This window comes from Streptomyces sp. MNU89 (assembly GCF_020982505.1).
Lineage (GTDB): Bacteria > Actinomycetota > Actinomycetes > Streptomycetales > Streptomycetaceae > Streptomyces > Streptomyces xinghaiensis.
The window spans coordinates 6,828,106-6,884,247 of record NZ_JAJKLL010000001.1 but is presented as its reverse complement, the minus strand read 5'-3'; the positions used below and the strand labels follow the sequence as shown (position 1 = coordinate 6,884,247).

The 56,142-nt window shown below is 74.8% G+C and carries 46 protein-coding genes and 5 pseudogenes (1 of these 51 only partly in view); 23 read left to right on the top strand and 28 right to left on the bottom strand.

Features of this window, described 5'->3' with window-relative positions:
- Nucleotides 1–88 precede the first annotated feature (88 nt).
- From E4N63_RS29565 to E4N63_RS29550, 4 genes and pseudogenes are all read left to right on the top strand, one after another.
- Nucleotides 89–556, top strand: coding sequence for a PPOX class F420-dependent oxidoreductase (locus E4N63_RS29565; protein ID WP_125624684.1), 468 nt, complete (start codon nt 89–91; stop codon nt 554–556).
- Between the two features lie 146 nt (nt 557–702).
- On the top strand, nt 703–1,050 hold the full coding sequence (locus E4N63_RS29560) for a hypothetical protein (RefSeq protein ID WP_125624685.1): 348 nt from the start codon (nt 703–705) through the stop codon (nt 1,048–1,050).
- Nucleotides 1,051–1,342: 292 nt separating this feature from the next.
- Nucleotides 1,343–2,226 (top strand): annotated as a pseudogene (locus E4N63_RS29555) (polysaccharide pyruvyl transferase family protein).
- 128 nt (nt 2,227–2,354) lie between these two features.
- On the top strand, nt 2,355–2,858 hold the full coding sequence (locus tag E4N63_RS29550) for a metallophosphoesterase (RefSeq protein WP_125624691.1): 504 nt from the start codon (nt 2,355–2,357) through the stop codon (nt 2,856–2,858).
- A 106-nt stretch (nt 2,859–2,964) separates the two neighbouring features.
- Here E4N63_RS29550 and E4N63_RS29545 read toward each other — a convergent pair whose 3' ends face one another.
- Nucleotides 2,965–3,159, bottom strand: coding sequence for a hypothetical protein (locus E4N63_RS29545; RefSeq protein WP_125624687.1), 195 nt, complete (start codon nt 3,157–3,159; stop codon nt 2,965–2,967).
- Nucleotides 3,160–3,562: 403 nt separating this feature from the next.
- Here E4N63_RS29545 and E4N63_RS29540 point away from each other — a divergent pair, with 403 nt between their 5' ends.
- From E4N63_RS29540 to E4N63_RS29530, 3 genes are read left to right on the top strand one after another with little or no spacing between them, the layout of a single operon-like run.
- Nucleotides 3,563–6,049, top strand: a complete 2,487-nt coding sequence (locus E4N63_RS29540) for a molybdopterin oxidoreductase family protein (RefSeq protein WP_230242167.1) — start codon at nt 3,563–3,565, stop codon at nt 6,047–6,049.
- 5 nt (nt 6,050–6,054) lie between these two features.
- On the top strand, nt 6,055–6,558 hold the full coding sequence (locus tag E4N63_RS29535; protein WP_125623178.1) for a hypothetical protein: 504 nt from the start codon (nt 6,055–6,057) through the stop codon (nt 6,556–6,558).
- Nucleotides 6,559–6,606: 48 nt separating this feature from the next.
- Entirely contained in the window at nt 6,607–7,935 is a 1,329-nt protein-coding gene (locus E4N63_RS29530; RefSeq protein ID WP_230242165.1) for a PP2C family protein-serine/threonine phosphatase, read from the top strand.
- Between the two features lie 31 nt (nt 7,936–7,966).
- Here the strand turns inward: E4N63_RS29530 and E4N63_RS29525 are convergent, their stop codons facing one another.
- A complete protein-coding gene (locus E4N63_RS29525) occupies nt 7,967–9,622 on the bottom strand; it encodes an FAD-binding dehydrogenase (protein ID WP_230242163.1) in 1,656 nt (551 codons plus the stop codon).
- Nucleotides 9,623–9,888: 266 nt separating this feature from the next.
- Here E4N63_RS29525 and E4N63_RS29520 point away from each other — a divergent pair, with 266 nt between their 5' ends.
- Nucleotides 9,889–11,088: an alpha-hydroxy-acid oxidizing protein gene (locus E4N63_RS29520; protein ID WP_125623181.1), complete on the top strand. Its 1,200-nt coding sequence runs from the start codon at nt 9,889–9,891 to the stop codon at nt 11,086–11,088.
- A 60-nt stretch (nt 11,089–11,148) separates the two neighbouring features.
- On the opposite strand, the gene E4N63_RS29515 is transcribed toward E4N63_RS29520, so the two are convergent.
- The 3 genes from E4N63_RS29515 to E4N63_RS29505 are packed head-to-tail and all read right to left on the bottom strand — an operon-like array spanning nt 11,149 to nt 13,888.
- On the bottom strand, nt 11,149–11,802 hold the full coding sequence (locus tag E4N63_RS29515) for a phosphoribosyltransferase (protein ID WP_125623182.1): 654 nt from the start codon (nt 11,800–11,802) through the stop codon (nt 11,149–11,151).
- Between the two features lie 56 nt (nt 11,803–11,858).
- A complete protein-coding gene (locus tag E4N63_RS29510; protein ID WP_230242159.1) occupies nt 11,859–13,214 on the bottom strand; it encodes an erythromycin esterase family protein in 1,356 nt (451 codons plus the stop codon).
- Nucleotides 13,211–13,888 (bottom strand): dienelactone hydrolase family protein, encoded by a 678-nt coding sequence (locus tag E4N63_RS29505; RefSeq protein ID WP_125623183.1) that lies wholly within the window; start codon nt 13,886–13,888, stop codon nt 13,211–13,213. The genes E4N63_RS29510 and E4N63_RS29505 overlap by 4 nt, the downstream gene beginning before the upstream one ends.
- 397 nt (nt 13,889–14,285) lie before the next feature.
- Here E4N63_RS29505 and E4N63_RS29500 point away from each other — a divergent pair, with 397 nt between their 5' ends.
- The gene (locus E4N63_RS29500; protein WP_125623184.1) at nt 14,286–14,810 is read left to right on the top strand and encodes a hypothetical protein; all 525 of its coding nucleotides are present in this window, start codon (nt 14,286–14,288) and stop codon (nt 14,808–14,810) included.
- Between the two features lie 277 nt (nt 14,811–15,087).
- Nucleotides 15,088–16,122, top strand: a complete 1,035-nt coding sequence (locus E4N63_RS29495; protein ID WP_230242158.1) for a DNA topoisomerase IB — start codon at nt 15,088–15,090, stop codon at nt 16,120–16,122.
- Nucleotides 16,123–16,260: 138 nt separating this feature from the next.
- Here the strand turns inward: E4N63_RS29495 and E4N63_RS29490 are convergent, their stop codons facing one another.
- Nucleotides 16,261–16,764 carry a hypothetical protein gene (locus tag E4N63_RS29490; protein ID WP_125623186.1) on the bottom strand — a complete coding sequence of 168 codons (504 nt, stop codon included), beginning with the start codon at nt 16,762–16,764 and terminating at the stop codon, nt 16,261–16,263.
- Between the two features lie 289 nt (nt 16,765–17,053).
- Here E4N63_RS29490 and ctaD point away from each other — a divergent pair, with 289 nt between their 5' ends.
- The 4 genes from ctaD to E4N63_RS29470 are packed head-to-tail and all read left to right on the top strand — an operon-like array spanning nt 17,054 to nt 21,820.
- Complete coding sequence (gene ctaD / locus E4N63_RS29485; protein ID WP_125623204.1) at nt 17,054–18,772, top strand: cytochrome c oxidase subunit I; 1,719 nt, start codon at nt 17,054–17,056, stop codon at nt 18,770–18,772.
- Nucleotides 18,769–19,155 (top strand): cytochrome c oxidase subunit 4, encoded by a 387-nt coding sequence (locus E4N63_RS29480; RefSeq protein ID WP_125623187.1) that lies wholly within the window; start codon nt 18,769–18,771, stop codon nt 19,153–19,155. Before ctaD ends, E4N63_RS29480 begins: the two co-directional genes overlap by 4 nt.
- Nucleotides 19,156–19,195: 40 nt before the next feature.
- Nucleotides 19,196–20,770, top strand: a complete 1,575-nt coding sequence (locus E4N63_RS29475) for a ubiquinol-cytochrome c reductase cytochrome b subunit (protein WP_125623188.1) — start codon at nt 19,196–19,198, stop codon at nt 20,768–20,770.
- A gap of 33 nt (nt 20,771–20,803) precedes the next feature.
- Nucleotides 20,804–21,820 (top strand): SDR family oxidoreductase, encoded by a 1,017-nt coding sequence (locus E4N63_RS29470; protein WP_230242157.1) that lies wholly within the window; start codon nt 20,804–20,806, stop codon nt 21,818–21,820.
- 312 nt (nt 21,821–22,132) lie between these two features.
- Here the strand turns inward: E4N63_RS29470 and E4N63_RS29465 are convergent.
- From E4N63_RS29465 to E4N63_RS29440, 6 genes and pseudogenes are all read right to left on the bottom strand, one after another.
- A pseudogene (locus E4N63_RS29465) lies at nt 22,133–22,363 on the bottom strand (trehalase-like domain-containing protein); the annotation flags it as partial.
- Between the two features lie 13 nt (nt 22,364–22,376).
- Nucleotides 22,377–24,179, bottom strand: a complete 1,803-nt coding sequence (locus E4N63_RS29460; RefSeq protein ID WP_125623190.1) for a thiamine pyrophosphate-requiring protein — start codon at nt 24,177–24,179, stop codon at nt 22,377–22,379.
- A 39-nt stretch (nt 24,180–24,218) separates the two neighbouring features.
- Nucleotides 24,219–24,782, bottom strand: coding sequence for a hemerythrin domain-containing protein (locus E4N63_RS29455; protein WP_125623191.1), 564 nt, complete (start codon nt 24,780–24,782; stop codon nt 24,219–24,221).
- A 127-nt stretch (nt 24,783–24,909) separates the two neighbouring features.
- Nucleotides 24,910–26,460, bottom strand: a complete 1,551-nt coding sequence (hpnR, locus tag E4N63_RS29450; RefSeq protein WP_230242156.1) for a hopanoid C-3 methylase HpnR — start codon at nt 26,458–26,460, stop codon at nt 24,910–24,912.
- Nucleotides 26,451–28,172, bottom strand: coding sequence for an enoyl-CoA hydratase-related protein (locus E4N63_RS29445; protein ID WP_230242155.1), 1,722 nt, complete (start codon nt 28,170–28,172; stop codon nt 26,451–26,453). The genes hpnR and E4N63_RS29445 overlap by 10 nt, the downstream gene beginning before the upstream one ends.
- 174 nt (nt 28,173–28,346) lie before the next feature.
- On the bottom strand, nt 28,347–29,486 hold the full coding sequence (locus tag E4N63_RS29440; protein WP_125623194.1) for an enolase C-terminal domain-like protein: 1,140 nt from the start codon (nt 29,484–29,486) through the stop codon (nt 28,347–28,349).
- Nucleotides 29,487–29,689: 203 nt separating this feature from the next.
- On the opposite strand from E4N63_RS29440, the gene E4N63_RS29435 reads away from it, so the two are divergent.
- Complete coding sequence (locus tag E4N63_RS29435) at nt 29,690–32,821, top strand: FAD-binding and (Fe-S)-binding domain-containing protein (protein ID WP_230242154.1); 3,132 nt, start codon at nt 29,690–29,692, stop codon at nt 32,819–32,821.
- 80 nt (nt 32,822–32,901) lie between these two features.
- Here E4N63_RS29435 and E4N63_RS29430 read toward each other — a convergent pair whose 3' ends face one another.
- The 3 genes from E4N63_RS29430 to E4N63_RS29420 all read right to left on the bottom strand — a co-directional run bounded on the left by E4N63_RS29430 (nt 32,902) and on the right by E4N63_RS29420 (nt 33,845).
- Nucleotides 32,902–33,255, bottom strand: coding sequence for a hypothetical protein (locus E4N63_RS29430; RefSeq protein ID WP_043468218.1), 354 nt, complete (start codon nt 33,253–33,255; stop codon nt 32,902–32,904).
- Between the two features lie 114 nt (nt 33,256–33,369).
- Nucleotides 33,370–33,606 (bottom strand): hypothetical protein, encoded by a 237-nt coding sequence (locus E4N63_RS29425; RefSeq protein ID WP_019708462.1) that lies wholly within the window; start codon nt 33,604–33,606, stop codon nt 33,370–33,372.
- Nucleotides 33,603–33,845 carry a hypothetical protein gene (locus E4N63_RS29420; protein WP_125623196.1) on the bottom strand — a complete coding sequence of 81 codons (243 nt, stop codon included), beginning with the start codon at nt 33,843–33,845 and terminating at the stop codon, nt 33,603–33,605. Before E4N63_RS29420 ends, E4N63_RS29425 begins: the two co-directional genes overlap by 4 nt.
- Before the next feature lie 257 nt (nt 33,846–34,102).
- Between E4N63_RS29420 and E4N63_RS29415 the strand changes: the two genes are divergently transcribed.
- Both E4N63_RS29415 and E4N63_RS29410 read left to right on the top strand, forming a co-directional pair.
- On the top strand, nt 34,103–34,351 hold the full coding sequence (locus E4N63_RS29415) for a DUF397 domain-containing protein (protein WP_019708464.1): 249 nt from the start codon (nt 34,103–34,105) through the stop codon (nt 34,349–34,351).
- 91 nt (nt 34,352–34,442) lie between these two features.
- Nucleotides 34,443–35,351, top strand: a complete 909-nt coding sequence (locus tag E4N63_RS29410; RefSeq protein WP_043468212.1) for a helix-turn-helix transcriptional regulator — start codon at nt 34,443–34,445, stop codon at nt 35,349–35,351.
- Between the two features lie 111 nt (nt 35,352–35,462).
- Here E4N63_RS29410 and E4N63_RS29405 read toward each other — a convergent pair whose 3' ends face one another.
- Together E4N63_RS29405 and E4N63_RS29400 are read right to left on the bottom strand one after the other, a co-directional pair.
- Nucleotides 35,463–36,260, bottom strand: a complete 798-nt coding sequence (locus E4N63_RS29405) for a DUF309 domain-containing protein (RefSeq protein ID WP_374112851.1) — start codon at nt 36,258–36,260, stop codon at nt 35,463–35,465.
- A gap of 279 nt (nt 36,261–36,539) precedes the next feature.
- Nucleotides 36,540–36,908: a hypothetical protein gene (locus tag E4N63_RS29400; protein ID WP_125623197.1), complete on the bottom strand. Its 369-nt coding sequence runs from the start codon at nt 36,906–36,908 to the stop codon at nt 36,540–36,542.
- Between the two features lie 430 nt (nt 36,909–37,338).
- Between E4N63_RS29400 and E4N63_RS29395 the strand changes: the two are divergent.
- From E4N63_RS29395 to E4N63_RS29385, 3 genes and pseudogenes are all read left to right on the top strand, one after another.
- Nucleotides 37,339–39,328 (top strand): annotated as a pseudogene (locus E4N63_RS29395) (glycogen debranching N-terminal domain-containing protein).
- Between the two features lie 232 nt (nt 39,329–39,560).
- Complete coding sequence (locus E4N63_RS29390) at nt 39,561–40,445, top strand: DUF2382 domain-containing protein (protein ID WP_230242152.1); 885 nt, start codon at nt 39,561–39,563, stop codon at nt 40,443–40,445.
- Nucleotides 40,446–40,826: 381 nt separating this feature from the next.
- Nucleotides 40,827–41,279, top strand: a complete 453-nt coding sequence (locus E4N63_RS29385) for a DUF5709 domain-containing protein (protein WP_039819058.1) — start codon at nt 40,827–40,829, stop codon at nt 41,277–41,279.
- Between the two features lie 202 nt (nt 41,280–41,481).
- Here the strand turns inward: E4N63_RS29385 and E4N63_RS29380 are convergent, their stop codons facing one another.
- The 11 genes and pseudogenes from E4N63_RS29380 to E4N63_RS29330 all read right to left on the bottom strand — a co-directional run bounded on the left by E4N63_RS29380 (nt 41,482) and on the right by E4N63_RS29330 (nt 53,388).
- Nucleotides 41,482–41,940: an SRPBCC family protein gene (locus E4N63_RS29380; protein WP_125623200.1), complete on the bottom strand. Its 459-nt coding sequence runs from the start codon at nt 41,938–41,940 to the stop codon at nt 41,482–41,484.
- A gap of 195 nt (nt 41,941–42,135) precedes the next feature.
- Entirely contained in the window at nt 42,136–43,929 is a 1,794-nt protein-coding gene (locus E4N63_RS29375) for an NAD(P)/FAD-dependent oxidoreductase (protein ID WP_230242149.1), read from the bottom strand.
- Nucleotides 43,926–45,125: an NAD-dependent epimerase/dehydratase family protein gene (locus tag E4N63_RS29370; RefSeq protein WP_125623202.1), complete on the bottom strand. Its 1,200-nt coding sequence runs from the start codon at nt 45,123–45,125 to the stop codon at nt 43,926–43,928. The genes E4N63_RS29375 and E4N63_RS29370 overlap by 4 nt, the downstream gene beginning before the upstream one ends.
- A gap of 265 nt (nt 45,126–45,390) precedes the next feature.
- Nucleotides 45,391–45,528, bottom strand: a complete 138-nt coding sequence (locus E4N63_RS29365; protein ID WP_167466201.1) for a hypothetical protein — start codon at nt 45,526–45,528, stop codon at nt 45,391–45,393.
- A gap of 333 nt (nt 45,529–45,861) precedes the next feature.
- The gene (locus E4N63_RS29360; RefSeq protein WP_228429644.1) at nt 45,862–46,926 is read right to left on the bottom strand and encodes a glycosyltransferase family 9 protein; all 1,065 of its coding nucleotides are present in this window, start codon (nt 46,924–46,926) and stop codon (nt 45,862–45,864) included.
- A gap of 19 nt (nt 46,927–46,945) precedes the next feature.
- A pseudogene (rfaE2, locus tag E4N63_RS29355) lies at nt 46,946–48,512 on the bottom strand (D-glycero-beta-D-manno-heptose 1-phosphate adenylyltransferase); the annotation flags it as partial.
- Between the two features lie 46 nt (nt 48,513–48,558).
- Entirely contained in the window at nt 48,559–49,287 is a 729-nt protein-coding gene (locus E4N63_RS29350) for an SIS domain-containing protein (protein ID WP_125622971.1), read from the bottom strand.
- Between the two features lie 59 nt (nt 49,288–49,346).
- A complete protein-coding gene (locus tag E4N63_RS29345) occupies nt 49,347–50,588 on the bottom strand; it encodes a glycosyltransferase (protein WP_230242148.1) in 1,242 nt (413 codons plus the stop codon).
- Entirely contained in the window at nt 50,585–51,550 is a 966-nt protein-coding gene (locus E4N63_RS29340) for a glycosyltransferase (protein WP_230242703.1), read from the bottom strand. The genes E4N63_RS29345 and E4N63_RS29340 overlap by 4 nt, the downstream gene beginning before the upstream one ends.
- 144 nt (nt 51,551–51,694) lie before the next feature.
- Nucleotides 51,695–52,690: pseudogene (locus tag E4N63_RS29335) on the bottom strand (glycosyltransferase family 9 protein); the annotation flags it as partial.
- A complete protein-coding gene (locus tag E4N63_RS29330) occupies nt 52,690–53,388 on the bottom strand; it encodes a D-glycero-alpha-D-manno-heptose-1,7-bisphosphate 7-phosphatase (RefSeq protein ID WP_374112850.1) in 699 nt (232 codons plus the stop codon). The gene E4N63_RS29330 and the pseudogene E4N63_RS29335, both read right to left, overlap by 1 nt.
- Nucleotides 53,389–54,209: 821 nt before the next feature.
- Here E4N63_RS29330 and E4N63_RS29325 point away from each other — a divergent pair.
- The 3 genes from E4N63_RS29325 to E4N63_RS29315 all read left to right on the top strand — a co-directional run.
- Nucleotides 54,210–55,457, top strand: coding sequence for an SGNH/GDSL hydrolase family protein (locus E4N63_RS29325; RefSeq protein WP_230242147.1), 1,248 nt, complete (start codon nt 54,210–54,212; stop codon nt 55,455–55,457).
- Between the two features lie 225 nt (nt 55,458–55,682).
- Nucleotides 55,683–56,030 carry a VOC family protein gene (locus E4N63_RS29320; RefSeq protein ID WP_125623004.1) on the top strand — a complete coding sequence of 116 codons (348 nt, stop codon included), beginning with the start codon at nt 55,683–55,685 and terminating at the stop codon, nt 56,028–56,030.
- A protein-coding gene (locus tag E4N63_RS29315) for a hypothetical protein (RefSeq protein WP_230242146.1) crosses the window boundary here: on the top strand, nt 56,027–56,142 show its 5' portion. 94 nt of this gene lie beyond the right edge of the window; only the first 116 of its 210 coding nucleotides appear in the window; the start codon lies at nt 56,027–56,029; its stop codon lies beyond the right edge, outside the window. The genes E4N63_RS29320 and E4N63_RS29315 overlap by 4 nt, the downstream gene beginning before the upstream one ends.

Here is a 56,142-nt window from a genome sequence, read left to right as displayed (position 1 = left end):
CCGGGCCGGTGGGTTCTCCCGCCCGCCGGGTAGGTGAACGTCGCGCGGGGCCCGCCCGGCCCCGTACCGACCGACCTCTGGAGAGAACGTGCCCCGTTCCATCGCCACCGCCGACCGTGTCAGCCGCGACGAGCTCCTCGGCTTCCTCCGGCCGCGCCACCACGCGGTCCTGATGACCCGCAAGCGGGACGGCTCGCCTCAGATGTCCCCGCTCACCTGCGGGGTGGACCCGGAGGGCCGTATCGTCATGTCGACTTATCCCGAGCGGGCGAAGGCCCGCAACGCCCGCCGCGATCCGCGGGTTTCGCTGTGCGTCCTCTCGGACGAGTTCAACGGCCCGTATGTACAGGTCGACGGGGTCGCCGAGGTCCTCGACATGCCGGAGGCCCTGGAGCCTCTCGTGGAGTACTTCCGCTGCATCTCCGGCGAGCACCCCGACTGGGACGAGTACCGGGAGGCGATGCGGGTCCAGAACAAGTCGCTGATCCGGGTGACGGTCACCGGCTGGGGCCCGGTCGCCACCGGCGGCTTTCCGCCCCGCCTGGCCGATGACTGACCCCCGGCCCTCCCGGCCCGCCATGGGCACGCCCCGCCGGACCGGAGCCGTCCCGGGCACCCGGGGCGGCTCACCCCGTTTCGGCGATCAGCCGCCGGGAACCCGAAGGCTTTCCGAGGCAGAACGCCGAACGCAGGAGGCTGCCCATGAGCAAGCACGACGGCGAGGCGCTCCCGCTGGCCGACTACGACGAGTTGCCGGTCGGCGCACTGGAGCACCGCCTCCGCACCCTGGACTCCGCCGAGCTGGAGGTCCTGCGCCACTACGAGCACGAGCACGCCAACCGGACCCGGGTCCTGGAGATGATCAACACCCGTCAGCTCCAGCTGGCCGGCGGCAGCACTCCCTCGCCGGGCGGCGAGGATCTCCGGCAGGCGGCGCGGCACTCCGCGGGCGGCTCTCCGGTCACGCCCGCGACCTCGCCCGAGCCGATCCACCCGCCGCCGCACGGCACCCCCGACCAGCGCGCCAAGCCCAAGGGCAACCGCCCCTGACGGTCCCGGGCGACGCGCGCGGGGCGAGGCCTCCGGTGTGACGGAGCTGTCGGGACCACACCACACCGGAGGCCTCAGCGGTCCACCGTAGTGTCCGGCGCACCCGCCGGGGCCCTGTTCGAACGGCAGAGGACCCGCAGGGATGACCGCACGGTCACCGGCAGCAGCCCGCCGCGTGCCCCGCCGCATCCGAGAGCGCATCCGCAGCAGCCGCCACGCCAGGGGGAGGAACACACCAGTGAGCACGCCGACGGACGGGCCGGACGCCGCGCCGCGGGGCAGCCGGGTCCTGCTGACCGGCTGGTTCAGCTTTCTGCACGGCGAGGCCACCGTGGGCGACCTGCTGGCGCTGGACCGCGTCCGGGCCGCCCTGGACCGGCGGGGCACCGCGTACGACACCGCCTGGAGCGGCGGCTTCCATCCGCGGGGGCTGCGGCTCGACGCGGCCGATCCACGCCGTTACCACGCGGTCGTCTTCGTCTGCGGCCCGCTGCACGGGCCCCAGATCGAGGATCTGCACCGGCGCTTTCCGCACTGCCTGCGCATCGCCGTGGGCGTCTCCGTCCTGGACGCCGCCGATCCGGCGGTCCGCGGCTTCCACCGGGTGCTGGCCCGGGACGCGCCGGGCGCGCCTCCCCGCCGCGACCTGGCCGTCTCCGCGCCCGCCCCGCCGCCCCACCCGTGGTCGGCGTGGCGCTCACCCGGGGCCAGGGCGAGTACGGCGGACGGCGGCGGCACGAGGCGGCCGGCGACACCCTCACCGGCTGGCTGAACGGCAAGGACTGCGCGCGGCTCGACGTGGAGACCCGGCTCGACCCGGGCGACTGGCGGCTGGCCGCCACCGCCGCCCAGTTCGAGGCCGTCGTCGCACGGCTCGACGTCCTGGTCACCAACCGGCTGCACGGACTGGTGACCGGCCTGCGCGCCGGTGTGCCCGTGCTCGCCGTCGACGCCGTGGCGGGCGGGGCGAAACTCACCGCCCAGGCACAGGCGTGCGACTGGCCCGCGCTGGTGCCGGTGGAGAAGGCGGACACCGCCGAGCTGGACCGCTGGTGGGCCTGGTGCCTGGACGAGGGCCGGGCACTCGCCCGGCAGCGGAGCGAGGAATTCCGCACGGCTCCCGAGACCGCTCTGCTCACCGGCCTCACCGGGCCCCTGGACGGCGCGGCGCGGTGAACGACGCGATGAGCAACGCGGACCGGAGGACGGACGACGGGCGGCGCACGGACGGGCGGCGGATGCCGGACCCGCGGACCGGGGCAGCGGGCGCGGCGGGCGGAGCGAGCACGGCGGGCGGCGGGCCCCTGCGGCTGATCCTGATGTCGGACACCCATCTCCCCAAGCGGGCGAGGGAACTGCCGGCCCGGCTCCTGGAACTGGTGCCCGGCGCCGATGTCGTGATCCACGCCGGGGACTGGGTGGACACGGCCACTCTGGACCTCCTGGAGTCCCGAGCCCGCCGGCTGGTCGGCGTGTACGGGAACAACGACGGCCCGGAGCTGCGCGCCCGGCTGCCCGAGGTGGCCCGCGCCGAGCTGGGCGGCCTGCGTTTCGGCGTCGTCCACGAGACCGGGGCGGCACGGGGCCGGGAGGAACGCTGCGCCCGGCGCTTCCCCGACCTGGACGTCCTGGTCTTCGGCCACAGCCACATCCCCTGGGACACCGAGGCGCCCGGCGGGCTGCGGCTGCTGAACCCCGGCTCGCCGACGGACCGCCGCCGCCAGCCGCACTGCACGTTCATGACGGCCGAGATCCGGGAGGGCCGGCTCACCGGCGTACGGCTGCACCGGCTGCCGCCCCGGCGCTGAGGTCACGCGTCCGCGGTCACCCGGCCGGACGGCGGGCTCGGCCGGTCCGCTGCCGGAACCGGCGGCGCGGCCGTGGGGACGGCCCGCCGCCGCGCCGGCGGTACGGTCACCGGTGCGGGTCTCCCGGGTCCCGCTGGGCCTCGACGTTGGTGGTCAGCGCGTCGCCGCTCTCGCCGTCGCGCCCGGCGGCGTCCTGGTCGGGCACCACTTCTCTCTGGGCCCGCCGGATCTCCGCTTCGACCTCTTCGGCCGCCGTGCCGGGCTTGTGGTCCGGCTCCTGCCGCTCGTTCCGTTCCGTCATGGCGGGCTCCTTCCGTGTCGTGGGGTGCCGCGGGGCGGGCCGGGTACCGGTCCGCCGCCCGGACGGTCTCCGCTGCGCCTGCTCGCCATGCCGGGGATATTCCCGCGCCGCGTGTCCCGTCCCCCGCCGTACCCGCACCGGCCTCCCGCACTCCCCGGTCCCCGGCCGCCCTCCGTTCTGCCGCACCCGTACCCGCCGCCCGCCGCGCCGTCCCGGCAGCTCGCGGGCCGTCGTCGCTGTCCGCCGGCCGGGGCATCGGCCGGGTGAACAGGCGTGGCAGGACCCGGCGCGGACGGCGGTGCGGCTAGCGTCGGTCCGTCCCCCGGAGACCGCGGCCCCGGAAAACCCCGGAAGACGCAGCCCTGAGAACAGCCGCCCGTACCACAGCTGACAGGAGCGTTCCGTGACCGACCGCACCGTCGACATCTGGGGAGCACGCACCCCGTTCGGTGCCGGAGAGCGCTGGCCCGAGCGCGTGGACCGCCATCTGACCGTGGACGAGTCGGAGGTCCACACCTGGGTCCCCTCGGTCTGCGTCCTCTGCTCCAACGGCTGCGGCCTGGACATCGCCGTCTCGCACGACGGCCGGATGGTGGGCGTCCGGGGGCGCGCCCGGGACCGCGTCAGCCACGGCCGGCTGGGGCCCAAGGGGCTGTACGGCTGGCAGGCCGTCAACTCCCCCGACCGGCTCACCCGTCCTCTGGTCCGGGTCGCCGGCCGGCTGGAGCCCGCCGACTGGGACACCGCCCTGCGGGCCGTCACCGACCGCTCCCGGCAGGTGCTCGCCGAGCACGGGCCGCTGGCGATGGCGTTCTACACCTCCGGACAGCTGTTCGCCGAGGAGTACTACGCGCAGACCCTCATCGCCCGCGGCGGCATCGGTACCCCCCATCTCGACGGCAATACGCGGCTGTGCACCGCCACCGCCGAGTGGGCGCTGATCGAGAGCTTCGGCAGCGACGGCGACCCCGGCTCGTACAGCGACGTCGACCTGTGCGACACCCTCTTCCTCGTCGGCCACAACACCGCCGAGACGCAGACCGTGCTGTGGTCCCGGATGCTCGACCGGCTGCACGGCCCGGACCGGCCCCGGCTGGTGGTCGCCGACCCCCGGCTCACCCCGACCGCCCGCGAGGCCGATGTCCATCTGGCGCTGCGTCCGGGCACCAATGTGGCGCTGCTCAACGCGCTGCTCCACGAGATCGTCGAACACGGCCGGCTGGACCGGGAGTTCGTCGACGCGCACACCACCGGCTACGAGGAGCTGGCCGCCGCCGTCGCGGACTGGTCCCCCGACCGGGCGGCCGGGATCTGCGGCGTGCCGGCCGAGGACATCCGCGCCGCCGCCCGGATCCTCGGTACCGGCGAGCGGCTGGTGTCCACGGTGCTGCAGGGCGTCTACCAGTCCCACCAGGCGACCGCCGCCGCCGTGCAGGTGAACAACCTGCATCTGCTGCGCGGGATGATCGGCCGCCCCGGGTGCACCGTCTTCCAGATGAACGGCCAGCCCACCGCACAGAACACCCGCGAGACCGGCGCCAACGGCGCCCTGCCTGCCTTCCGCAACTGGCAGAACGAGGCCCATGTCCGCGAGATCGCCGAGGCGTGGAACGTCGAGCCGCTCCGGATCCCGCACTGGGCACCGCCCACCCCCGCCATGGAGATCTTCCGGTACTGCGAGGAGGGCTCGGTGAAGTTCCTCTGGGTGACCGGCACCAACCCGGCGGTGTCCCTCCCCGAGCTGCGGCGCATCCGCTCGGTGCTCGGCCGGGACGGGCTGTTCCTCGTCGTCTCCGACGCCTTCCGCACCGAGACCACCGAACTCGCCGACGTCGTGCTGCCCGCCGCCCTGTGGGGCGAGAAGACGGGCTGCTGCACCAACGCCGACCGGACGGTCCATCTCTCCGAGAAGGCCTTCGAACCGCCCGGCGAGGCCCGCGCCGACTTCGACATCCTGCTGGAGTACGCGCGCCGGATGGACCTGCGCGACAAGGACGGCGGCCCGCTGCTCACCTGGAGGAGCCCGGAGGACGCCTGGCGGGCTTTCACCGCCCTCACCCGGGGCCGGCCCTGCGACCAGAGCGCGCTGACGTACGAGCGGCTGCGCGGCTCCGGGGGCGTCCAGTGGCCCTGCACCCCCGGGGCACCGGAGGGCACCGAGCGCCTCTACACCGACCACGTCTTCCCCACCCGCGCCGACCAGTGCGAGGACTACGGGCACGACCTCACCACCGGCGCCCAGCACGGGGCGGACGACTACCGTGCCCGCGACCCGGCCGGACGGGCCCGGCTTCGGCCCGCGGCGTACCTCCCGCCGCACGAACCGGTGGACGAGACCTACCCGCTGCAGCTCACCACCGGCCGCACCGTGCACCACTGGCACACCCGTACCAGGACCGGCCGGGCGCCCGAGCTGCGGCGGGCCGCCCCCGATGTCTGGGTGCAGCTCTCCGCCGAGGACGCCGGGGAGCTGGGCATCGCCGACGGCGACCTGGTGCGTGTGGTGTCCCGGCGCGGGGAGATCGAGGCGCCCGCGGTGTGCCGGGGCACCCGGCGGGGGGTCGTCTTCGTCCCGTTCCACTACGGCTACTGGGACCAGACCGAGCCCGGCCGGCACACCCGCGCCGCCAACGAGACCACGCGGACCGAGTGGGACCCGGTCTCCAAGCAGCCGTTCTACAAGTACAGCGCGGTCCGGGTGCAGAAGATCTCCTCCGCGGCGACCGCGCTCGCCCACGGGCTGGCCGACTCCGACCGGCAGACCGACGCCCCGCCGCCCGGCACCCTGACCGCGGAGCCCGGCGCCCCCGCCGGAGAGAGCCGGGACACCGCGGAGACGGGGAGCACCCCAGCCGGGAGCACCGCGGCCGGGCCGGCGGGGAAGGGCTGAGGACCATGGCCACCACCAGGACCGGAACACTCCTCGCCGAACTTCACGAGGCCGAGGAGGCGCTGGCCCGGGAGTTCCACCGGGTCGCCGAGCGCCAGGCCGCCGACCACGGCACCCACTACCCCTGTCTCACCCTGGCCGCGCGGTGCGAGGAGCACGCCGCGCGGCTGCGGGCCGCCGCCGGACGCCACGGACGGGACCTCTCCGAGCACCGCCACAGCGAGCCCCTTTCGCATCTCCTGGACGCCGTGCGGCGGAAGTCCTCCGAGCGGCGGGGCCACCACGGCTCCGCCGGGCAGCTCCTCCTGCGCGATCTGCGCCATCTCTTCCTCGCCGCCCAGGAGGTGAGCCTCCTGTGGCTGCTGCTCGGCCAGGTCGCGCGGGCCGTCCGCGACCAGGAGCTGCTGGACGACGTGGAGGAGCTGCACCCCGAGACCCTCGGCCAGATCGGCTGGCTGACGACGCGGCTGAAGAACACCGCCCCCCAAGTCCTGGCCACGGCCGACTGAATCACGCGGACGGAAAGCACGGTGCCGAAGAGCGACAGTCCGGGCCCCATGACGGTGTCCCCCTGGCAGCCGGCGTCCACGCGGCGGCGGGACGCCCTGCTGGAGACGCCCGTTCTGCTGCTGATGGTCTTCCTGGCCTCCCTCGTCCTCTTCACCGTCGGCCGTCTGGTGGAGGACGAAGGGCGCGTGGTGTCGCTCATGGCCTTCCTGCCGCCCATCGTGGCGGTCATCGGATCCGTCCGGCAGACCGTGCTCACCGCCGTGTGGAGCACCGGCACTCTGTTCGTCGTGCTGCTCGGTATCCGCCTGGACGTCGGGGAGGTCATTCCGCCGACCTTCGCCACCGCCCTGATGAGCGCCCTGAGCATCGGGGCCTGCCGGTACCGCATCCACCGCAACGCGGAGGTCAGCCGGCTCCGCTCGGCGGCGGCCGCGCTCCAGCGGCAGTTGCTGCGCCCCCTGCCGTTCCGCACCCCCGAAGTGATCATCGACGGCCTCTACCAGCCGGTCGAGGAGGACAGCATGGTGGGCGGTGACATCTACGAGATCGCGATGTCGCCCTACGGCACCCGTGTGCTGATCGCGGATGTGCAGGGCAAGGGGCTGCCCGCCATCGGTACCGCGTTCTCCGTCCTCGGCGCGTTCCGCGAGGCCGCGCAGCGCGAGCCCGACCTGCTGGGGGTCGTGGACGCCCTGGAGTCCGCCGTCGAACGGCACAACAGCTTCGCCAGCCGGACCGGCGAGCCGGAGCGCTTCGTGACCGCGCTGGTCCTCACCTTCGACGAACGGTCGTGCGGTCTCGTCGTCAACTGCGGGCATCTCCTGCCGTGCCTGGTCTGCGAGGACCCGGACGAGAGCGGCCCTCTGCCGCTGGCGGACCCCGGGGTGCCGCTGGGGCTCATCGGCCTCTCCCCGGAACCGCGCCGCATCGAGGAGTTCGACCTTCCGGAGGGCAATACACTGCTGCTCTTCACCGACGGGGTGACGGACGCCCGTGACCCCTTCGGGGTCTTCTACCCGTTGCGGGAGCGGCTGCGCGAGTGGTCCGGCATCCCGACCTCCGAACTGGCCGCGACGATCGCCGCGGACCTCCAGCGGTTCACCGGGAACAACCAGCGGGACGACATCGCCCTGCTGGCCCTGCACCGCGTCCCCGCCCCCGTCCCCGGGGGCGAGGGGGACGGCCGAGGCCCCGGCACCGCCGCCGGGGGCGGCGAGCCCGGCCCCGGCGGGGAGGCCGGTGCCTCCTCGCGCTTCACCACCGGCGGCGTCCCCGGCGTCCCCGACGGCACCGACCGCGACGGTGGCACGGGCGGCGGTGCGGACCGCAGCCACGCCGGCGCCACGGACCCCCACACCGACCGCACGGGCGCCTGACAGCCGGCCGGTGTGCCCGGCCGCCGGCGCCTCAGCCGGTCTCCCGCGCCGCCTCCCGCCCGGCGGTGCGGCCGGAGAAGAGGCAGCCGCCGAGGAAGGTTCCCTCCAGCGAGCGGTAGCCGTGCATCCCGCCGCCGCCGAAGCCCGCCGCCTCACCGGCCGCGTACAGCCCGGCCACCGGCTCGCCCATCCCGCCGAGAACCCGGCTGCTCAGATCGGTGTGCAGGCCGCCGAGGGTCTTGCGGGTGAGGATGCGCAGCCGCACGGCGATCAGCGGGCCCGCCGCGGGGTCGAGGAGACGGTGCGGCGCGACGGTGCGGATCAGTTTGTCGCCGAGGTAGCGGCGCGCCCCGTGGATGGCGGTGACCTGGAGGTCCTTGGTGAACGGGTTGGCGATCTCCCGGTCCCGGGCGGTGATCTCGCGGCGCAGCTCCATCTCGTCGATGAGCGGCTGCCCGGCGAGCCGGTTCATGCCGCGCACCAGCGCCGCGAGGTCCCGTTCGACGACGAAGTCGACGCCGCGGTCCATGAACCGCTTCACCGGCCGCGGCACGTCGGTGCGGGCCCGTCCGAGGACGTCGCGGATGCTCTTGCCCGTGAGGTCGGGGTTCTGTTCGGAGCCGGAGAGGGCGAACTCCTTGCCGATGATCCGCTTGTTGAGGAGGAACCAGGTGTAGTCGTAGCCGCTCCGCATGATGTGTTCGAGCGTGCCGAGGGTGTCGAAGCCGGGGAAGAGCGGCACCGGCAGCCGCCGTCCGAGGGCGTCCAGCCAGAGCGAGGAGGGGCCGGGCAGGATGCGGATGCCGTGCCGCGCCCAGACGGGGTTCCAGTTCTCGATGCCCTCGGTGTAGTGCCACATCCGGTCGCGGTTGATCAGGCTGCCGCCGGCCCGTTCGGTGATCTCCAGCATCCGGCCGTCGACGTGCGCGGGGACGCCGGAGAGCATCCGCTCGGGCGGGGTGCCGAGCCGCTGCGGCCAGTTGCGGCGGACGAGTTCGTGGTTGCCGCCGATCCCGCCGGACGCCACCACGACCGCCCCGGCCCGCACGTCGAACTCGCGCACGGCGGTACGGGAGCTGGCCTGCCCGCGCTCGGCGACGCTGGGCGCCAGCAGCGTGCCGCGGACGCCGTCCACGCGTCCGTCCGTGACGGTGAGTTCGTCCACCCGGTGCCGGAAGCGCAGCTCGACCAGGCCGCGGTCCGCCGCCTCCCGGACCCGCCGCTCGAACGGCTCGACGAGCCCGGGGCCGGTGCCCCAGGTGATGTGGAAACGCGGTACGGAGTTGCCGTGTCCGCGGGCGTCGTAGCCGCCGCGCTCCGCCCAGCCGACCACGGGGAAGAACCGGACGCCCATACCGTGCAGCCAGGACCGCTTCTCCCCGGCGGCGAAGTCGACGTAGGCCTCGGCCCAGCGGCGCGGCCAGTGGTCCTCGGGCCGGTCGAAGCCGGCCGTGCCGAGCCAGTCCTGCCAGGCCAGGTCGCGGCTGTCGCGGATCCGCAGCCGCCGCTGCTCGGGTGAGCCGACGAGGAACAGTCCACCGAAGGACCAGTGCGCCTGGCCGCCGAGCGACGCCTCCGGCTCCTGGTCCAGAAGGATCACGCGGCGGCCCGCGTCCGCCAGCTCGGCGGTGGCGGCCAGCCCGGCCAGTCCCGCTCCCACCACGATCACATCGGCGTCGTACGCCACTGCGGCCCACCTTCCGCGCTGCCCTCGGTACGGCGCGGGACCTCTCGCGGTCGCGCGCCGTCTGCTTCCCCCCGGTGCCCTCCGCGGCCGCCCTGGTCGGGCGGGCGTGCCGCCGGAGTGCGGACCGTTCTATCAGCCCTGGTCCGGCGTGGGAATGGCGGGGGCCACCGGGTTCTCCCGCCGGGGCACCGTCCGGTCGGTACGGTGTCTCCCCAGCCGCTCACCCGGCCGATCAACGGCCGATCACAGGGAAGGGACGCCCGGACATGAGCCAGGAACGCCCGCGGGACCTCGCACACGCGCAGACCGCCTTCGCCTCGTACCAGGACGAGATCTACCTGAACGGCCTGCTGACGGGCGAACCGCCCCGCTTCCCCACCGGTGCGGCGGACGTGGAAGCGGCGGCCCGCGAGCGGATGACCGCCGAGGCGTACGGCTATGTGGCCGGGGGCGCGGGCGGCGAGGCGACCATACGTGCCAACCGGGCCGCCTTCGAGCGGCGCACGATCGTGCCGCGCATGCTGCGCGACGTCGGCGTGCGCGATCTGTCGTGTTCGCTGCTGGGGACGGAACTCCCGGCGCCCGTGCTGCTGGCGCCGGTCGGGGTGCTGTCGATCGCCCATCCGGACGCCGAGCCGGCGGTGGCCCGGGCCGCGGCCGGGCTGGGGCTGCCCATGGTGCTGAGCACCGCCTCGTCCGTCCCGCTGGAGGAGGCCGCGGAGGCGTCCGGGGACGGGCCGCGCTGGTTCCAGCTGTACTGGCCGAAGGACCGCGAGGTGACGCTCAGCCTGCTGCGGCGGGCCCGCGCCGCCGGCTACACCACGCTCGTCCTGACCCTGGACACCTGGCTGCTGGGCTGGCGCCCGCGCGATCTGGACCGGGCGTATCTGCCGTTCCTCCAGCGGATCGGAATCGCCAACTACCTCAGTGACCCGGCGTTCCTCGCCGGACTGGCCACGCCGCCGGAGGAGGACCCGCTGGCGGCGGTGGCGCACTGGGCGGGGATGTTCGCCGATCCCACCAAGACCTGGGAGGACCTGGCGTTCCTGCGGGCGCACTGGGACGGGCCGATCGTGCTCAAGGGGGTGCAGCACCCGGACGACGCGCGCCGCGCCCGGGACGCGGGCATGGACGGGGTGGTCGTCTCGAACCACGGCGGCCGGCAGGTGGACGGGGCTGCCGGGTCGCTGGACGTGCTGCCGTCGGTCGCCGGGGCGGTCGGCGACGACCTGGCGGTGCTCTTCGACAGCGGGGTGCGCGGCGGCGCCGACATCCTCAAGGCGCTCGCGCTGGGCGCCCGGGCCGTGCTGGTGGGCCGGCCGTATGTGTACGGGCTGGCGCTGGGCGGCGAGGAGGGCGTCCGGCACGTGCTGCGCTGCCTGCTGGCGGAACTGGACCTCTCGCTGGCGCTCACCGGCCATGCCCGGCTCTCCGAGCTGGGGCCGGGCGTCCTGGGCACGGACTGACCGCTGTACGGGCGGGCGCCGCGGGCCCGGCGCGGGGCCCCGCGCCGCCGGCTCCGGCCGTCAGCGGGTGGTCAGGGACTCGCGCAGGATGGTCACGACCTCGTCGTCGCGGGTCTGCGCGAAGTCGTCGTAGAACTGCCCGACGGCCTGGAAGTACGGCGGCTGCCACATGCACACCACGTCGTCCGCCTCCTGGCTCAGCGCGGCGACCGCCTGCGGCGAGCCGACCGGCACGGCGAGGATCAGCCGGGCCGGGCCCCTGCGGCGTACGGCGCGGAGCGCGACCCGCGCGGTGCTGCCGGTGGCGAGCCCGTCGTCGACGACGACCGCCGTGCGGCCGGCCAGGTCCGCCGGCGGGCGGCCCTCGCGGTAGAGGTCCTCGCGGCGCCGGATCTCCCGGCGTTCCTCCTCGACGCGGGAGGCGAGCCGCTCGGGGGTCAGGTCGAGCATCTCCAGCGTCTGCCCGTCGTACCAGGGCTCGTCCTCCCCCGCGACGGCCCCGACGGCGAACTCGGGGTTGAACGGGGCGCCGATCTTGCGCACGACGACGACGTCCAGGGGTGCGTGGAGCTCCCGGGCGACCTCGTCGGCGACCGGCAGTCCACCGCGCGGCAGGGCGAGGACCACCGGCTTCGCCAGCAGGCCCGCGCGCCCGCGCTGCACGAGTTCTCCGGCCAGTTCGCGCCCGGCCGACCTGCGGTCGTGGTAGTTCATGATCGCTTTCCTTCCGGTTCTCCGGCGCCGGCCGGTGCCGGGCGGTGCCGGGCGTGTCAGAAGCCCGTGGGGTACGTCTCCTCCTCGCCCCGGCCCGGGCCGTCCGGGTGGAGCGGGGTGAGGGCCTCGGTGTGGTCCAGGTGGAGAAAGGCGTCGTAGCGGCCGGCCAGGACGGTCGGCACATAGGTACCGTCCCGGCGGCCGGGGTCGTGGACGACGCCGATGGCGCGGTGGTCCAGCGGCCGGCGCTGCCAGCCGCCGGCCCCGGCGCCGTCCTCCCCGCCGGCGGGGGCGCCGTCCCCGAGGAGGAAGAGTGCGGCGGGCTCCGGCAGCGCCCGGTGCAGCAGGTGTTCCACGCTGCCCTCACGGGCGGGCGGCACCCGCATGACCCGCGGGGTGTCCTCCCAGGACCCGGCGGCGATCACCGTGCCCTCGTAGGAGCCGAAACCGGCGAGGACGACCCCGTCCGCGGCGTGCCGTTCCCTCAGCAACTGCCCGACGCTGACCATCCCGGCACGGGTCATGTCCGTGGCGCGGGCGTCTCCGACGTGCGTGTTGTGCTCCCAGACGACGGCCCGGGAGTCGGGCCCGTGGTGCTCCGCGAGCCGGTCGAGGGTGTCGGCCATGTGGCGGTCGCGGACGTTCCACGCCTCCGGGCCGCCGCGCACCATCTCCCGGTAGTAGCGCTCCGCGCCGGCCAGCACCTCGGCGTTCTGCCGGGCGGCGAAGTCCGCGAAGTCCGCGAACTCCCCGTCCCCGGCGGCCGTTCCGGCGGCCCGGTTCCGCATCAGGGCCAGCAGGGAGACCACCTCCTGTTCGCAGCCGCCCGGGACCAGCCGGGTCGCCCGGGCGTAGGCCTGCGGGTCCCCGCCGTACGGCTCGAAGCACCGCTCGGCGGCGCGGGCGTGCCGGGCCGACCCGGGGTCGTGGCGGCGCAGGTGGTCGACCACCGCGTGGAGCGAGTCCCAGAGGCTGTACACGTCCAGGCCGAAGAAGCCCGCGCGCCGGCCCGGGGGCCGCCCCAGGTTGTGCGCCCGCAGCCACCGGGCGAAGTCGAGCACGTCGGTGTTGGCCCACATCCACCGCGGCCAGCGGTCGAAGGACAGCAGGACCTCCGCCGGGTCGGCGGGCGCGCCGGGCGCACCGGTGACGCAGTGGTGCAGGGCCGCGCAGTCGGGCCAGTCGCCCTCGACGGCCACGAAGGAGAAACCGCGCTCGGCGATGAGACGGCGGGTCAGCTCCGCCCGCCACCGATAGAAGCCGGAGGTGCCGTGCGAGGCCTCGCCGACGGCGACGAAGCGGGCGTCGCCGATCCGGTCCAGCAGCGGGTCGAGCGACGCGGGCCCGGTGAGCGGCAGCGCGTCCGCCCGTACCGCGCGCTCGTCCTCCGTCCGGAGACCGGTGGCCGTCACGGGCCCGCCCCGGCCGTCGTCGGGCGCTTGCCGGCCACCGTGCGGACGAACCAGTCCTGCGCGGCCGCGGCGGCCTGCTCCAGCGTCCCCGGTTCCTCGAAGAGGTGGGTGGCGCCCGGGACGACGTGCACGGTGCCCGGCCCGCCGAGCCGCTCGGCGGCGTCCCGGTTCATGCGCAGCACCTCGTGGTCCTCGCCGCCGACGACGAGCAGCACGGGCGCCTGGACCCGGGGCAGCGCGGGACCCGCGAGGTCGGGGCGGCCGCCGCGCGAGACCACGGCCCGTACCCGGTCCGGCCGCTCGGCCGCGGCGATCAGCGCCGCGGCGGCGCCGGTGCTGGCACCGAAGAGGCCGACGGGGAGCCCGGCCGTGCCCGGGTGCCGTCCGAGCCAGTCGACCGCGGCGACCAGCCGCCGCCCCAGCAGGGGGATGTCGAAGCGGAGTTCGGCGGTGACCGCGTCCACCCGGTCCTCCTCCTCGGTGAGGAGGTCGAACAGGAGAGTGGTCAGGCCCGCCTTCTGGAGGACACGCGCCACCTCCTGGTTGCGCGGACTGTGCCGCGAGCTGCCGCTGCCGTGCGCGAACGCCACGACCCCGTGGGTCGGGTCCGGGGAGACGAGGTCGCCCCGGAGATCCACCTCTCCGGCGTCGATGAGAACGGTGTCGAAGACCATCGGCCCTCCTCCTGCTGGTTCCGGGGTTCCGGGCCGCCGGGACGGTGACCCTGCGCCACCCGTGCGCGGGGTACCCGCGCCCGATGCCGGTATGCGCCCCGCGCGGGGCCGCCCGGGCCGGCCGCCCCGGCCCGCACCGCCCCCGTCCCCGGCTCGGCCCGGCCGCCGGTGCCGTCCGGCCCCGTCCGTCCCTCCCCGGTCATCCCTCCGGAAGCCGTCCCGAAACGCGGCGGGCCCGGCTCTGTACGGGACGGGGGGTGACGAGCGTCATGTCCGTCCGGCCGGGGCGGCGGCTACCCTGAGGGCCCGGCGGCGTCCGGGACCACCGCCCGTCACGGCGGGGCCGCCCGGCGCGCCCCCGGCGCCCTGCCCCGCGGACCGAAAGCGCGGATGCCCCATGCCCGCCGGCCTCTCCTCCGTCATAGCGGCCACCACCCGGTGGCTCACCCGTTCCTATCCCGCGGCGGGCGGCGCCCTCAACGCCGCGTACGCCGAGATCCAGGCCCGCCAGGCCGTCTCGGTGGCCGCCATGCTGCGCTATCCGACCGAACTCGACGCCGGACTGCTCGTCCTCACGGGCCCCGGCGGCTCCGGCCGCCTGGACCGGCTCACCGGGGCGGACGCCGCGGAGCCGGACCCGGAGGACCACGCCTGGCGTACCTGGGTCGACGAGGTGCTCGCGAGCTGGGCCGCGTGTCTGCTGACCGACCCGGTCCTGGCCGGGGCGGCGGTGGCCGCCGTGTCGGAGGGGGAGCACCCGTCCGGGTTCCCGTACCGCTTCCGGCGGCTGACCGAGCCCGACGACGGCGACCGGCGGGCCGCCCCGCTGCTGCGCCACCCGGACCTGCTGGAACCGGTCGCCCTTCTGCACCGGGCCCCGCTCCTGGAGCGCCTCCACGGCGGGCTGGCCGAGGCGGCCTGACCACCGCGCGCGGCGGCCCCCCGGGCGGGTGGCCCGGCACCGGCCGCGGTCCGCCCGCCGTCCGGACGTTCCGGCGGTGGCGGCCCGCCGCCGTCCGTGGAGCCGCGCCGGCCGCGCGCCGCCGGCCCGCTCGCCCGTCCGCTCCCCTCGCCCCGTCCGGTCCGGTCCAGTCCGGCCACCCTCCGTTTCCCCGCTCCGCCGCCGGGGCAGGCGGTGATCCCGTGACGCGCCGCTGCCGGCCGAGAGCGGCGGCCGCTACGCGAGGGGAGGCCACTGCGTGCGTCTGCGCCACACACGGCCGGACGAACCGGGCTACCGCCGGGTCCGGCACGGCCGGGGTTTTCGCTTCCTCGGCCCGGACGGCCGGCCGGTCCGCGACCCGGCCGCGCTGGAGCGGATCAAGGCCCTGGTGATCCCCCCGGCCTGGACGAACGTCTGGATCTCCCGCCATCCGCACGGCCATCTGCAGGCCGTGGGAACCGACGCGGCGGGCCGCCGCCAGTACCTCTACCACCCGCGGTTCCGGGCGGAGCAGGAGCGGGCCAAACACGACCACGTGCTGGCCGCCGCGGAGGCCCTGCCGCGGATAAGGGCCACGGCGGAACGGCACCTCGGCGAGCGCGGGCTGACCCGCAACCGGGTGCTCGCCACCGGCGTGCGCCTGCTCGACCTGGGCTTCTTCCGGGTCGGCAGCGAGCGCTACGCGGACCGGAACCAGACCTTCGGGCTCACCACCCTGCTGCGCGAGCACACCGCCTGCCGCCGCGGGCAGGTGACCTTCACCTATCCGGCCAAACACGGCAAGGAGCAGATCCAGGCCGTGGCCGACCCGGGGACCTGCCGTGCCGTGACGGCCCTGATGCGCCGTCGCTCGGGCGGCGACCGGCTGCTCACCTACTGGCAGCGCCCGGAGTGGCGGGAGGTCGCCGGCGCCGACCTCAACGGCTATCTGCGGGAGACCGGCGGGGTGGACATCACCGCCAAGGACTTCCGGACCTGGCACGCCACGGTTCTGATGGCGGTCGCCCTGGCGGTGTCCGAGCACGCCGGCCGCCGGAGTCCGGCCGCGGCCCGGCGGGCCGTCGGCCGGGCCATCCGCGAGGTGTCCTGCTATCTGGGCAACACTCCCGCGGTGTGCCGCGCCTCGTACATCAACCCGCGGGTCGTCGAACTGTACGAGGACGGGGCGACCATCGCGCCCGCCCTGCACCGCCTCGGTGACGGGGGCACCTTCGGGGTGCCCGCCACGCAGGGCGCCGTCGAGGAGGCCGTGCTGCGGCTGCTGCGCACCGGGCGTCCGCCGGAGGGCTGACGCCCGCCCCGCGCACCGGCCGGTGCCCCGGCACAGGCGGCCGCCCGTCCCCCGGCGCGGTACGCCGGGGGACGGGCGGCGGCCGTCCGGTCGCCCCCCGGCGCCCCGGCCCCGCGGGGCGCCGGGGCACACGGTGGTTCAGCCGCCGGGCCTGACCTCGTACAGCGGGCCCAGATCGGTCCTGCCGGTGTCCGGGACCTGGCGGGCGAGCCGGTGGGTGGTCACCAGGTCGTGCATCAGGACCCGGGCCTTGTCGTGGGACATCCGCGCGATCCGTGCGACCTCATCCAGCGCGACCCCGCCCTCATGGGCCTCCTCGGCCTCCACCAGGGCGCGGAAGAGCACCTCGTGGTCGTCCGTGTACGGCGGCCGGCCCCGGCCCGCGAAGGCGGACTCGGTCTTCTCCGGCCCGGACGGCGCACCGGCGGCCTCGGCCTGCTCGCCCTGCCACCGCTGCTTGCCCTTGTGCGGGGTGGCCAGCCGCTCCTCGTGCGTGCGGGTGGACCGGTCCGTGAGGTGGGTCCGCTGCTTGGAGGCCCCGGTCGTCGCTCCCCAGGCACTGGGGGACTCCCCCGCCCGGTGTGCCGCACGCCCGGCGGCCCGCCGCTGTTCCTCGTCGCCCTCGACCTTCTTGCGCACCATGCGAAAGCCTCCTCGCGCCGATAGGGAAGGTGACACGCGGACCGGGTACCCGGCGGCGCGCCGTGAAACAGCCGGATGCGGGGGCGGGCCCCGCCGTACGGGGCGCCACACCCGGCGGCGTGGGACGGACGTATCCGCCGGGCCGGGCGTACCGGCCCTATCGGGGGGCGTGGACGGTCATCCCGTGTTCCCCCGGCCCTTCCGGGAATAGATGACTCCGTTCCGGGCACCGGGCACCGGGGCAGCCGGTCGAGCACAGGGAGGGAAACGGGTGGACGCGGGGCGGCGGATGCCGCGGGAGGGTCACGAGGAGGCGGCTGCCGGGCCGGCGGCGGAACGGCGGGTGAGCACGGGCCGGAGGGTGCTCGGCTGGCTCACCACCACCGACCACAAGGTGATCGGGAACCTGTACCTGGTCACCTCGTTCGGCTTCTTCCTGGCCGCCGGGATGATGGCGATGCTGATGCGCGCGGAGCTGATGCGGCCCGGCATGCAGCTCATGACGCCGTTTCAGTACAACCAGCTGTTCACGATCCACGGCACGATCATGATGCTGCTGTTCGCGACGCCGACCTTCGCCGGTTTCGCCAATGCCGTCATGCCGCTCCAGATCGGCGCCCCGGATGTGGCCTTCCCCCGGCTCAACGCCTTCACCTACTGGGTGTTCCTCTTCGGCGGGCTGACCGTGGTCGCCGGGTTCCTCACCTCCGAGGGCGCGGCGCCCTTCGGCTGGTTCTCCTACACACCGCTGAGCCGGGCCGAGTACTCCCCGGGAGCGGGCGGGGACCTGTGGGTCATGGGGCTGATCGTGGCCGGTCTCAGCACCATCCTGGGCGCCGTCAACTTCATCACCACGATCATCACGCTCCGGGCGCCGGGCATGACGCTGTTCCGGATGCCGCTCTTCACCTGGAACGTCCTGTTCACCTCGATCCTGGTGCTGCTGGCCTTCCCCGTGCTGACCGCCGCGCTCTTCGGGCTGGCCGCGGACCGCATGTTCGGGGCGCACATCTTCGACCCGGCCAATGGCGGGGCACTGCTGTGGCAGCACCTCTTCTGGTTCTTCGGCCACCCCGAGGTCTACATCGTGGCACTGCCGTTCTTCGGGGTGATCACCGAGATCATCCCGGTCTTCAGCCGGAAGCCGATCTTCGGCTATCTCGGGCTCATCGGCGCCACCATGGCCATCACCGGCCTCTCCGCGACCGTCTGGGCCCACCACATGTTCGCCACCGGCGGGGTGCTGCTGCCGTTCTTCTCGCTGATGTCCTTCCTCATCGCGGTGCCGACCGGCGTGAAGTTCTTCAACTGGATCGGCACCATGTGGAAGGGTTCGCTGTCCTTCGAAACCCCCATGCTGTGGTCGATCGGCTTCCTGGTGAGCTTCCTGCTGGGCGGCCTCACGGGGGTGCTGATCGCCTCACCGCCGCTGGACTTCCACCTCACCGACACCTACTTCATCGTCGCCCATCTGCACTATGTCCTCTTCGGCACCATCGTCTTCGCGACCTTCGCCGGCTTCTACTTCTGGTGGCCGAAGATGACCGGCCGGATGCTCGACGAACGGCTCGGAAAGATCCACTTCTGGACCCTCTTCGTGGGCTTCCACGGCACCTTCCTCGTCCACCACTGGCTGGGGCAGCAGGGCATGCCCCGCCGCTACGCCGACTACCTCGCGGCGGACGGCTTCACCGCCCTCAACACGGTCTCCTCCCTCAGCTCGTTCCTGCTGGGCCTCTCCACGCTGCCGTTCCTCTACAACATCTGGAAGACCGCCCAGTACGGCGAGAAGGTGACCACGGACGACCCCTGGGGCTGGGGCCGCTCCCTGGAGTGGGCGACGAGCTGCCCGCCACCCCGGCACAACTTCCACGCCCTGCCCCGGATCAGATCCGAGTCCCCCGCCTTCGACCTGCACCATCCGCGGACGTCGGGGGCGGGCCACCGTCCGCCGACGGCCTCCGCCGAGCACCCGGCGGAGCGGCCGGAGAGCGGAGGCCGGCGATGAAGACGGAGGCCCTGGTCTTCACCGGTGTGGCCGGGTTCTTCGGCGTCGTCACCGCGGTCTACGTCGTCTGGGGGTCCCTGGAGCCGGCCGGCACGGCCGTCCTGACGCTCTCCTTCGTCATGTCCGCCCTCGTCTCGCTCTTCCTCTGGATCCAGTACCGGCAGCGCGGCCTGCGGCCGCAGGACCGCCGGCAGGCGGCGGTCCACGAGGCCGCCGGGCCCCTGGCGTTCTTCTCCCCGCGCAGCTACTACCCGGTGCTCACCGCCGCCGGCGCGGCCCTGCTGGGCGTCGGGGTGGTCTACGGCCTGTGGCTCTTCCTCGTGGGGGTGGGGGTCCTGATCCCGGGCATCGCCGGATTCGTCTTCCAGCACAACGACCGCTGAACCACGCGTACAGGACAGCAGAGGAGAGGGAGAGGCACGGATGCTCTTTCCGCGGAAGAGGGCCGGGCTCAGGGCCAGGGCCGGAACCGCCGCCGAGACCGGTTTCACCGCGCTCGACAACCGCCTGCCCGTCGCGGAGGGGGGATCGCTGCTGCGCAAGGCGTTCCCCGAGCACTGGTCGTACTTCCTCGGCGAACTCGCGCTCTACAGCCTGGCGGTGCTGGTACTGACCGGGTCCTATCTGACCCTCTTCTTCGATCCGGAGATGACGGAGGTCCGTTACACCGGGTCCTACGAGCCTCTTCAGGGCACCCTGATGTCCGGGGCCTACGCCTCCACGCTCGACATCAGCTTCGACGTCCGCGGCGGGCTGCTGATCCGGCAGATCCACCACTGGGCGGCGCTGGTCTTCGTGGCCGCCATCGGCCTGCACATGCTGCGCGTCTTCTTCACCGGCGCCTTCCGCAGGCCCCGGGAGGTCAACTGGGTCATCGGGGTGACGCTGTTCCTGCTGGCGGTCGTCGAGGGTTTCACCGGTTACTCGCTCCCCGACGACCTCCTGTCGGGGACCGGGCTGCGGGTGGTGCAGAGCCTGCTGCTGTCCATCCCGGTGGCCGGCACGTACCTCAGCTTCTTCCTCTTCGGCGGCGAGTATCCCGGAACGGAGATCATCCCCCGGCTCTTCATCGGCCACGTCCTGTTCATCCCCGCCCTGCTCATCGCCCTGGTGGTGGTCCATCTGATCCTGGTGGTGTACCTCAAGCACACCCAGTGGGGCGGCCCGGGCAGGACCAACCGGAACGTCGTCGGCAAGCCGTCCTTCCCGCAGTTCGCCACCACCTCCACCGGCCTCGCGCTGGCGGTCTCCGGCATCCTGACGCTCCTGGGCGGCCTGGCGCAGATCAACCCGGTGTGGAACTACGGTCCGTACCGGCCCGACCAGGTGAGCATGGCCTCCCAGCCGGACTGGTACGTCGGCTTCCTGGAGGGCGCACTGCGGCTGATGCCGCCGTTCGAGACGACGCTGTGGGGCCACACCCTCATGTGGAACGTCCTGGTGCCCACCGCCATTCTCCCCGGGCTGCTCTTCCTCGTCCTGTATCTCTATCCGTTCCTGGAGAAGTGGGTGACCGGTGACTCCGCCGAGCACCATCTCTGCGACCGGCCCCGCGACCGGCCCACCCGCACCGGTCTGGGCGCCGCCGGGATCACCTTCTACGCCGTCCTCCTGATGGCGGGCGGCAACGACGTCATCTCCCTCACCCTGGAGATCCCGCTCACCTGGCTCACCTGGATCTTCCGCTTCTCCCTCGTGCTGCTTCCGGTGCTCGTCTTCATGCTGACCAAGCGGCTCTGCCTGGGGCTGCAGGACCACGACACCGAACTGCTGGAGGAGGGCAAGGAGACCGGTGAGGTGCGGCAGAGCGTGGAGGGCGGGCTCGCCGAGGGGACGGAACCGCTCTCCCGGGAGAGGCGCTACACCTTGCTGATGAACCGTCAGCGCGTTCCGCGGCCACTACGGCCGGCACCGCCCGAGGACGGCGGCCTCCCCACCCGCCGCAGCCGGCTGCGGGTGGCCCTGAGCCGCTGGTTCCACCACGACCGGGCCCGCTGAAACCCCGCGCAGCAACGGATAAGGAGAAGCCCCGTGGCAGAGAACACCCACCGCCCGGTGGCCGTGGTCACCGGAGGCACCGCCGGCGTCGGCCGGGCCACGGTCCGCCAACTGGCCGCCGACGGCTACGACGTGGCCGTACTGGCCCGGGGCCGGGCCGGCCTGGAGGGAGCCGCCGGCGATGTCCGGGCCGCCGGCCGCAGGGCGCTCGCCGTGCCGGTGGACGTGGCCGACGCGGAGGCGGTGGAGGACGCCGCCGACCGGGTGGAACGCGAGCTCGGGCCGGTCACCGTCTGGGTCAACGCGGCCTTCAGCGGCTTCCTCGCCCGGTTCCTCGACGTCTCCGGCGAGGAGTTCCGGCGGGTCACCGACGTGACGTACCACGGCCAGGTCAACGGCACCCGGGCCGCGCTCCGCCGGATGTGCCCCCGCGACCGGGGCGTGGTCGTCAACGTCGGCTCGGCCCTGAGCGGGCGGAGCATCCCGCTGCAGAGCTCGTACTGCGGGGCCAAGCACGCCGTCGTGGGGTTCAGCGAGTCGGTGCGCACGGAGCTGCGGGCGGACGGCAGCCGGGTGCGGGTGTGCACGGTGCAGGTCCCGGGACTCAACACCCCGCAGTTCACCTGGGTGCTGAACCGCATGCCCGGGCGGCCCCGGCCCGTGCCGCCGGTGTACCAGCCGGAGACGGCCGCCCGGATGATCGCGCATGTCGCGCGGCACCCGCGCCGCGACACCTGGGCCGGTGTCTCCACGGCCTACACGATCCTCGGCAACCGGCTGTTCCCCCGGTTCATGGACTGGTACCTGGCCCGCACGGGCATCGACAGCCAGCAGACCGGCGAGGAGACACCGGACCGCCCGGCCAACCTCTTCCGGCCCGGCGACGACGAGACGGACGCCGGCGCCCACGGGCCCTTCGACGACGAGGCCCACGGACGCGACGCCTTCGGCTGGCTCGTCCGGCACCGCGCGGGTCTCGCCGGCGCGGGAGGAGGTGCCGTGCTGGCCGCCGCCGGGCTGACCGCCCTGCGCCGCCGGACGTCGGCGTGAAACGGCGGCGGGGAGCGCGGAGGACCGGCTGCGCCCCGGGGTCCGGTCCGGGAGACCGGCGCCGGGCCCGCTCCCGGGGCGCCCCGCCCGCCGCCGGCTTCCGTCCGGTCAACCGCCCCAGCCCCATTGACGGCGGACAGCCGGGCGTGGGTCCACCAGGCCTTCTCCAGTTCCCAGATGCCGTTGTCCGGCCGGTGCCAGTTCTCCTCGACGGCCCGTGCCGCCGTCTCCACCGCCCGTATGCCGTCCGAGCCCGCCGGTCGTGGTGCGCGGCGGCCGCCAGCAGGTCCAGGGCTTCCCCGAAGACGTCGAGCGGATCAGCGTTCCGTCCTCGTAGGAGCCGCCCCAGACGTTCCACGGGTCCTCCGGGGTGACGGTGAAGCGGCCGGGGCCGCCCATCAGGCGGGAGAACACCGCGTCGCTGTGCCGGCGGGGTGCGCACATCCACTGGATGTCGCCGCGGGGTCCGATGAGGGCGCCCCGCTCGCCGTCGGCGAGCAGGGCGTACTCTCGCAGGGCCCAGGGGGCACCCGTCTCCGGCACGGTTCTCCCGTCGTCATCCGCCGTCCCGGCCCGGCAGCCGCTCCGCGTACTCGGTGAGCTTCTGCCGTACGCCGCGCTTGATGATGCCGGACCGCTCGGGGTCGTGGACGGCCGCCTCCGCCGCCTTCTTGCCCTGTTCGAGCATGATGTGCGGCGGGATCGGCGCGATCTCCGCGTCGACCTTGAACTCCAGGACGACGGGGCCGCCCGCGGACAGCGCCTCGTCCCACGCGCTGCCGATCTTCTTCGGCGACTCGCAGCGGATGCCGCGCAGGCCGAGGAGTTCGGCGTAGGCCGCGTAGGGCACGTCCGGGATGGTCTGGGAGCCGGGGAACTTGGGGTCCCCGCCCATGGCCCGCTGTTCCCAGGTGACCTGGTTGAGGTCCTGGTTGTTGAAGACGCAGAAGACGAGCGGCGGGCCGCCCGCGAGCCGGTCCAGATAGCGTTTGACCGTGATCATCTCGTTCATGCCGTTCATCTGGAACGCGCCGTCCCCGACGAAGGCGATCACGGGACGGTCCGGGTGGGCGAACCGGGCGGCGATCGCGTACGGCACCCCGGGCCCCATGGTGGCGAGCGTCCCGGAGAGCGAGGCGCGCATGCCCTCGCGCAGTTTCAGGTGGCGGGCCCACCAGTTGGTGCCCGACCCGGAGTCCGCCGTGACGATGGCGCCGTCCGGGAGCCGGGAGGAGAGTTCACTCGCCACGGCCTGCGGGTTGATGGTGTTGTCGAAGTGCTGTCCGGCCCGCTTGTCACAGATCCGGTTCCACTCCTTGACGTTCTTCTCGATCTCCGCCCGCCAGCCGCGGTCCTCCTTCCGCCTGAGCAGCGGGATGAGGGCACGCAGGGTCTCCTTGGCGTCGCCGACGAGATGGGCCTCCATCGGATAGCGGATGCCGATCATGCGCCCGTCGATGTCGATCTCCACCCCGCGCGCCTGCCCCTCGTCGGGCAGCCACTCCGAGTAGGGGAAGCTGCTGCCGACCATCAGCAGGGTGTCGCAGTTCTGGATCATCTCGTCGCTGGCCTTGCTGCCCAGCAGGCCGATGGGGCCGGTGACCCAGGGCAGGTCGTCGGGGAGGACGTCCCGTCCCAGCAGGGCCTTGGCGACCCCCGCGCCGAGGAGTTCGGCGGTCTCGATCACCTCTCCCTCGGCGCCGGCCGCGCCCTGCCCGATCAGCATCGCCACCTTCTCGCCCTCGTTGAGCACGGCTGCGGCGCGGCGGAGCTCGTCCTCGTCGGGCAGCATCCGGGACGGGCTCCAGCCGACGCTGGAGAAGACGGAGCCGTGCGCCTTGGGCGGCGAGGGCTGGGCATCGGCCTCCTGGATGTCCTCCGGGATGATCACCGTGGCGACGCCGCGGGTGGTGAGGGCGGTCTTGAAGGCCCGGTCGATGACATGCCGGGTCTGCCCGGGGTGGACCACCATCTGGCAGTACTCGGAGACGTCCGCGAAGAGCTGTTCGAGGGCGATCTCCTGCTGGTAGTGGGAGCCGAGGCAGAGGGTCTTCTGCTGGCCGACGATCGCGACCACCGGCTGGTGGTCGAGCTTGGCGTCGTACAGGCCGTTCAGCAGGTGGACGGCTCCCGGCCCGGAGGTCGCCACGCAGCAGCCGGGCTCGCCGGTGAACTTGGCGTGGCCGACGGCCATGAACGCGGCCATCTCCTCGTGCCGGGCCTGGATGAACTCCGGTTTCCCGGCGGCTCGGTCGAAGGCGCCGAGCAGGCCGTTGATCCCGTCGCCGGGATAGCCGTAGACCCGCTGGACGCCCCATTCGGTCAGGCGGTTGAGTACGTAGTCGGCGACCTGGCTCATCGGTTCTCCTGTGTTCTGGCGGCGGGCCGCCGGGAAGGGTCAGCTGCTCTTGCCGCGTCCGGTGAGGGCGTCACGGGCGCGGTCGACGAGGCCAGCCCCCGGGGCGAGCAGCTTGTTGGCGGGGGGCTTGGACGGGGAGGCCGGGTGCGGCCGGGTGGGTGCGGTCTGCTTGGCCTGGCGGACCTTCTCGCCGAGCCGGTCGAGCTCCTCCGCGCCCGCCGCCGCGCGCAGCCGGGGGAAGAGGTTGTTCTCCTCGTCCTCGACGTGCAGGCGGATCTCCCGCATCAGGGTGCCGATGAGGCGGTCGAAGTCGGGGTCGTCCGCCTCCAGGCTTTCGAGCTGCTTCATGGTCCGCTCGGCGGAGGAGTGGTCCTCGATCTCCTTGTCGGCGATGGAGTCGCCGTCCGGCAGGTACTGGCGCACCGCCGGGTAGAGGTGCATCTCCTCGGCGACGGAGTGCCGGACCAGTTCGATGACGGCCTCGTCGGCGAGTTCCTTGCGCCGGGCGTCGCCCGGGGGCAGCACCTCGATCCGTCCGAAGATCTCGTCGACCTCGCGGTGGTCGGTGGTCAGTTCGTCGATGACGTTTCCGCCGTGTCCCATGCCTGATCTCTCCTCTGGCTGTCGTCCCGTGTGTCCCCGGACGGTGCCGGGTCCGGACCGCGTACCCGGGCCGCCGGAGGTCTAACGCCCGTACGGGCGGCGACGGAAGGCCGGGGCGGGGTGCCGTTCAGCCCGCCGGGGCGGTGCCGTCCGCTTCGGGCGCGGGGGCGCCGTCCGGCTCCGCGGGGGCGGTGCCGTCCGCCGTGCGGGTCCTGACCGGCCGGGTGTGGACGTAGAGTTCGCGCCGTCCGGGCGCGGCACGGCGCTCCGGGAGCGGCAGGTGGTAGCGGACCGGACGGGCGTGGTCGGCGAGCTGCCGTTCGGCGTTGTAGACCCTGCCGAACTTCCACAGCATGCGGGCGAAGTTGGTCTGGCCGCGGGCGAGGTTGCGGCCGAGGACGCCCAGCGCGCCGGCCGCCGTGCGCAGGCCCAGGTGCTTGCGGTTGATGACGGCCTGGGTGCGGACGAGTTCGCGGTAGAAGGCGTCCAGCGGGAGGGTGGTGGGGACGACGGCGTGCTGGATGTCGAAGAGCCGGTAGTCGCGGGTGGTGAGCTGCCGGGCCTCGGTGTGCCAGACCTCGGTGCCGGGGTACGGGGTCATCACCGTGAGGTGCACGATCTCGGGCACGGAGAGGGCGAACTCCCGTACCACGCGGAAGCGTTCCTCGTCCCAGCCCGGGTCCACGATGAGGTTGATGGCGACGGTGATGCCGAGCTTCCGGGCGCGCTCCAGGGCGCGGAAGTTGTCGTCGGGGCTGACGCGCTTGCGGTACAGGTCCAGCCCCTCGGCGTCGATCGCCTCCATGCCGAGGAACATGTATGTCAGCCCGAGCCGCCGCCAGCGGGCGAAGACCTCCTCGTTGCGCAGCAGGACGTCGCTGCGGGTCTCCAGGTAGTACCGCTTGCGGATGCGGCGGCGTTCGAGTTCGGCGGCGATGCCGTCGCCGTGTTCGGGGCGGATGAACGCGACGTCGTCGACGATGAAGACGTTCGGCTCCCGGATGGAGGCCATCTCCTCGGCGGCGGCCTCCGGGGACGCCTTGCGGTAGCTGCGCCCGTAGAAGGTCCAGGCGGAGCAGAAGGAGCAGTCCCAGGGGCAGCCGCGGGTGAACTCGATGGAGGCGCACGGGTCGAGCTCGCCGATGAAGTACCGGTTCCGCTTCCGCATCAGATCGCGGGCCGGACGGGGCTCGTCGAGGCTGTCCAGGAGCAGCGGCGCCGGGCCGCGTCCCGCGGTGGAGACGAGGCCCGGCACGCTCTTCAGCCCGCCGTCCCGGACGGCCGCCATGAGCGGGGCCATGGCCGGCTCGCCCTCCCCGCGCACCACGGCGTCGACGGCGCCGTCCGCCTGCTCCAGCACATGGTCCGCGATGAACGAGACGCTGTGCCCGCCGAAGAAGACGAAACAGTGCGGGAGCACGGTCTTGGTCATCTGCGCGATCTCGATGGCCTCGGGGATGTTGGCGAGGTAGTTCAGCCCGATGCCGAGGACTTCGGGCGCGTACGAGACGAGTTCGCGGTCGAGCAGGTCGCGGGAGAGCACCTGGAGGTCGACCACGCGCACCTCGTGCCCGGCCTCGCGGATCGCGGCGGCGACCCGCTCCAGCCCGAGCGGCTCCAGCCGCAGGAAGAGTTCCGAGTACATCAGGGCGCTCGGGTGGACGAGCATTACGCGCATGTCATGTCTTTCACCGGCGGAGCGGGGATCTCGGTGCGGCCGGCCGGGGTGAGCGCGGCGGGCCCGGGGCGGACGAAGGCGGCGCGGCGCTCGTGGTACGGGTCGCTGTCGGAGAAGAAGGCCCGGCGCATGCGCTCCTGTTCCTCCTCCCGGTGGGCGCGGAGCGGCCGGATCTCCTCGTCGCGTTCGCGGGCGGGCTTCTTGTCGGCGATGCGGGCACCGATACCGGGGTCGCCGGCCAGCTCGGCGGCCATCCGCACGACTTCGCCGCCGAACTCCCTCGGCGCGCAGGCGAGGACGCGGTCGGCGAGTCCGGCCCGCCGGGCCTCGGCCGCGCCGACCGGCAGCCCTTCCGCCATGAGCGCGGCGGCGCGGTCGGCCCCGGCGCGGCGGGGCAGCACGTACGTCCAGAACGCGGAGCCGTACAGCCCCGTGCGCCCGTAGTGCGGGTTGAGGACGGAGCCGGAGCGGCACCACACCTCGTCGGCCGCCAGGGCCAGCATCGCGCCGCCCGCCGCGGCGTTGCCGCCGAGGGCGGCCACCACCAGCCGGTCGGTGGTGGTGAGCACGGCCTCCACGAGGTCGTTGAGCGCGGTGAGGTTGGTCCAGGACTCCTTCGCCGGGTCGTCCGCGCCCTCGATGACGTGGAGGTGCAGGCCGGTGGAGAAGAAGTCCCGGGCCCCGCCGAGAACGATGACGGAGGTGGGCCGGTTGCGGGCGAAGCGGAAGGCGGCGAGGAGCCGCCGGCAGTGCGAAGTGCTCATCGCACCGCCCGGGAAGGAGAACCTCAGGTGGCCGACGGGGCCGCGCTCCGCGTACTGGATGTCGGTCCAGGTGCGGCGCTGGGCGGGGAGCCGCAGCGGGGCGTGCACCTCGGGGAGGTCGGGGAGGAGGCCGCCGAGCGCCAGGGTGGCGGGCCGCCGGACGGCCGCCGGGGCGCCGGGGCGCCGCTTGGGGCGGAGTTCGGGGATCCACACGGCACCGTCGGCGGTGGCGCGGCAGATCGCGCCGGCGCGGGTGGCGAGCAGATGGCCGGGGCGCCCGGCGAGCCGGTCCTCGGGGTGGCCGCCGTGCAGGAACCACTCGCCGCCGAGGAGTTCGTCCAGGACGCCGGGGCGGGAGTCCGCGCCGCGGAGCTTGGCGAGCACGGTGGCGGTGGAGTCCCGTTCCCAGTCGATCCGGCGGAGTTCCTGGGTGAAGGGGGGACGGCGGACGACCCGGGTCTCCAGGGACGCCTGCGGTACGGGGCGGTACGTCCCGGAGGCGAATCTCGCCACGGCGAGCAGCACGGCCTCGGCAGCCGCGTCGGCGATCTCACCGCGCAGGAAGTCCCCCTTGCCGGCCGGCGGAACCTCGCACGGGACCGAGGCCCAGATGTCGCCCTCGTCCGGCTCCCCCGCCGCCCGCAGCACGGTGACGCCCCACCGGTCGGCGCCCTCCCGCAGCGCCCAGTCCAGCGGGGACGGGCCGTGGTCGCCCGGCGGGGCGGTGCGGACCAGCAGACAGGTGTGGGAGGAGCGGATGTCCTCGGGGAGCGGCGGGGCGGGATCCGGCACGATGACGAGCTGCGGGGCGCAGCGGCGCACGGCACGGCGTACGGATTCGTCACCGTCGGCTGCCGGCCGTTCCACCGTGTGGCCGTGTTCCCGGAGCTCGGTGAACAGCCTCTGCGCCAGGCTGTTGAACGCGCTCGCGACCAGCAGAATCTTCATGACGCCTCCTGATGCCCGGTTCTGGGCGGACGTCCGGGGGCGGACGGCCGTGACGGACCGGACGATCCTGACCCGGAGGAGGCACCCGGGGGCGGCGACCCGGCGGACGGGGCGGGGAAGTGCGTCCGCTCGGGGGAACGGCGGGCGCCGGACACGGCCGCCGGGCCGCCGGGCTCAGGCCACCCGGTAGCGCTCGGCCCGTTCGGGTACGAGCGTCAGGCCGTGTCCGGGCCGGGTCCGGTCCGGGCGCAGGACACCGCCCTCCTCCGGAGTGAGCACTCCGTCGAACAGCATCTCCTCGATGCGCACATGGTCGTGGAAGTACTCCAGATGCCGCAGATGCCAGACCGCCGTGCAGACATGGGCACTGATCTGCGGGGCGCAGTGCGCCGACAGGTCGATCGTCCGGGCGTCGCAGAGCGCGGCGGCCCGCAGGAATCCGGAGATGCCCCCGCAGCGTGTGACATCGGCCTGCAGGCAGTCGACGGCGCCCGCGTCCAGCATGTGGTGAAAGTAGGTCAGGTCGAAGCCGTACTCGCCGGCGGCGATGTCCAGGCCGCCCGGGCCCCGGTCGCGCAGCAGCCGCAGCCCTTCGAGGTCGTCGGAGCCGACCGGCTCCTCCAGCCAGCTCACGCCGTACTCCCGCCGGAGCCGGTCAGCCCAGTCCAGGGCCTGTTTGCGGTGGTAGGCGCCGTTGGCGTCCGTGTAGAGCTCGGTGGTCTCCCCCGCGGCGGCCCGGGCCGCCCGCAGCCGCGCCGGGTCGGCGTCCGGGTCCCGGCCGATCTTGATCTTCACCCGGGGAATGCCCTGGGCGGTCCACCCCTCCACCTGCTCGGCGATCTCCCGCTCGGAGTAGGAGGTGAAGCCGCCGCTGCCGTAGACCGGCGTCGCGTCGTGCACGGCGTCCAGCGCGGTCACCAGCGGGATGCCGAGCAGCCGCGCCTTCAGGTCCCACAGGGCGATGTCCACCGCGGAGACGGCCATGGCGCCGGCGCCCGGCCGGCCGAGGTTGCGGCAGGCGGCGGTCATCGCCGCCCGGCTCGCCCCGGGCCGGAGGGCGTCGGCACCGGTGACGAGGGGGGCCAGTTTCCCCTCGACGATCTCCGCGACGGCCCGGTGGCCGTAGGTCCATCCCGTTCCGGTGTGTCCGCCCGCGCGGATTTCCACCAGTACCACGGTGGTGGAGTCCCACTCCAGGGTGCCGTCGGACTCCGGGCGGTCGGTGGGGACGGTCCAGACGCGGGTGCCGACGCGCTCCACGGGAACCTCCGGCCGGGCCGGGGGCCGGGCGGAACCGGGTGTCACAGTGGGCATCTTCCGTACCGCCTTTCCGGAGGGAGCAGGGCCGCTGGGCCCGCGTACGGCTGCGGTGAGTACCCACGGGGCGGGATGTCGATACCCGCCAGGCGGCCCTGATCGGGTTTCGCCTCCGCACGGGCGGTAACCAGTGGCCGGTAGCCGTCACCGCGGCGCCGACACCGCTCTGTCCGCGCTCCTCGCCCGGAGGTGTACCCCGCATGACCCGCGACTCCCGCACCACGACCGTTCCCGCCCGGACCGACACCCGCTTCCCGGGGGGTATGGCCTCGGTCGAGCAGATCAACGTCAAAGGGCTGGAGCGGCGGCTGCGGCGGCACGTCGAGGGCGAGGTGCGGTTCGACGCGGGCAGCAGGGCGCTGTATGCGACCGACGCCTCCAACTTCCGGCAGGAACCGGTCGGTGTGGTGATCCCCCGGACCGTCGCGGACGTGGAGGCCACCGTCGCCGCCTGCCACGCGTACGGCGCGCCGGTCCTGCCGCGGGGCTGCGGCACCAGCCTCTCCGGCGAGACGGTGAACTTCGCCGTCGTCATGGACTTCTCCAAGTACCTCGACGCGGTGGAGTGGGTGGATCCCCGGCGGAAGCTCGCCCGCTGCCTGCCCGGTGTGGTCTGCGACGACCTCAAGGCCGCCGGGCGGGAGCACGGCCTGACCTGGGGCCCCGACCCCTCGACCCACGAGTACTGCACCGTCGGCGGGATGATCGGCAACAACTCCTGCGGCACCCATTCGGTGATGGCCGAGTTCTACGGCGGCGGTCCGCGGACCTCGGACAACACCGAGGAACTGGACGTGCTCACCTACGACGGCGTCCGGATGACCGTCGGGCCCACCGGCGAGAAGGAACTGGAGGAGATCATCGCGGCGGGCGGCCGGCGCGGGGAGATCTACGCCGGTCTGCGGGATCTCCGGGACCGCTACGCGGACCTGATCCGGGAGCGGATGCCGGACATCCCGCGGCGGGTCTCCGGCTACAACCTCGACGAACTGCTGCCCGAGAACGGCTTCAACGTCGCCCGCGCGCTCGTCGGCACCGAGGGCACCTGCGTCACCGTCCTGGGCGCCACGATGCGGCTCCTCGACGATCCGCCGCACCGCGTCACTCTGACTCTGGGCTACCAGGACATCTTCGACGCCGCGGGACAGGCACCCTCGGTGATGCGCCACAAGCCGCTGGCCTGCGAGGCCCTGGACCATCTCCTCGTCGACCAGCTGCGGGTCGAGCACCAGCACCTGGACGATCTGCGGCTGCTCCCCGAGGGCGCGGGCTGGCTGCTGGTCGAGTTCGGCGGTGACAGCCCGGAGGAGGCGGGCCGGCGCGCGGAGCGTCTGCTGGAGGACCTGCGCTCCGGGCCGTGCCCACCCACCGGGGCAAAGACCTACGACGACCCGGCGTGGAGTGCGCAGGTCTGGGCCATCCGCGAGGCCGGGCTGGGCGCCACCGCCTTCCCGCCCGGGGAACGGGACCACTGGCCCGGCTGGGAGGACTCCGCCGTGCCCCCGGAGCGGGTCTCCGAGTATCTGCGGGACCTGAAGGACCTGTACGCCCGGCACGGGCTGCAGGGCGCCGTGTACGGGCACATCGGCCAGGGCTGTGTGCACTCCCGGATCGACTTCGACCTCTACACGGCCGACGGCATCGCCGCCTACCGGCACTTCATGGAGGAAGCCGCCGGCCTCGTGCACCGGTACGGCGGCTCGCTCTCCGGCGAGCACGGCGACGGGCAGCAGCGCGCCGAGCTGCTGCCGCGCCTCTACGGCGAGGAACTCGTCGGCGCCTTCCGGGAGTTCAAGCGGATCTGGGACCCGCGGTGGAAGATGAACCCGGGCAAGGTCGTCGACCCGTACCGGCTGGACGAGCATCTGCGGCTGGGCACGGACTTCCGCCCCGGGCAGCCCGACACCCACTTCGCCTATCCGGACGACGGCGGCAGCCTCGCCCACGCCGCGACCCGCTGCGTCGGTGTGGGCAAGTGCCGCGAGACGCACAGCGAGGGCACCATGTGCCCCAGCTTCCAGGTGCTGCGCGAGGAGAAGCACACCACCCGCGGCCGGGCCCGGCTGTTCTTCGAGATGCTCCGCGGCGGCATCACCGAGGGCGGCTGGCGGGACGAGGACCTGGCGGACGCGCTGCATCTGTGCCTGTCGTGCAAGGGCTGCACCCATGAGTGCCCGGTCAACGTCGACATCCCCACGCTGAAGGCGGAGTTCCTGGCGCACCACTACGCGGGGCGGCTGCGGCCCCGTGCCGCCTACGCCATGGGGTGGATCATGTACGCGGCGCGGGCGGCGTCCCTGGCGCCCTCCCTGGCGAACCTCGCCGGGCAGGCGCCGCTGCTCTCACGCGCCGTCAAGTTCGCCGGCGGCGTGGCGCCCCGCCGGAAGGTGCCCGCCTTCGCCGCCACCCCGTTCCACCGCTGGTTCGCCTCGCACCGGCCCGCGCATCCCGCCGGCCCGCCCGTCATGCTGTGGCCGGACACGTTCAACAACTACTTCCACCCCGGGACGGCGGTCGCCGCGGTCCGGGTGCTGGAGGACGCCGGCTTCCGGGTGCTGGTCCCGGACCGGCCGGTGTGCTGCGGCCGGCCGCTCTACGACTACGGCTTCCTCGGCATGGCACGGCGGTTCCTGCACGACACGCTGGACGCGCTGCGGCCCGCGCTGGAGCAGGGCATTCCGGTGGTCGGCGTCGAGCCGAGCTGCCTGGCGGTCTTCCGGGACGAGCTGCCCAAGATGCTGCCGCACGACCCCGACGCCCGGCGGTTGCGGGAACTCGCCGTGCACTTCAGTGAGCTGCTGCAGGACCGGGCACCGCACTGGGAGCCGCCGCGGCTGGCCGGGGACGCTCTCGTCCACGGCCACTGCCACCACAAGAACAGCCCCGGCGGCATGGACGCCGAGATGCGCCTGCTGGAACGGACCGGCCTCACTCTCACCACCCCGGACACGGGCTGCTGCGGCATGGCGGGGTCCTTCGGCTTCGAACGGGGCGAGCGCTACGACGTCTCCGTCGCCTCGGGTGAGCGGGTGCTGCTGCCGGCCGTCCGGGAGGCCGGTGAGGGCTCCTTCGTCATCGCCAACGGTTTCAGCTGCAAGGAGCAGATCCGCCAGGAGACGGACCGCCGGGCACTGCATCTCGCCGAGGTACTGGCCCTCGCCCTGGACCGGGACGGAGACCCGGACCGGCAGGCGCCACCCCGGGCGCGGCCGGAAGAACTGGTCGCCCCGACGGCGGCCTCGCCCTGGCGCGGCGCCGCGCTGACCGCCGGGACGGCGCTGGCCGTCACCGGCGCGGTCCGGCTGGCCCGGGCGGCGCGCAGGGGCCGCTGAACGCGACGCCCCGGGGCCTGCCGTGCACGGCAGGCCCCGGGGGCGTCGGGACGGGCGGGGCGGTGGCCGCGGACCGCCCGTCAGGGACCGCCTTCCTTCTTCTGGCGGCGGACGGCCTCGTAGTCGCCGGAGGCCGGGGCGGCGCCCCGGGGCGGCGGGTCCTCCTCAAGGGGCGGCCGCCACTCGGCGTGCTCCTTCTCACCGGGCTGCACGCCCGGCACCGGCCCCTGGGCGATCTCGGGCTGCTGCTCGTCGCTGCCGGCGACGTTGGGCGTGTCGGCCTTGCCGAGCGGGAGGTCTCCCGGGGCGGCGGCGCCGTCCTGTTCCGGGGTGCCCTCGGGGCGGATGTGCTGCTCCTCGCGCCGCTCCGCGTCCGCGCGCTGCCGGGTCTCCACGGGCTCCGCGGGACCGGCCTCGGGCTGTGGGTCGTGCATCGTTCGCCTCCTGGCACGTGGTGGGCGGGCTGCCACCCGCGTACCCGGGGAGAACGGGTCGTAACGGCCGGCCCGGGGGCCCGTGCGGTGCGGGGCCCCGGGTCCGGGCGCAGGTCAGGAGGTGGGGAAGGCTCGCCAGAAGTGGTGGACGATCTCCCGGAAGCCGGTGTGCCCGGGGCCGAGGACGGCGTGCCGGGCCGCCCACTCGTAGACGGCGCCGGACTCGTCGGCGGCACCGGAGGAGTGGGTGCAGCCGGTGCACTCGACCTCGTAGACGGCGGGCGGCGCCTCGGGGGCCGGCTCTCTGCGCAGCACCCAGTCGGCGTGGCGGTGGATGGTCTCCGCGCTCATACAGAACCTCTCTGCTGCGGGTACGCGCTGTAGGCCGCGCCCTCAGCCGCTTCGCGGGGGGTGGCTGGCCGGACGTCCTGGGGTGCCGCCTCCCACTCGCGGCCCCCCTCGGGCCGGCGCAGGTACATGCGACCGCCCTGGGTGTCCATGACGACTCCTACCCGCCCCTGCCTGGCGTCCAGGGCGAGCTCGCCGATGGCGCAGCTCGAAGCGGGCTTGCGGTTGCTGCTGACGCTCACCACTCCTCTGTGCTCCGCCGGACGTATCCGCTCCGGCGACTGCCTGCTAGGGGCGTGCTCGGACACGGCCGCGCCGCCGGCGTCCCCCGCCCGCCTTCCCGGCGAGCGGCGCGACCGTGTCCGCTCTCACTATCGCGGGAGTCGCACAGTCACTGCAAGTACATCTGCAAGAACACTTGCAATTGCATTCGCGGGCGACTTCAGTACGGGGTGACGGAAGGTCACGCCCGTGCCGGGAAAATCAAGAGAAGAGGCGAATGGTGCAACAGCAGTACGAGAACGGCGTGTCGGCGGCGCGCTTGGTGGGGGCGGCCTGGCAGAAGAGCCGTTACAGCAACCCCAGCGGCAACTGCGTGGAGCTGGCCAGGCTTCCGGGAGGCAGCATCGCCCTGCGCAACTCGCGTGATCCCGAGGGCCCCGCCCTCGTCTACACGCCCGACGAGATCGCCGTTTTCCTCCTCGGCGCCAAGGACGGCGAGTTCGACGGCATGGTCGGCGAGAGGTGACGGCCCGCCGCGCGGTGACTCTCTGTTGCTGTACGAGACGGCCCCGGTGGTGGAACACTGGGCACTCGCCCATTCACTCAGGGGAGCCAGCATGACCGCCGCTCGGCCGGGCCTTGAACCATCGATAAGGCGCTTTCTCGAGCATCCGCAGGGTGGACCGACCGTCCTGCGGATCGTCCTCGGCACACAGCTCCGCAAGCTGCGCGAGGCGCGTGGCGTCTCCGTGAAGGCCGCCGCCGAGGCGATCCGCGGCTCGCACGCCAAGATCAGCCGGCTGGAGCTGGGGCGCGTGGGGTGCAAGGAGCGCGATGTGGCCGACCTCCTGACGCTCTACAACGTCACGGACGAGAGCGAGCGGCAGGACTTCCTCGCCCTCGCCCGCCGGGCCACCGAGCCCGGCTGGTGGCACCAGTACAGCGACATCCTGCCGGGCTGGTTCGAGACGCACCTCGGCCTGGAAGAGGCCGCCTCCGTCATCCGCACGTACGAGAACCAGTTCGTGCCGGGCCTGCTGCAGACGGAGGGCTACGCCCGCGCCGTCACCTACCTCGGGCACCCGCGTGCCGCCGCCTCGGAGATCGAGCGCCGCGTCCGGCTGCGGATGACCCGTCAGGAACTGCTGCACCGGCCGGGCGCGCCCCGGCTGTGGGCGGTGCTCGACGAGGCCTCGCTGCGCAGGCCGCTCGGCGGCAACGCCGTGATGAGGGAGCAGATCGAGCACCTCATCGAGATGTCGCAGCGGCCCAACATCGTGCTGCAGGTGGCGCCGTTCAGCATCGGCGGCGTCTCCGCCGCGGGCGGCCCCATCACCATCCTGCGGTTCCTGGAGCCGGACCTGCCGGACATCGTGTACCTGGAGCAGCTGACCAGCGCGCTCTACCTGGACAAGCAGGAGGACCTGGACAACTACCTCGCCGTCATGGACCGGCTCTGCGCGGAGGCGGACCAGCCGAGCAGCACGGTGCCCTTCCTGGAGAAGATCCTGGCGGAGCTGAGCTGAGCCGAGGCCGGCTTCCCGCGGGTGGGCGACCCGCGGGGAGGGGCCGGTGAAGGGCCGCGGTTTCCCTGCCGCGGCCCTTCCGTGTGCCCGGGGGCGGAGCCGGCGCGGGACTCAGCCGCCGGTTTCCCCGGTGCCCTCGGACTGCCCGGACCCCTCGCCGGTCGCGCCGGTCGCTCGGAGGCGCGGGGGCCGTCCGGCCTCCGGTGCCGTCCCGTGCGCGGACAGACCGGCGGCGAAACGGCGGGCCCAGGCGGTGAGTCCGGCCGCGTCGATACCGAACGGCGGTGCGGCGGCGAAGGGTTCGATGCCGTCCGCCGCCCGTTCCAGCAGGGCCACCGCCCCCTTGGTGTTGCCGCGGGCCGCGTGGGTCACGCCGACGGCCAGCTGGGCCATGGCCCGCCACAGCGGCCGCTCGGGTTTCTCCAGGGCCGCCTTCCAGGCGTCCTCCAGAACCTCGTGGGCATGGAAGGGCCTGCCGTCGTCGAGGAGCCGCTGCGCCTCCTCCAGCGTCCGGCCGGGTGTGCGGGGGATCCCCTCCGGCTCGCGTTCGACGCCCGGTGCGCCGTAGGGCAGGGGCCTGCCGAGCCCGTCGCGCGGGCGGGCGTTGCGCGCCCGTCCCTCCTCGTCGCGGTCGCGGCCGGCTCCCACGGCACCGCTGTCGCCGCCCGCGTTTCCGTCACCGCCCGCGCGACCGTTGGGGCCCTCGCCACCGCCCGCGCCGCCGCCACCGGTGCCGCCACCGGGCCCGCCCGGGAGGGGCGCGGGCCCGTCCGCCGGGGCCTCGTCGGTCGCGCCGCAGTTCTCGCAGACCGTGGGGTCCGGTCCCTCGCGCATCCGGCCGCACTCGTCACAGACCCGGTCGAGCCAGCACGCCGGGTCGCCGCCCTCCTGCTGTCGTTCAGCTTCCATCTGCCGATGGTGCACCCTCCGGGCCGGCAGGGCTCCACCCGGGTGCCCGGCCGGCTCCGCGGGGGCGCTCCGGGCGCGGGTGCATTCCGGGATAAGGGAAGGTCCCGGCCAGGACGGGGGGACCTGGCCGGGACCGTATGGGGAGCGCCGTCACCGCGGCCGCCTCACGGCGGGCGGGACCGTATCCCTGTTCGGTCAACGGCGCTGCAAATAGTTTAACCACGAATCAGCGATGTTTCCCTTCCCCACCGGGCACATCCCCGGGCAGCCTCCCCCCGCTCAGCCGCGCGGGGTGATGCGCAGCCGGATCTCCATCTCCTGGTCGCCGGAGGCGCTGCCCTTGTCCTCCGCGTGGAAGCACTCCTCCAGCGCCTCGCACACCTTGCCGACCGCCTGGTAGCCGCCGGAGAGGTCCGCGATCACGGCGCCCGTCAGCGGACCGCCGTCCACATGGCCGCCCGACCGCGCCACGTCCACGGTCGTCGACCACACCGTGGGGCGGCCGTCCGTGGCCCCGGCGCCGTGTCCGGCCGGTTCGACGACGAGCGGGAAGGCCCGGCCGAGGGCGGCGAACACCGCCTGCGCGTCGTCCCGGGCACAGTCGGTGAGCTGGACGCTGACATGGGTCGGCCTCTGCTCGGTACTCATCGGCGGCGCTCCTCTGCCCGTCGGGGTGTGCTTGCTGCGGGTCCGCCCTACGAACCGTAGGAGACGCGGGGCGCCGGTGCGCGCGGACACCGCCCGACCCGCAGGGGCCGTGACGCGTGCCACCGGTTCGGATCAGCCGGACGGCACACGGGCGGCCCTCTCCCCGCGTGCCCCGTTCCCGGTGGCGTATCCCCGCGCCCCGCACCCCGGTTCGGCGGCTCCCGGCCCCGGCACCCGGCCGTCCGCGGCGGGGGCTGGACCGGTACGGCGAACTCGCGCGGCGCGGCTCGCGCGCCACCGGGTGCCGGACCCGGCCTGTGATACCGATTTCCCGCGAGACCCCGACCGATCTCCCCACCGCGGCGGGGCCCGCGCCCCCGGCCTCCTGGAACCCGCTCCGCAGGGAGCCCGACGAAGGGCAGTTCCCCCGATGACCGGACACCATCTCCTCGTACACGACGGCACGTTCGCCGCGGTGAACGACTCCGGCGACATCACGGAGGCGCGCGGCGCCTCACCCGACGGGCTGTTCGCCCGGGACGCGCGCCACCTCAGCCGCTGGCGGCTCGCCCTGGAGGGTGCCGCACCGGAGGTGCTCGTCCCCGCCGGGCAGGCCGGGCCCGACCGGCCGCTGGCCGCGGTCCTCACCCCGCCCGGCAGCCGCGCCGAGCCGCCCGCGTACACGGTCTTCCGCGAACAGGCCGTCGCCGAGCGGTCGTTGCTGGAGCTGCTGCGGGTGACGAGCAACCGTCCCGCGCGCACCGTCGCCCGGATCGCGCTCACCGTGGACGCCGACTTCGCCGACCAGTTCGAGCTGCGCTTCGAGAACCGGGTCTACGAGAAGCCGGGCGCCGTCCGCTCCGCGCTGGAGCGCCCCGACGGCGTGGAGTTCGGTTACGAGCGGGTGGCGCCCTCCGGTGAGCCCTCCTGGCACTCCCGGACCGTGGTCCGCGCGGTTCCCTCGCCGGAGGCGGTGGCCCGGCCCGGCGAGGGCACCGCGCGGATCCTGGAGTGGCGGATGGAGCTCCCGCCGCACGGGGAGGCCGAGATCCTCGTCCAGGCCTGTGCCCTGCCCTCCGGCACGACCCCTCCTCTCCCCGCACATCCGCCCGCCGGGCGACGCCCTGGCGCGGGTCGCCGCCGACAACGAGTCCTTCGCCGGCACCTATCCGCGGCCCCGGGACGTCATCGGCTGGACCGAACTGGCCCGCGCCTGTGAGCAGGGGCTGGCCGATCTGGCGGGGCTGCGCGCCCCGGCCACCGGGCCGGACGGCGAGCCACTGCGGGTGCCCGCCGCGGGCATCCCCTGGTATCTGGCCCTGGTCGGCCGGGACGCCCTGCTGACCTCCCTCTTCGCCCTGCCGTACCGGCCGGGGCTCGCCGCCGCCACCCTCCCGGCGCTCGCCGCCGCCCAGGGCGGGACCTACGACCCCGAACGGCAGGAGCAGCCCGGCCGGATCGTGCACGAGCTGCGCCACGGTGAGCTGTCCTGCTTCCGGCAGGTGCCGTACGGGCGCTACTACGGGGCCGTCGACTCCACCCCGCTGTTCCTCGTCCTGCTGCACGCCTACACCGAGCGCACCTCGGACACCGGTCTCGCGGTGGCGCTGGAGAAGCAGGCGCGGTCCGCGGTCGACTGGATGTTCCGCGACGGCGGCCTGTCCGGACTCGGCTGGCTCGCCTGCGCCGCGCCCGGCGGAGTGGAGGGCACCGCCGCGGCCGGCCGGAGCTGGAAGGACACCCCCGGCGCGCTCTGCTTCGGCCGGGAGGTGCGGACGAAGGGCGCGGTCGCGGTGGCCGAGGTTCAGGGGTACGCCTACGACGCGCTGGTCCGCACGGCCGCCCTGGCCCGCACCGTCTGGGAGGACCCCGGCTTCGCCGGGCGCCTGGAGACCGCGGCGGCCGCGCTGCGCGAGCGCTTCCACCGGGAGTTCTGGATGGACGGGCGGAACTTCCCGGCGCAGGCCGTGGACTCGGCGGGGCGGCGGGCCGAGGCGCTGGGATCGGAGGCGGGGCATCTGCTGTGGTCCGGGATCCTGGACCGCGAGCAGGGCAAGGCGGTCGGGCGGCGGCTGCTGGAGCCGGACTTCTTCAGCGGCTGGGGCATCCGGACGCTCGCGGCGGACCAGCCCGCGTACCACCCGCTCTCGTACCACAAGGGCGCCGTGCGGCCGCACGACAACGCGCTGGCCGTCCTGGGGCTGGCGCAGTACGGGCTGACCGAACAGGTGCTCCAGGTGACCCGGGGGCTGGTGGACGCCGCGGCGGCCCACGGCTGGCGGCTGCCGGAGGTCATGGCGGGCTACGCCCGGGGTGACCAGCCGGCCCCGGTGCCGTATCCGCACTCCTGCCGGCCGCAGTCCTGGGCCGCCGCCGCTCCGCTGGCCCTGCTGACGGCGGTGAAGGGACAGGTCGGCTGAGGGCGGCGGGCGTTCCGGCGGCGGGACGACGGGACGGGGCGGGACGGCCACTTCACCCGTATGGAGCAAGGCCGCCGGAAAACCCGAAGCCGTATCCGCCCACGGGCATGCCGGTGTGGGGATGCGGTACGGCGACGGCAGCTTGCTGCGGTCGCAGGGGTGTGCGAGGCGAGGCGCAATGGACAGGAGCACGCCTGCTCGTCTCGTCATCACACGGAAGGAGCAGTCAGCGATGACCGCACCCCACAGCACAAGCCCACAGGAACTGTCCGGCCGGTCCCTGTACGACAAGGACGGCCAGAAGGTCGGCTCGATCCAGCAGGTGTACCTCGACGACGCCTCCGGTGAGCCGGAGTGGGTCACGGTGCGCACCGGCATGTTCGGGACGAAGGAGACCTTCGTCCCGCTGGGCGGAGCACAGATCTCCCCGGACCGGCTGCAGGTCCCGTACGGCAAGGAGGACATCAAGGAGGCCCCGCGCATCGACGCCGGCGGCCATCTGGACCCCGCCGAGGAGGAGAACCTCTACCGGCACTACGACATGAGCGCGTCGGGCGGCCGCACCGGGCGGCGCCCCGAGGACACCGCGGGCACCCCGCGGACCGCCGGACCCGCGCGTTCGGCCGGCACACCCGCCCCGGCCGGAGCCCCGGCACCGGCCGCCCGCGAGCGGGAGACCGCCCGCGTCCGCGGCACGCCGGAGATCACGCGCTCCGAGGAGCGCGCGTACATCGACACCGAGCAGCACGAGAGCGGACGCGCCCGGCTGCGCAAGCACGTGGTCACCGAGGACGTGCACACCACGGTCCCGGTCAGCCACGAGGAGGTCCGGGTCACCCGGGAGCCCGTCGGCCCCGAGGAGCGCACCCGTTCCTCGGCCTCCCCGATCGAGGAGGCGCAGGTGGAGCTCACCCTCCACGAGGAGCGTCCCGTCGTCCGCAAGGAGACCGTCCCCGTCGAGCGGGTCCGGCTGGAGGCCGAGAAGGTCACCGAGGAGGAAGAGGTGAGCACCAAGGTCCGCAAGGAGCAGGTCGACTACGACAGCGGCCGGGGAAAGGGCTCCGAGGAGACGCCCGGACAGACCGGTCGGGGCGGCAGCGACGACCGGTTCACCTGAACGATCCCGTCCGGGTCCGGCCCGGGTCCGGACGGCGGCGCGGACGGCGGCACGGCGCGGAGCAGCCGGGACGAAGGCACCCGGCCGGGCGCGGAGCCGCCGTGCGCGGCGCTTCCACCCGGGCGAGCCGGGCCGCGCGGCCGGGGTGGCGGGCGTGACGGGCGCCGGCCGGGCCGGTGCGGGTTCCCGCCGGGGCCGGACGCAAGGGGGCCCGCGCCCCGGCCCGGCGGGCCCGCCGCCGTCCCCGTCCCCGCGGGCCCGTTGCCGCTGTTCCACGCGCCGTCCCGGACGGGCCGCGCCGCATGACCGCCGCTCGCGCGGGCACCCGAGCGGCGTGGGGGGAGACCGGGGGACGGACAGACGATGGAAGGAGCCGGTGCCGTGACAACGCCACACGACCCTGCGGTGGATCCCGAGGACGAGGGCATCCCCGACCTGCAGGACGGCACCCCTCAGCAGCAGCGGGCGTCCGATCCGCAGCAGATGCCGGTGCCGGGCGACCGGCCGACGTTCGCCGAGTTCCGCGAGACGACCCCGAACGAGGTCCGCGAGGGCGAGACGCTCGACGAGCGGCTCTCCGACGAGGTACCGGAACCCGACCCGGCGGAGCTCGCCGAGCCGCGCAGGGCCGCCGCCTGGGAGGACCCGGAGGCCGACCAGCGGCCGCTGGACGAGGACGAGAACGGCGAGGAGGACCCGCGCGCGGGCCTGCTCTACGACGAGCCGGACCCCGACCGGCCCCGCGAGCAGGACGTCTACTCGCAGGAGGGGTCGACGCACGGGCTCTCGGCGGAGGAGGACGCGGTGCACATCGTCGACGACGACCGCATCTGACCGGAGGGGCGCGCCGGGTACCACCGGGGACCGCGTCCGCTCCGGACCACGGACCGCCACCGGCGGCCGGTCACCGGACCGGCCGCCGGTGGCGTGTCCGGCCCCGGAGCGCCGCCCCGCCCCGAAACGCACAGCCGGGGCGGGGGCGGGGGCGGCGCTCCGGCCGGTGTTCCCGGGCGGGCCGCGCGGGTCAGGCCGCGGGTCAGGCCGGGGCCGTCCGCCCGGCGCTCTCGCCGGCCTCCACGACACTGGCCAGCCGGTGGAGCATCTGGCGGTGGCGGAGCTTGAGGAACGCCTCGGTGGCGAAGCCGTGCAGTCTGGCGCCCGGCCCGGTCAGCGGATGCTCGTCCACGATCACCAGGCAGTTCTCGCCCCAGGGGCGCAGCTCGATCGCGATGCGCGCGGAGCCCAGCGGCCCGGCCTTCGCCTCCAGTTCGAGCCGCTCGTTCCGCTCGGAGATCCGGACAGTCGTGCGGCCCCCGAGCGTCAGGCGGCCCAGGCGCACGGTGTAGCGGATCTCCGAGCCCGGGGCGGGCCAGCGCGCGTCGACCTCCTCGGTCTCGTCGGTGCCGATGACCCAGTCCTCGTACTTCGCGCCGTCGCACAGGACGGCCCACACCGCCTCGGGCGGGCGGCGGATCAGCGCGTACCGAACGGCCATGGAACTCTCCACTCTCTGCGTATCGGGCCGGGGCGGACTTCCGGCCGGGTCGGGGTCGGGGTCGGGTCGGTTGGTCGGTTGATCGATTTGCCGGTTGGGCGGTCGGTCCGTCGGTCGGGACGGGTTACGGGCCGGGGCGCCGGGCGCTGCCGGTGGCCCGGGGCGGCGGGCGTCCGCCGGGTCGTCGGCGGCCGCTCAGGTGCCGCCCGGGCGGCTCCGCGCCGTGCCGCCCGTCAGCGACCGCTGGAGGGCGGACAGCGCCGGTGCCAGGGTCTGGCGGACGACGCCGCCCCGGCCGCGGAGCGCGGCCCGCGCGGCGTTCGCGCCGCAGGCTCCGTGGACGCCGCCGCCGGGGTGCGCGGAGGCGGAGGCCAGGTAGAGGCCGCCGACGGGGGTCTCGGGGCGGCCGCTGCCCGGTACCGGGCGGAGGAAGAGCTGCTGGTGGATGCCGGCGGTACCACCGTTGACGGCTCCGTGCCACAGGTTCTGGTCGCGGCGCTCCAAATCGGGCGGGGCGAGGATGCGGCGGGCGGCGATGCGGTCACGGAAGCCCGGCGCGCGCCGTTCGACCTCGGCCTCGACGCGCCGCGCCATCGTCTCCGCCGCGGCCGGGCCCCAGTCGCCGTCCAGTCCCTCGCCGCCCGCGTCCCCCCGCACCTGGTGCGGTACGTGCGTGTACGCCCAGGCCGACTCCGTGCCGGCGGGTGAGCGGCCGGGGTCGGCCGTCGTCATCTGGCCGAGCAGGGAGAACGGCCGGTCGGGGAGATGGCCGGTGGCCAACTGCGCGGTGTGGCGGGTGAGATGGTCCATGCCGTCGGCCAGGTGCACGGTACCGGCGCCGGCCGCGGCGGGCGACGCCCAGGGAATCGGCCCGGACAGGGCCCAGTCGACCTTGAACGTGGCGTGATCCCACTGGAAGCGGCGCATGTCGTCGCGGAGCCGGGCGGGCAGGTGCTCCCAGCCGACCAGGCCGCCGTAGAGGGCGGGCGCCGGTACGTCGGCGAGGACGGCCCGCCGGGCCCGTACCGGTTCGCCGTCCGCGGTGAGCACCCCCAGCGCCCGCCCCTCGCGGACCACCACCCGGCGGACCTCGGTGCCGCACCGCACGGTGCCGCCCTTGGCCTCCAGCCGCCGGACGAGGGCGTCGGTGAGGGCCTGGGCGCCGCCCTCGGGCACCGGCCAGCCGTGCCGCTGGCCGATCATCGCCAGCAGCCAGCCGAAGGCGGTGGAGGCGGGCGACTCGGGCTGGAAGTCGGCGTGCAGCGCGCAGCCGGCGAGCAGCACCGGGCCGCCGCTGCCGGTGAACTCCTCCTCCCCCAGCCGCCGTACGGGCAGCAGCAGGGTGCGCATCAGCCGCAGACCGCCCGCGCCGCGGAGCCGGGCGGCGAGCACGGCCGCGGAGCGCACCGGCGGGAAGGGCGTGAACAGGGCCTGGATCAGTTCGGGGCCGAGGCGGTCCCAGAGACCGACCAGCCGCAGATACGCCTCGCCGTCCCCCGCGCCGGTCTCCTCCAGGCTCTCGGCGGTGCGTTCGGCGTCCCGGTGGAGGACGGGGCAGCTGCCGTCGGGCAGCGGGTGGGCGAGGACGGCGGGCGCGTGGCTCCAGCGCAATCCGTACTGTTCGAGGCCGAGCGCGCCGATGGCCGGGGAGGCGACGGCCAGCGGGTGGAACGAGCTGAACAGGTCGCTGACGTAGTCGGGGTGGACGCCCCGGTCGCTGCGGACGGCGCCGCCGGGCACGGGCTGCGTTTCGAGGACGAGGACCCGCCAGCCCGCGTCCGCCAGGATGTTCGCGGCGACGAGGCCGTTGGGGCCGGCGCCGATCACCACGGCGTCGGCGTCGCCGGCCGTGGCGGGGCGCGGGTGCGCCGCCGCGGCCGTGGGCCCCGTCCCGGTCGTGGGCCCCGTCCCGGCCGTGTACGGGGCCTTGGCGGGGTCCGATTGCGGCTCGCTCCGGCTGGCGGGGCGGTCCGTCCCGCCGGGCGTCATGTGCGCTCCCCCACGCCGGTGGCGAGTTCCCGGGCGCGGCCCCCGCCGGGGAGGCGGGCGGCGAGGGCCGGGGTCGGGCCGCCGGTGCCCCGGCGCAGCCCGGCGGCGAACTCCTCGACGGTCTCCTCCGCCGAGTGCCGCGGCTGCCAGCCGAGTTCGGTCCGGGCGCGGGTGGTGTCCATCAGCGGCATGCGGAGCACGGCCTCCAGGAGTCCGTCGGGGGTGGGGACGAGATGGAGCCGCCAGGCGGCGGCCACGGCGGCCAGCACGGGCCGGGCGGGGACGCGCACGGTCCGGGTCCCGAACACCCGGGCGAGCATCCTCGCGTCGACGGGCGGGTCGGCGGCGAGGTTGAACGGGCCGCGTACGGGCGTCAGGACGGCGCGGCGGAAGGCGTCGGCCGCGTCGTCGGTGTGCAGGGTCTGGAAGCGCAGCCCGGGCAGGTCGGGCATCGCCGGGTAGCGCGAGGGGCGGACCATACGGCGCGACAGCAGCGGACCGGCGAAGATCCGGCGCTGCTGGGCCGCCGACTCGCGCCGGAACACGATGCCGGGGCGGAGCCGGACCACCCGCATCGCGGGGTGGTCCTGTTCGAAGGCGTCCAGGACCCGTTCCACATAGGCCTTTTCGCGGGAGTAGGCGGAGGCCGGCCAGCCGTGCGTGGGCCAGCTCTCGTCGACCCCGCGCTCCTTGGGGCCGGGCGAGTAGGCCGCCACGGACGAGGCGTGGACGAGGACGGCCACCCCGGCGGCGGCCGCCGCGCGGAACACCCGGGTGCTGCCCAGGACATTGGTCCGCCAGGTCACGGACGGCCGGTGGGAGGGGTGGAACAGCCAGGCGAGGTGGACGACGGCGTCGGCGCCCTCGAAGTGGTGGACGAGGTCGGCCCGGCAGATGTCGGCCCGCAGCCAGGTGATCTTGTCGTCCCGGGCCGTCGCGCCGGCCGGGCCGTCCCCGTCTCCCGCCCGTTCCGGGCCGTCCGTGCCCCCGGACCCGGCCGACCGGCGTTCCTGCGGGGTGCCGGGCGGTCTGCGGGCGATGGCCAGGACCGAGCCGACCCGGTCGTCCTCGCGGAGCAGTCCCAGCAGCCCGGTACCGATGTTGCCGGTGGCGCCGGTGACGACGACCCGCAGCCCCCGGACCCGGGCCTCGTGGGCGGCGCCCGGCGGGCCCGGTGGTGTGGTGTGGCGCGTCATGGTCGGCTCCCTCTGCTCCGGCATCCGCCGCTCGTGCGGTCTCGGCCCGTTCCTGCGGTGCTCGTCGTGTCCTGCCGCTCCGTACCACCGGGGGTGCGACGGCAGCGGTGGGCGCTCCGCCTGCCGCCCGTCCGGGTGACCTGCCGCGGTGCCGGGACGGGCGGGACCCGGCGGGCCGGCCGCTCCCGCCCCGGCGCCCGGCGGGCGTCCCGGCGGAGGGCGGTGGCTCCCGGCCGGGGCCGGCCCGGGCCGGCGCTCCCCCGGGCTACTCCTCGTCCTCGTCGTCCCGTTCGCCCTCCGCCTGGGAGGGCGTGGTGCGCGGGGTCATCTCGTGCTGCTGCTCGAGCGGGTCGTCGTCCCGGTCGCCCTCGGCCTGGGAGGGTGTGGTGTAGGTGTCGCTCATCGTCCGGTCTCCTTCCGTTCGCCGGCCCGGGTGTCCGGGCCGGCGGGGGCGCTGGGGCGGCCGGTGCGCCGGTGGCCCGCCGGGATCCCGGCGGGGTGTGCCCGGTGGCGGCGGGCCCACAGATGCAGGTGCCCCGAAACCGCCGTTTCACGACGATTGCCCCGCCCGGTCCGTCGCGGAGGCCCGGAACGGCGGCCGTCCGTCCGGCGGGGGCGGCCGGGCCACCCGGAAGGAGCAGCCCGGGCCGCGGACCGGCCGCGCCGGGCGGTCCGGGGGCACACGGGCCGCCCGGGCCGCCCCTCGGCACCGGTCACGCCCGTCGGCCCCGGTCCGTCATCCGCTCACCGCGGCCGCGGCGGCCGGGGGCCGTGGTCCGCTGCCGGGCAGGGAACCCGCCACCGGTTCGGGCAGAGCCGCCAGGGCTGCCAGCACCTCGTCCGCGGTGATCCGCAGCAACCGCTCGTCGGGCCGTTCCCCGTGGGCGTCGCCGGGCCGGGCGCCGGGGCCGTCGGGGTGCCACAGCGCCCGGTGGCGCGGGTCGTCCGGCGGGCCCCACAGCCGTGGGGCGACGGGCCCGAACAGCACCACGGACGGGGTTCCCAGGGCGGTGGCCAGATGCGCCAGGCCGGTGTCACCGACGACGACCGCGCGGGCGCGGGCGACGAGCGCGGCCAGATCCTGGAACGGCACGTCGGCGTCGCCTCCCAGCACGGCGGAGGCGGGCAGCCCCGCGCGTCCGGCGACCGACCGGGCGAGCGCGCCCTCGCCCGCTCCGGCGGTGACGACCACCCGGTGCCCGGCGGCGATCAGCACGCGGGCCACGGCCGCGTACCGGTCGGCGGGCCAGCAGCGCGCACCGGCGTCCGCGCCGGGGTGGAGGACCACGGCGCCGGGGGCCGGCGAGGGTCTGCCGGGGAGGGGAATCCGCAGGTCGTCCGGGTCGGCGGGGACGTCGTACCAGTCCAGGAGGCGGCACCAGCGGGCGCGTTCGTGTTCGTCGTCCCGCCACTGCGGCCCCGGGATGCCGGGGGTGTCCGGGTGGGCGTAGGCCATCAGCCGGGCCGGGCGCAGGTCCCGCAGCGGCAGGTGGCTCTCGGGCCCGTTGCCGTGCAGGTCGACGGCGATGTCGGGGGGCGGGCCCGTCCAGGCGATGCGTTCGGGGACCGCGCGCCCCGGCGCGGCGGCGGGCAGCAGGCGGTCGACGGCGCCGGTGGCGAGGGCGGCCTCGGCGAGCCGGGCCGGCGCGGCGAGCACCAGTTCGTGCGCCGGGTGGGCGCGGCGCAGGGCGCGCAGGGCCGGCACGGCGGTCAGCAGGTCCCCGAGGCCCAGGGCGCGCAGCACCACCAGGGAGGGGGTGCCGGGCGGTGCGGTGATGTCGATGATGTCGCGGGAGGTCATCCGGCGGCTCCGGGGGCTGTGGGGCTGGGGCGAGCGCGCGCCGCGCGATCTCGGTGGTGGAGCGGCCGTCCAGGTAGGGCAGCACGAGCGCCTGCCCGCCCCACCGGCGCAGGACCGCCGCCTCGGGGAGCGCGTCGACGCTGTAGTCGCCGCCCTTGACCCAGATGTCGGGGCGCAGGGTGCGCAGCAGCGCCTCGGGGGTGTCCTCGTCGAACACGGCCACCGCGTCCACGCAGCCCAGTCCGGCCAGCACCCGGACCCGGTCGGCCTGGTGGTTGAGCGGCCGTCCGGGGCCCTTGAGGCGGTGGACGGAGTCGTCGGAGTTGACGCAGACGATGAGGCAGTCGCCGACGCGGCGGGCGTTCTCCAGCAGGCCGACGTGGCCGGCGTGGAGGAGATCGAAGCAGCCGCCGGTGGCGACGACGGTACCGCCGCGGGCACGGACGGCCGCGGCGAGCGCGAACGGGTCGTCGGGGCGGGCCGGGCGGTCGGCGGCAGCCGGGCGGCCGCGCCACAGCGCGGGGTTTCCGGCGCCGCCCGCCGCGACGAACCCGGCGGCCTCGGTGACCGCGCGCTGGACGGCCTCCTCGGGGAGCGCGCCGTCGGCGAGCGCGGCCGCGGCCGCCGCCGCGAAGCGGTCGCCCGCGCCGCACGGGTCGCCGCCGGACATCTGCGGTGCCGGGACGAGCATCGGGCTGTCGCTGCCGGGGCGGGTCAGGAGGGCGCCGCGGGCGCCGAGCGTGACGGCCACGCCGGCGGCCCGCCAGCGTCCGGCGAGGTGGGCGCCGCGCAGGCCGTGGGCGCGGAGGGAGTCGTCACCGGTGGCGGTGCGGGGAGGCGGCGCGGGCGGTGTCCGGGCCGGTGTCTTCGCCGTGCGTGCCGTGCGCGCTCCGCGGGCCGGCGGTTCCGGCCGGGGCGTCCGCACCGTGCCGGTCCGTACCGTCACGGCCGGTGCCGTCAGCAAGCCCGCCCGGCACGTCGGTCGGACGCCCCGGACCGGAACCCGCCGCGCCGGGCGCCAGGGCGCGGGCCTCGGCGGCGTTGGGTGTGGCCAGCCGGGCGCCGGGCACCGGTTCGTCCCCGCGCGGATGCGGGTCCCACACCAGCGGTACGCGCCGGGCGGCCTCCGCGAGGTAGGGCCGCACGGCGGTGGCCGTTCCGCGCCCGTAGTCGGCGACGAGGATCGTGCCCGCCGCGCGCAGCACGGCCCGTACGGCGTCGTCCGGCTCGCCGGGACGGCCGCCGCCCCGGTCGACGCGGACCAGCGGACGGCCGTCGGCGCGGACCCGGATCTTCTCGGGCAGCGTGCCGTGGAGCGGCAGTTCGACGAGCCGGACGCGCGGGGTGAGCGCGGCGCGGACGGTGCGGCTCGCCGGGTCGTCGCCGAGGGCGGTGACGAGCACGACCTCGCGCCCGTCCGCCGCGGCGAGGACGGCGGCCAGTCCGGCGCCGCCGGGCCGGCTGCGGTCGCCGGTGACGTCCACGACCGGCGCGGGCGCGTCGGGGGCCAGCCGCTCCGCCGTGCCGTCGATGTCCCGGTCGAGCAGGACGTCACCGACGACGACGAGAGGTTGACGGTGGTTCATGATCACCTCACAGCTGCGCTGTCGGGCCCCGGGGCGGCGGGGCGGCTCATGCGATGTCCCGCCAGGGGCGCACCGCCGCCGTGCGGACACCGTTCACGTATCCGTTCCCGTTCCCCTTCCTGTCCCCGTTCCCGTTCCGGGCGGCGCGGGCCGCCGGTTCCGGTGCGGCCGGCACCGCGGCGGCGGGTGCCGTCGCCGGCACCGCCGCGGCCGAGTCGAACGCCGCGCACAGCAGGTGCAGCGCCACCAGGTGCGCCTCCTGCACCGTCGCGGTGCTGTCCGCGTCGATGCACAGGGCCTCGTCGGCACGGGCGGCCAGCGGATTCGGCCGGGGCCCGGTCATCGCCCACACCCGCAGCTCGGCGGCGCGCGCGGTGTCGGCGGCGGCGAGCAGGTTGGGGCTGCGCCCGGACGTGGACATCAGGACGAGGACGTCGCCGGGCCGCCCGTGCGCGGCGACCTGCCGTGCGTACAGCTCGTCGAAGCCGTAGTCGTTGCCGATGGCGGTGACGGTGGAGGTCTCGGCGTGCAGGGCTATCGCCGAGTAGGCCGGGCGTTCGCGCTGGAAGCGGCCGACGAGTTCGGCGGTGAGGTGCTGGGCCTGCGCGGCGCTGCCGCCGTTGCCCGCGGCGAGCAGCCGGCCGCCCACGGGGAGGACGGCGGCGAGGTGCTCGCCCCAGGCGGTGATCAGGCCGAGCTCCCGGTCGCGGAGCCGGCCGAGGGCATCCTGGAGCGACTGGCAGTGCTCGTGTGCTGCCCGCAGCGTGTCAGACATGGTGTTCGTCCTCCTGGAAGAACAAGAGTTCGGTGGCGCGGCCGTGGGAGCGGCGCGGTTCAGGCCGCTCCGGTGACGGCGGCGGGACGCAGGGCGAGCACGTCCCGGTAGACGGTCTCGGTGGCGGCCGCGACCCGGTTCCAGCCGTAGCGGAGCAGGGCACGGCGGCGCCCTGCGAGCCCGCACGTCTCGCGCAGCTGCGGGTTGCGCAGCAGTCCGGAGGCGGCGGCCGCGAGGGCCGCCGGGTCGCCGGGCGGGACGAGCCGCCCGGTGCCCGGGTCGGCCACGGAGTCCATCTGGCCGCCGACCGCGCTGGCCACGACGGGTGTTCCGCAGGCCATGGCCTCCAGCGGCACGATGCCGAACGGCTCGTAGTCGGCCGGGCAGAGGACGAGGTCGGCGCTGCGCAGCAGCGCGGGAACGTCCTCCGGCGGCACTCCGCCGGTGAAGCGCACCCGGTCGGCCACGCCCGCCTTCCGGGCCAGCGCGCGCAGCCGGCGCACCTCCGGGTCCGCGCCGATGCGGTCCGGCGGCGGACCGCCCGCGATGACGAGTTCGGCGTCGGGCAGCAGGGCGAGCGCGGCGATCGACACGGCCGCGCCCTTGCGCGGGACCAGCCGCCCGATCTGCAGCAGCCGGTGCGGCAGCGGTCCGCGGGGCGCGGCGGGGCCGTCGGGCGTGAACCGCTCGGTGTCGACGCCGCAGGGAACGACGGAGATCCGCCCGGCCGGGATGCCCAGGGCGGCCAGTTCCGCGACCTCGTCGCGGCAGGTGGCGATGATCCGGTCGCTGCTCTCGCCGATCTCCGTCTCCAGCAGGATCCGCTCCGGCGGGCTGGTGTCGGCGCTGCCCTGGTGGCGCTTCTTGACGGCACCGAGGGCGTGGTACGTGTGGGTCACCGGCACGCCGAGTTCGCGGGCGGCCTGCAGTGTGGCCAGCCCGGACATCCAGAAGTGCGAGTGCGCCAGGTCGGGCGGCGCCAGTTCCCACTGCCGGGCGAGGTGGCGGCCGAACTCGGGCATGTAGGGCAGCAGTTCGTCCTTGGGGATCTCCCGGGCGGGCCCGGCCGGTACGTGGCACACCTCGACGCCGGGGCGCAGCGGTACCCGGTCGGGCAGGCCGGGCGCGTCGCGCCGGGTGTGGACGGTGACCTGGTGGCCGCGGTCCGCGAGGGCGCCGGCGAGGTGCGCCACGTGGACGTTCTGTCCGCCCGCGTCGACTCCGCCGAGGACGGCCAGCGGGCTGGCGTGCTCGGATATGAGGGCGATGGCGAGGGCTCCGTGCCGCACCGTGGCCGTCATCGGGTCACCTCCTCGATCAGGTGCTCCCAGTCACTCAGGAAGCGCTTGAGGCCGTAGCGTTCAAGGGCCGCGGTGCGGGCCCGTGCCCCGTCCTCGGCGGCCGCCGCGGGGTCGTTCAGATAGGCGCGGGCGGCGCGGGCGAGCTCCTCCGGACGGGTCGAGACGACCCCGGCTCCGGCAGGGACGGCCTCGACCGCCTCGGTGGTGGCGAGGGCGACCACCGGCATCCCCAGGTGCATGGCCTCCAGCAGGGACAGGCCGAGGGAGGTCCAGCGGATCGGGTGGAGGTAGAGGCGCCGCCGTGCCATGGCGGTGTGGAGTTCGCTCTGCGGCAGGTCCCGCACGCGGCAGCGGTCCTCGTCCAGGCCGAGGTGGGCGGCGAGTCCCTCGGTGCGCATGCCGAAGACGTCCAGGGGTGCGGCGGCGCTCAGGTGCGGCAGCAGGTCCGTGCCGGTGGTGCGGCCGCGGCGGACGGGCTCGTTGACGACGACGGCCGCCCGTTCCACCTCGCCGGTGTAGAGGTGGCCGGGGTCGACGATGCCGTGTTCGATCACGGCGGTGCGGGTGGAGCCGTTGTCCCAGAACAGCCGGTTGAAGTGGGTGACGTGGACGAGGGTCAGACCGTCCCGGTCGGCGGCGGGGTGGCGGGTGTGGGGCACCTCGCCGTCGGGCGCGTTGTGCTCCAGGTAGACGGCGGGGACGTCGCGGCCGGGGCGCCGCCCGCCGAGCCAGCGTTCGGCCAGGCCCGCCTCGTGCGGCCGCTGCAGGACGACGAGGTCCACGGGCTCGTCGCGCAGCTGCTCCGGGGTCCGTTCGAGGACGGAGTCCGGCCAGGTCCAGGTGCGGGCGCGGCCGAGGCCGTCGGGTCCGCGGCCGGGCAGGACGGGCACCAGATAGGTGTGCGGTCCCTGGACGAACGCCGTCGTCCAGGAGCCGTGCACATGCCAGAGCAGGATGTTCATGCGGTCCTCCACTCCGGGTCTCCGGTGGCCGGTGCGGTCGGCCCGGCCGGGCGGGCGGTCGGCGCCGTGGGGTGGTGCGGTGCGGGCGGCGCCGCGGGGTCGCGGGACGGGCGGGGCACGGGCCGCGGCCGGGGCCGCCGGGCCTTCCGTCAACGCACCGACGGCGGACAGCAGTTCGGCGTCCGTCACCGAGTCCAGGCACGGATGCCCCGCTACGGGGCATTCGCGGGCCCGGGTCCCGGCGCACGGCGCGTCCTGCCGTCCCAGCAGCACGTGCGGCACCCGGTACGGCGCCCAGCGCTCGGCGGGCACGACCGGTGCGAACAGGCAGACGACGGGCGCGCCGACGGCCGCCGCCAGGTGCGAGGGCCCGGTGTTGCCGGTGACCACCGCCCGGGCGCGGGACAGGACCCCGGCCAGTTCGCGCAGGTCCGTACGGCCGCCGAGGTCGAGCCCGCACTCCCCCGCGACGGCCGCGGTGAGCTCCTTCTCCCCCGGGCCGCCGGTGACGACCACCCGGTGCCCGGCCGCGTCGAGGGCCGCCACGGCGCGCGCGGCCCGCTCGGGGCTCCAGGCACGGGCCGGCACGGCGGCTCCGGGGTGGATCACGAGGTACGGGTCCTCGCCGGTCAGGTGGGTGGTGTCGGCGGCGTCGCGCACCCGCAGGGCTCCGTCGTCGCCGGGCGGCAGGGCGAAGCCGGCGGCCTCCGCGAGCGCCAGCGCGGCACGCGCCTCGTGCTGTCCCGGGGCCCGCCGGTGGCGCAGGTCGAGCAGCGCCCCGGGGTAGTGCTCGCTGTCGGCGGCGATCCAGGGGATGCCCGCCATCCGCAGCAGCAGGGCGACGGGCAGCGGGCTCTGGTGGTACGAGGCCAGGACCAGCGCCCGGTCGAACCGGCCCGCGGCGACGGCCTCGATCAGCGCGTCGGTGCCGCTCCGGGTCACCGGGGGCGGCTCCAGGCCGACCCACGGCGCGTCGTACACGAGGACGTCGTCGACCCCGGGCAGCAGCCGCGCGGCCTGCTCGCCCTGCGGTCCGCAGAGCATCGCGGTGTACGAGGAACCGTGCGCGGCGGCGCGCACCGCGGGCCCGGCGAGGAGGACGTCTCCGGCGCTGTCCAGACGGACGACCAGGGTGCGTATCACGCGGCACCTCCCCCATCGGAGGGCCGGTCTTCTCCGGGCGGAAGGCTGCCTTCCGGAGGCAGACGGTCCGGCCCGGACGCCCGGTGGCCGAGGGCCAGGCGCACCGCCGCCAGCAGGTCGGCCGCGCGCTCCGGGGCCGCGTCGGCCTCCTCGGAGCGCGTCACGGGGGTGGGCACCAGAACACCCCGGGCACCGGCCGCGCGGGCCGCGCCCAGGTCGGCGCCGATGTCGCCGATGACCACCGTCTCCTCCGGCACCACACCGAGCCGCGCGCAGGCGGCGAGCACGAGTCCGGGCGCCGGCTTGCGGCAGCCGCAGCCGTCGCCGGGCCCGTGCGGGCAGACGGCCCACACGCCGAACGGTCCGAGCAGTTCCTCGACCCGCCACCGCACGGCCTCGACCTGCCCCCGGGTGAGCAGCCCGCGGGCCACGCCGGACTGGTTGCTCACCACGCCGACAGCGGCTCCGTGGGCCCGTACCGCCGCCAGCGCCTCCCGGGCGTGCGGCATCAGCCGTACGAGCGCGGGGTCGCCGTTGTACGGGACGTCCTCGACGAGCGTGCCGTCGCGGTCGAACAGGACGGCTCGCGGGGGGCCCGAGGGCGCGCGAGGGGGCCGCGGCGGCTCGCCCGGTGCGAACAGCCACGGGCCCTCGGGGAGCGCCGGGGCCTTGTGGGGGACTGTGGTGATCGGCACGACGGCGCGGGTAACCCAGGAGCCGCTTCGCAAACACATTGAAACGCCACGAAGAGTCACTGTGGCTGGTTCGCTGAGTTCATCGGCCCTGGTCACGACAGTAACTGGGTTCAATTCCAGTCACTCGCCCATCCGACCGCCCCGCTCCCGGAGGCTCCTTCCGGTCTGCTGAGCGCGACCCTGCTGACCGCGACCCCGGACTGCCGGGCGGGGCCGCCACGGGCGGAGGCGGGGCCGGAGAAGGGCACCGCTCCCACGAACGGATGTACGGGAACCCGCCGGCATGGGGCACGCCGGACGGCCGGATCGCGGGACGGCGCCGGCCGGGGCGGCGTCACACCGATCCGCCACCGCACCGATCCGCAGCCTGAGGCCCGTCGCCACCTTGACCGCGTGATCGGATCGGTGCTTGCATCTGGCCACGCCAACCGGCCGTATTCCAGGGCGCGTTGGCGGCTCCCGAGCCCACCGCGCCCCACGGCCGCACCCCGCAACGCCGCCACCGTTCCGCCAGGAAACAGCACACCGCTGCCGAGCGACGACGAGGGCAGACAACGTTGTCAGCCCGCCTCCGACCACCCGAGCAGGCACCACCGCATACCACCGGTCACCGGCCACCCTCATCAGGAGAACCAGGAGAACCCCATGATTTCCCTCCCTCCCCCACTCCTCCGGCTCCCGGCAGCGACCGGAAGCCGCACCGGAGATCCCTCCCGGGAAACCGGACCCGGCCGGCACGACTCCGCCCGCCGGCGGACCGGGGCCTGTACCCCCGGCCGCCTGGCCCGCCCCTCGCCACCGCCGTCGCCCTCGCACTGGCGGTGGCACTGGCCCCGGCGGCCGCGCAGCCCGCCGCCGCCCAGAGCGCACCCGGTCAAGGCGGCCAGGGCGAGTCCCGCGGCTGGGTGGCCGCCTGGGGCGCGAGCCAGGTGGCCGGCAGCGAGATCCCCTGGAGCGACTGCCCGGCCGGCGAGGGCCTGGAGAACCAGACGGTCCGCAACGTCCTCTTCGTCAAGGGCGGCGGCAGCAGCGTCCGGGTCCGGGTCACCAACACCTTCGGGACGGAGCCCGTCACGGTCGACAAGGTGACCGTCGCACTCCAGAACGAGGGCGCCGACGCCGTCCCCGGCACCCTGCGCACCCTGACCTTCGGCGGCCGCAAGGCCACCACCCTCGCCGCGGGCGAGGAACGGTTCAGCGACCCGGTCCGGATGCCCGTACGAGCCCTCTCCACCCTCCTCGTGAGTGTCCATGTCGACAAGGCGACCGGCCCGGTCACCAACCATCCGTTCACCGCGCAGGGCAACTACCTGGCCGAGGGCGACGAGGCGGCCGACCCCTCCGGCGACGACTACGCCGGCACCCCGTGCTGGATGCTCGTCAGCGGCGTGGACGTGCGCGGCGACCGCCGCACGGTCGGCTCGGTGGTGGCCTTCGGCGACTCGATCACCGACACCGCGAGCACCACGGGCAACGCCAACCAGCGCTACCCGGACCACCTCGCCCGCCGCCTCCAGGCCCGCAAGGGCCCGACCCTGTCGGTGGTCAACGCGGGCCTGGGCGGCAACCGCCTGATCGCCGACCGCGAGGGCGAGCCGTACTACGGCGTCGCCGCCCTCTCCCGCATGGAGCGCGACGCCTTCGAACAGACCGGCGTCCGCTCGGTGATCCTCATGGAGGGCATCAACGACATCGGCTACGACGCCACGGCGGACGAACTCATCACCGGCTACGAGGCCTTCATCGAGGAAGGCCACCGCCACGGCGTGAAGGTCTACGGCGGAACACTGCTGCCCATGGCCGGTTCGTTCATCTGGACAGAGAGCCGCCAGGCCATCTGGGACGCGGTGAACGAGTGGATCCGCACCTCGGGGGCGTTCGACGGCGTCATCGACTTCGCGGCGGCCACCGCCTCCCCCGAGGACCCGCTGACGCTCAACCCGGCCTACGACAGCGGCGACCACCTCCACCCCAACGACGCGGGAACCCGAGCCATGGCGGAGGCGGTGGACCTGGACATGCTCCTCACGGACGCCCGCGAGCGCGCCCCAGGGGCCGGCCGGCGCTGAGCCTGGAGGGAGACGGCCGGTGGGGTCCCTTCCTCGGTCCGCGGTCCGGCCTGGTCACCGGCGGACGGCCCGCCGATGCCCTCCCGAAAGGGCGGCGGCGAGGCTGCCGTCCGGCGCCGCAGGACCAGACCGCCCGGAAATCTGTTGCGGTAGTGCGTGCGAAGGCGCGCATGCCGTAGTACTCCTGGGAAGTCCCAGGGAGACGCTACACACTGGGAGTCGTCAATGGCCGTTCGCCGCGTCATGCCCATTCTCCAGTCAGGCACAGTGCAGGAAAACCGGGAGTTCTACGGCCTGCTGGGCTTCGAGGAGGTCATGGACCTGGGCTGGATCATGACGCTCGCCTCACCATCCACCCCGGCGGCCCAGGTCAGCTTTATGACCGGCGACAAGACCGCGCCGGTCACGCCGGACATGAGCGTGGAGGTGGACGACGTGGACGCGGCCTACGCCGTCATGCGGGACAGCGGCGCGGAGATCGTGCACCCCTTGCAGGACGAGGAGTGGGGTGTGCGGCGCTTCTTCGTCCGCGACCCCAACGGCCGTGTGGTCAATGTGCTGAGTCACCGTTGACAGCGGCCTCGCGCCGCTGGCAGAAGGCCGGGGCGGGGAACGACCTCGTGGTCGTCATGCTCCGTGAGCAGGACGGAGAGCGCGTCAGGAGCAAGGACCGCCACGGCAGGCT

Excerpts from the sequence above, each read along its gene's own strand:
- E4N63_RS29560 (WP_125624685.1), top strand. The coding sequence starts at position 703 with ATGAGCAAGCACGACGGCGAGGCGCTCCCGCTGGCCGACTACGACGAG.
- E4N63_RS29545 (WP_125624687.1), bottom strand. The coding sequence starts at position 3,159 with ATGACGGAACGGAACGAGCGGCAGGAGCCGGACCACAAGCCCGGCACG.
- E4N63_RS29535 (WP_125623178.1), top strand. The coding sequence starts at position 6,055 with ATGGCCACCACCAGGACCGGAACACTCCTCGCCGAACTTCACGAGGCC.
- E4N63_RS29530 (WP_230242165.1), top strand. The coding sequence starts at position 6,607 with ATGACGGTGTCCCCCTGGCAGCCGGCGTCCACGCGGCGGCGGGACGCC.
- E4N63_RS29520 (WP_125623181.1), top strand. The coding sequence starts at position 9,889 with ATGAGCCAGGAACGCCCGCGGGACCTCGCACACGCGCAGACCGCCTTC.
- E4N63_RS29515 (WP_125623182.1), bottom strand. The coding sequence starts at position 11,802 with ATGAACTACCACGACCGCAGGTCGGCCGGGCGCGAACTGGCCGGAGAA.
- E4N63_RS29505 (WP_125623183.1), bottom strand. The coding sequence starts at position 13,888 with ATGGTCTTCGACACCGTTCTCATCGACGCCGGAGAGGTGGATCTCCGG.
- E4N63_RS29500 (WP_125623184.1), top strand. The coding sequence starts at position 14,286 with ATGCCCGCCGGCCTCTCCTCCGTCATAGCGGCCACCACCCGGTGGCTC.
- E4N63_RS29490 (WP_125623186.1), bottom strand. The coding sequence starts at position 16,764 with ATGGTGCGCAAGAAGGTCGAGGGCGACGAGGAACAGCGGCGGGCCGCC.
- ctaD (WP_125623204.1), top strand. The coding sequence starts at position 17,054 with ATGCCGCGGGAGGGTCACGAGGAGGCGGCTGCCGGGCCGGCGGCGGAA.
- E4N63_RS29480 (WP_125623187.1), top strand. The coding sequence starts at position 18,769 with ATGAAGACGGAGGCCCTGGTCTTCACCGGTGTGGCCGGGTTCTTCGGC.
- E4N63_RS29475 (WP_125623188.1), top strand. The coding sequence starts at position 19,196 with ATGCTCTTTCCGCGGAAGAGGGCCGGGCTCAGGGCCAGGGCCGGAACC.
- E4N63_RS29460 (WP_125623190.1), bottom strand. The coding sequence starts at position 24,179 with ATGAGCCAGGTCGCCGACTACGTACTCAACCGCCTGACCGAATGGGGC.
- E4N63_RS29455 (WP_125623191.1), bottom strand. The coding sequence starts at position 24,782 with ATGGGACACGGCGGAAACGTCATCGACGAACTGACCACCGACCACCGC.
- hpnR (WP_230242156.1), bottom strand. The coding sequence starts at position 26,460 with ATGCGCGTAATGCTCGTCCACCCGAGCGCCCTGATGTACTCGGAACTC.
- E4N63_RS29445 (WP_230242155.1), bottom strand. The coding sequence starts at position 28,172 with ATGAAGATTCTGCTGGTCGCGAGCGCGTTCAACAGCCTGGCGCAGAGG.
- E4N63_RS29440 (WP_125623194.1), bottom strand. The coding sequence starts at position 29,486 with ATGCCCACTGTGACACCCGGTTCCGCCCGGCCCCCGGCCCGGCCGGAG.
- E4N63_RS29435 (WP_230242154.1), top strand. The coding sequence starts at position 29,690 with ATGACCCGCGACTCCCGCACCACGACCGTTCCCGCCCGGACCGACACC.
- E4N63_RS29430 (WP_043468218.1), bottom strand. The coding sequence starts at position 33,255 with ATGCACGACCCACAGCCCGAGGCCGGTCCCGCGGAGCCCGTGGAGACC.
- E4N63_RS29425 (WP_019708462.1), bottom strand. The coding sequence starts at position 33,606 with ATGAGCGCGGAGACCATCCACCGCCACGCCGACTGGGTGCTGCGCAGA.
- E4N63_RS29415 (WP_019708464.1), top strand. The coding sequence starts at position 34,103 with ATGGTGCAACAGCAGTACGAGAACGGCGTGTCGGCGGCGCGCTTGGTG.
- E4N63_RS29410 (WP_043468212.1), top strand. The coding sequence starts at position 34,443 with ATGACCGCCGCTCGGCCGGGCCTTGAACCATCGATAAGGCGCTTTCTC.
- E4N63_RS29405 (WP_374112851.1), bottom strand. The coding sequence starts at position 36,260 with ATGGAAGCTGAACGACAGCAGGAGGGCGGCGACCCGGCGTGCTGGCTC.
- E4N63_RS29400 (WP_125623197.1), bottom strand. The coding sequence starts at position 36,908 with ATGAGTACCGAGCAGAGGCCGACCCATGTCAGCGTCCAGCTCACCGAC.
- E4N63_RS29390 (WP_230242152.1), top strand. The coding sequence starts at position 39,561 with ATGACCGCACCCCACAGCACAAGCCCACAGGAACTGTCCGGCCGGTCC.
- E4N63_RS29380 (WP_125623200.1), bottom strand. The coding sequence starts at position 41,940 with ATGGCCGTTCGGTACGCGCTGATCCGCCGCCCGCCCGAGGCGGTGTGG.
- E4N63_RS29375 (WP_230242149.1), bottom strand. The coding sequence starts at position 43,929 with ATGACGCCCGGCGGGACGGACCGCCCCGCCAGCCGGAGCGAGCCGCAA.
- E4N63_RS29370 (WP_125623202.1), bottom strand. The coding sequence starts at position 45,125 with ATGACGCGCCACACCACACCACCGGGCCCGCCGGGCGCCGCCCACGAG.
- E4N63_RS29365 (WP_167466201.1), bottom strand. The coding sequence starts at position 45,528 with ATGAGCGACACCTACACCACACCCTCCCAGGCCGAGGGCGACCGGGAC.
- E4N63_RS29360 (WP_228429644.1), bottom strand. The coding sequence starts at position 46,926 with ATGACCTCCCGCGACATCATCGACATCACCGCACCGCCCGGCACCCCC.
- E4N63_RS29350 (WP_125622971.1), bottom strand. The coding sequence starts at position 49,287 with ATGTCTGACACGCTGCGGGCAGCACACGAGCACTGCCAGTCGCTCCAG.
- E4N63_RS29345 (WP_230242148.1), bottom strand. The coding sequence starts at position 50,588 with ATGACGGCCACGGTGCGGCACGGAGCCCTCGCCATCGCCCTCATATCC.
- E4N63_RS29340 (WP_230242703.1), bottom strand. The coding sequence starts at position 51,550 with ATGAACATCCTGCTCTGGCATGTGCACGGCTCCTGGACGACGGCGTTC.
- E4N63_RS29320 (WP_125623004.1), top strand. The coding sequence starts at position 55,683 with ATGGCCGTTCGCCGCGTCATGCCCATTCTCCAGTCAGGCACAGTGCAG.